Genomic DNA, 43,811 nt, shown 5'->3' on the forward strand with positions numbered 1-43,811 from the left:
TTATACCGCCGCGCCTTCGAACGGACCCGTTCGGAGGCGCAAGGCAAGCCCGAACGGGCGCCGGCGCTGATGCGCCGGACGCCTTCGCATCGACGTGTCGATGCCAAGGCGCGAGGGTATAAATTGCGTGTTGATGCAATCGCCGCCGCGCAGCCGGACACACGAAGCATCGCGAACACGCTCAAGCCGTGCTTCGCGGAGCGGGAGGACGGCGGGGGTAACCGCCTCAAGCGCTGACCCGGACCCGCCCCAGCGCCGGCCCGTTGCCCCAGCGGATCTTCATGGGACCCAAGCCCCGACCTTCATGAGGCACCAGACCCATTCATACCTCTGAGGGCCGTCGGGATGGGTCTTGTAGATCTACCGAAGCTCCCGCCGGCGACCATGGCAACGAGGTCAGGGCCGCAATCAGGCCAGGTGTTGTGCCAGATGATCGGGGTGTCGGTCACACCTCACTCCGGCTGCTCATTGCCACGAAATCGCGGGCCCGCTCATAAGCCGTCCGAATCAGCCCGGACTCGAATGGGTCCGTCATGTCCAGATCCTCCCAGGCTGGCCACCAAGTGATCTGCTGGCGGGCATGCTCGTGCAGCTCGCGGGCGACAACGTCGAGGGGATCGTTACCGTCGCGCTGCAGGTTCGGCAAAGATGCTACCGCCCAACGTTCCAAGGCGTCCTCTCCTAACGAATGAAATTACAGGCCCAATATCCCTTGCGTCATCCCACCGGCAGAATGCGCGCCAATTCGTATCCAGATCACAAACACTCACAACCTCGACTTCGCTACCGTCTTCTTTCGTCCATACAGCTGTGCCTCCGATGCCAGCGCCAGCCTTGCTGAACACACCACGCCACTTCATACGCTTTTCTCTCGAACGCTTCTCCGTTCTCTTGATCTATCTGTCGTTGAGTTTATCCTGTCAATACAACCTTACAGGGAGCGTCGTTGCCTCGTCCGCCTCAGCCCCGGCACCGCGCCCCAAGCGGTCGTCGGCACCAGGGCCGAGGTGAGGGCGAGGCAGGTGGTGGGGGTCATCCGACCGGCGCCAGCAGGATCGCGTTCCTCACTGCTTCGCGCCGCCGAGCCTTGATCGCATTCAACCGCCGCGCTCGAATCGCATCTCTCAACACCAGTTCTTCAGCTGCCCACCCATACGCCAGCACGACCGGCTTCGACGGATCGGCGAGGTAGGCCGTGATCGCCGCGTCGCGCGCGTCAGCCTGGGCGCCCCACCGGTTGATTAAGGCGGCGCAGCGACGGTGCGTCTCGGCCCACTCGTCGGGCCTGAGGCCGGGACAGGGCGGCACGCCGGGCGCCAGGCTGGGAAGCCGCGCGACCAGGTCAGGACACGAGCGGGAAGGGGAATTGCCCTGTTGAAGATCTATGCCAGTTGCACACTGTAGGCCAACAGATCCTGAACGCCGACATCGTAGCCAGCCACGGCGAGAAACCGTGAGTAACAAGATCAACGACTTGGCCTAGCCCTCCAAGCTGAATACGAGGATTCGATTCCCTTTACCCGCTCCAGCCCATTCGCTTTCGCGGAGAGTGCCTCTGCGGCGGCCTGACGGTCGCGGCGCAGCCGCCGTCTGGCAGCGGTCGCGGCCAGCGCGGCGTGCTCGCGGCGGGGATCAGGCTGTCTACGCCCGATCGCGTCATCGGCCGGCAGATCGGGCGACTCCACCTCTCGAACGAGCCCCGAAGAACCGATCTCCGAGATTGCCCGCTGACCGCGAGCGGTCGTTCGCGCCGGGCGACGCCCGGCTTTGTTCGAGCACCACGCCGGGTCCGGACAACGCTCCCCATCGCCGCGGGCGCCCGCAGCGATCGTCGCGGGATTTCGGCACACCGATACTCCCGCCCGGATCCGCGACCGGCCTCGCGCGGCGGCTCAGTCAGTTCCGGCTTCCGGGCTCGGCGCTCTCGACCGGCCGGACGGTGTCGCCCTCGCGCAGGAACGGGGCGGCCCGGACCACCACCATGTCGTTCTCGGACAGGCCGGAGCGGATCTCGACCTCGTCCTCCGAGAAGAGCCCGATCCCGACCGGGCGCGCCTCGATGGTGCGGCCGATGGAGACGTAGACCGCCGGGCCGTCGGGACCGTTCACCAGGGCGGAGAACGGCACGGCGGTGCCGCAGCTCTGCCCCACCGACACCGTGCCGCGGGCAAACAGCCCGAGCCGGGTGTCGCCCGCGGAGGCGAGCTGGATCCGCACCTGGCCGAGCTGCGTCGCCGGGTCGGCGACGGGCGTGACGAGGCGGACCTTGCCGCTGACCGGCCCGAGGCCGATCGGCTTGACGCTCACCGTCTGGCCGGGGGCAAGGCGGTCGAGCTTCGCGAGCGGCGCCTCGGCCGCCAGCTCCACCTCGCCCTGCGCGGCGATCACGAACAGCGGGTCCCGCCGGGCCGGCGCCGGGGCGCCCACTACCGCCGTGCTGCGGCCGACGAGGCCCGCCACCGGGGCGCGCAGCGTCACCGGGCCGCCCGGCTGCCCGTCCTCCGGCGAGAGCTGCGCCAGGGGCTGCCCGGCCCGGACCTCGTCCAGGGCCTTGACGTAGACCTGCGTCACCCGAAGCCCGTCCCGGTCGGGCCGGACCTGCACCTCCTGCCGGGGCACCAGCACGCCGGTCACGTCGACCCGGTCGGAGAAGCAGCGGACCTTCGTGCGGACCACGCTGATCACGGGGCCGGCGCCCTGGCCCGGCCCCGGATCACCCGCCGCGAGGGCGAGGCCGGGGGCGAAGGCCGCGAGCAGCGCCAGCGCACGCGCGCCGCCGGATCCCGCTCCGGGGCCTCGATCCCGCCGCGCGCCCCGCGACGACCCGGCCTCTCCTTTGTCGGACAATACTCTCACTCGCGACACGTCTCGTTCGCTCCGCCTGTGTTGCCGGGCCGCCGGCCCGGTGCAAATCCTCGTCACGGCCGCACCCGGGAGCGGGCCCCCGGCGGGCGGCGGGCGCCCTCCGCCGGCATCAGCGCGTCGAGAAGGCCGCCAACGCCGCCGGCATTGCCCCCCAGGAGCCCGGAGCCGATGTCCCTGAGGCCCTGCGACACTCCTCCCTCGCCCGTCAATCCGGCGAGATCGACGTGGATCTGGGGGGCATCCCAGGCGCCGTTGATGATCACCGGCAGGCTCACGTCGAGGATGCGGGGAAGGTTGCGGGCGGCCGCACGGTTCAGCCGCGGCTCGATCCGGAAGGCGATGCTCTTCTCAGCGAGGTCGACCACGCCGCTCCCGCCCGCGGTGACGAGAGGGCCCGCGAAGGCGAGCTCCTGGGTGGTGGCGCGGCCGTCCTGGACCTGGAAGCGCAGCGAGAGCCGGTCGAAAGCGGTGGTGTCGGCGGCGGAGAGCCGTCCCGCCATCGACCGGACCACGCCCGGGATGTCGACGCCGTTGAGGCGGCCGTTCTCCACCAGGAGCGCCGCGCTGCCCGAGAGGCTGCGCCGGATCCCGGCGAGGTCGCGGCCGCCGCCCCGCAGGTCGAGGGTCGCGCTCGCGGTGCCGTCGAGGAGCGTGAAGCCGGCAAGGCCCGAGAGGAGCGGCAGGGCCCGGGCCCGCGTCAGCTCGAGCTGCAGGGCGTGGCGCGGGGCCTCGTCCGGGGTCGCCGGCACCATGGTGGCGAGGCGGCCCCGGACCTGGCCGCCGTGCAGGCTGGCCGGCGCGAGCGTCGCCTCGACGGCCCCCTCGGTGAGCCGCAGGTCGAGGTCGACCTCGCCGAGGCGGGTCTGCCCGACGGCGAGGGAGGCCGCCCGGAGCCGCGCCCGGCCGTCGAAGAGGCGCAAGCCGGCGGGATCCGGCGCCGGGCCGGCGCCCGGGAGCGCCGCGAGGGACAGCGTCTCGAAGCCGAGATCGACCCGCACGAACGGCTTCTGCGAGAGGTCGACCAAGAGGCTGCCACCGAAGCGGTCCGGGCCGAGGCGGCCGGAGAGGCGCGAGAGCGAGAGGGCGGGGCCCGCCAGGGCCGCGTCGGCAGTGCCGGCGAGCGGCGTGCCCGAGAGGTCCGGCGCGCGGCAGGTGAAGGCGACGGCCACCGGGGCCGCGTCCCCCCGGGCACCGCCGGCCGGCCCCGGCGAATCCGCCTCCGGCGCGACGGTCAGGTCGCAGGTGCCGCGCATGCCGCCCACCCGGCCCGCCAGGGTGACGGCGTGGCCGTCGCCCCGCGGCTGCGCCGTTGCGGCAACCGCCTCGACCGCCGCGACGACGCGCTCCCCCTCGGTCAGGGCGAGGCTGCCGTCGCGCACCGTGACCCGCCGGAGCAGCGGGGGGCGGGCCGACGAGGGGGCCTCGCGCGGCCCGTCGGCGCCGCGCCACCACTGCGCCGGCCAGCGCAGGGCAGGGCGCACGAGCTCCACCTCGTCCGCCTCGCCGGCCAGGAGGCCGGACGCCGTTCCGCCGAGCCGCATTTCATCGATCGTGAGGCGGGCCCGCCCCGCCGGCCCGAGATCCGTCTCCGAGGCGAGGTCGCGCAGGGTGACGCCCGCCGGCCAGAGCGACAGCCCGGCGCCGCCCACCGTCCAGGGCCGCCCGGTCGCCGCCTCCAGGCGGCCGGCGGCCGCCCGCACGATCATTCCTTCACCCAGGATCACGAGCGCCGCGGCGCCCGCCGCGCAGGCGGCCCCGAGGACGAGCAGCAGGTTGCGAAGTCTCATGTCCGGCCAGCAACCTTAGAGCGCCCGTGGGCGGCAGAAGAGCGCAAACGTCGTGCGAAATCAATCGTCGCGCCGTCCCCTTCCTCTGGCGAAACAAGTTTGCGGCGCCCGATCCACTCCGGCCCGACCCGCGGCGGGCGGAGGCGGGAAGTCGCCGCGCAGGTCGACACAGTCGTGGGACGGCCCGACGACCGCGGAAAAACCGCGCGATCTCTGGCACCGGACTCCATCCGGCGGAACGGACACAGAAGATCGGGTCGCGAGAGTTGTCGAGTGGTGCGCTCCGGCACTTGCTCGGGATGGCCACAGCCATGTAATTTGGCAGACATGAAACGGACGCTGCCTGCCCTCCTCTCTCTCTCGCTCACGCTGTGGGCCACGGCGGCCGTTTCGGCCCCGGGAGACAAGCGCATCGCCCTCGTGATCGGCAATGCCGCCTACGAGAGCTTCGGCCGCCTGGCCAATCCGGGCAACGACGCGGACGACATCGCCTCCGTCCTGCGCCGCGTCGGCTTCGAGGTGGTGGACGGCCGCGACCTGTCGCGGCGCGACATGGACCGCAAGCTGGCCCAGTTCTCGCGTATCGCCCACGACGCCGACACGGCGCTGGTCTACTACGCGGGCCACGGCCTGCAGTACCAGGGCCAGAACTACCTCGTGCCCACCGACGCGCAGCTCAAGGACGGGTTCGACGTCCCGTTCGAGACCATCGCGGTCGAGAGCGTGATCGGGGCCCTCGACAGCGCCAAGGGCGCCCGCATCCTGATCCTCGACGCCTGCCGCGACCTGCCGCTGAAGGATACCGGCCGGCGCGACAGCGCGAACGGCCCGGGTCTCGCGAGCGTGGTCGGCCGCAAGGGCCTGATCATGGCCTACGCCACCCAGGCCAACAACGTCGCCTTCGACGGCACCGGCCGCAACAGCTTCTACGCCGCCGCCCTGATCAAGACGATGGCCGAGCCGGGCCTCGAGGTCGGGCAGGTGTTCCAGCGCGTCGCGATGTCGGTCTCCACCGCCACGAGCGGTCGCCAGTTGCCGGAGGTCACGCGCTCCTTCCCGGGCGAGGTCTACCTGAACCGCGACGAGACGGACATCCAGGCCTGGAGCCGCCTGCGCGCCAGCAACCAGGTGGCCGAGCTCCGGAACTTCGCCGCGAAGTACGCCGCCAGCTTCCTGAAGGACGACGCGCTGGCCCGCATCAAGATGCTGGAGGAGCAGGGCCGCGCTGCGCCGCTGCCGCAGGTCGCTGCCCTCGAGGAGCCCCGGGGCCGCGAGGAGCGGCCCGGCGCCCTGGAGCGGAACGGCTGGGCGCGGCTCGAGGACGAACAGCGCCAGCGCGAGAAGGCCAACGACGAGAAGGCCAAGCTCGACGAGGAGCAGCGCCAGCGCGAGAAGGCGCGGCTCGCCGCCGACAAGGCGCGTCGGGACGAGGAGGAGCGGCGTCAGGCCGAGCAGACCCGGCTGCTCGCCCAGCGCCGCGAGGAGGAAGCCCGGGAAGCTGCCCGGCAAGAGGCCGCTCGGCAAGAGCTCGCCCGCCAGGAAACCGCTCGGCAAGAGGCCGCTCGGCAAGAGGCGGCCCGTCAGGAGGCGCTGCGGCAGGAGGCGGCCCGCCTGGAGCAGAAGCGCCGGGACGAGGACAACGCCAGGATCGCCGCGGCGGCCGAGGCCGAGCGCCGCGAGGAGATGGCCCGCCTGGAGCGGAGCCGGCGCGAGGAGGAGCAGCGGGTCAAGCTCGCGATGCTCGAGGCGCCCAAGGTCGAGAGCGCGAAGGTCGAGGCGGCCGCCGAGATCGCCAAGGCCGCCATCCTGCCGGCCCCGGCCGACAAGCCCGCCGAGGGGCCGGCCATCGCGTATGCCAGCCTGTCGGTGAAGGAGGAGGTCCCCGCCACCACGGCCGCCCTGGACGCGACCGCGCCGGCCAACCAGGACCGCATCGTCCGCGCGGTGCAGGACCGCCTGAACGCCCTCGGCTGCTACAACGAGAAGCCCGAGGCGTCCTGGGGCAGGCACTCGATGGACGCCCTGGAGCGGTTCTACCGCGTCACCCAGGCCGGCGACGCCGCCCGGCCGGGCCTGACCCGGGCCGTCAAGATCGTGTCGCACATGCCCGACCAGTCCACCCTGGACGTGCTCAACGGCTATAGCGGCCGGATCTGCCCGGTGGTCTGCCCGACCGGGACCGAGCAGAAGGGCGATGCCTGCGTGCGCGTCTCCTGCCCGCCGGGCCTGACGCTCGAGGGCGACGAGTGCCGGCCCGTGGCGAAGCCCCAGCGGGCCAGCCTCCCGGCGGCGACGCCGCGGCCGGTCGAGGCGTCCAGGCCGGCGCCGGAACCGGCCCGGAAGGCCGCAGCGCCCGAGCCCCGCACCAAGCGCGCCGCCCTGCCCGAGCCGGAGCCGGTGAAGCACGCCAAGCCCCCGGCCGCGAAGGCTCCGGTGGCCAAGCCCGCCGTGAAGGAGACGCCCCGCCCGGTCCGCGAGGCCGCCCGCCCGGTGGTGAAGCCGAAGGTGACGGTGGTCCAGCCGATCCGGGCCCGCGCCCAGGTTCCGGCCCTCGCCCGGCCGAGCTACGCCCCGGCGCCGGCCAGCACGACGTCCAGCTACGGCCCGGCCGAGATCGGCGCCTCCCGGATGATGAGCCGGATGCCCTGACGGGCACCGCCACGGTGCCAACGAAGAGAGGCCGGTCCCTCGGGGACCGGCCTCTCTTCGTTGGCGAGCCAGTGAGGTTCCGCGCGAGACGATGCCCTCGCGCCGGTCCCCGTACCGTGCGCTACTCCGCGCTCCCGTGCAGCGTCAGGGCATAGTCGAGGCCGTTCTCCCGGTCCCGGCTGACCGACTGGCCCAGGCCGAGGGTGCCGACGTCACGGAGCACCAGCTCCTCGCGCCGGATGCAGAACTCCTCGCCGCCGAACAGCATCACGAAGGTGCCGTTGGTGCTGTGATCGACGAGCACCCACTTGTCCCCGCGCCGCTCGATCGTGGCGTGGCGGCGCGAGGCGTGCTCGCTGTCGAGCAGGACGTCGCTGCTGGGCTCGCGCCCGAGGGAGACGCTCTGCCGCCCCTCGTCGAAGATCCAGCGCCGCCCGCGATGGGTGAGGCGCAGCTCCGGGACCGCGACCGCCTGCTCGGCGACGAGCGTCAGCGAGAACACGGTCGTCTGGTGGGTGGAGCGGTGCCAGAGCACCTCCGCCACCCGCAGCTCCTCGCCCGCGCCCTTGACGTGCACCCCGACGAGGGTCCGCGTCGCGGCCCGGCGCGCCGGGGGGAGGGCGTCCGCGAGAGCGCCGGTGGTGATGACCTGCCCGCCCTTGGCCAGAGCCGTCATCCGGGCCGCCATGTTCACGGTCGTGCCGAAGTAATCGTCGGTCGTGCGCACCACCGGGCCGAAATGGAAGCCGATGCGCAGTTGCAGCCGGTGGGCGGCGACGTGCTCCAGGCTGGGCGCCATCTCCTCGAAGCGGCGCTGCACGGCGATCGCGGCGTCGCACATGGCGCAGACGTCGTCGAACACCGCCATGAACTCGTCGCCGATGGTCTTGACCAGGCGACCGCCGCCTGCCCGCACCACATCGGCGGCGAGGTCCAGGCAGGCGTCGACGACCCGCAGGGCCACCGCATCGCCGACCTCGCGGTACAGCTTGGTGCTCCCGGCGACGTCGCAGAACAGGACACCGATCGGGACGGGTTCGGCGGTGCTCATCGGGGAGGAGCAATCCTCGCTTGGTCGCCGAGCAGTAGGATGCCCGTGCGATCCCGTAAGTAAACAAGCTTCGGCCGGGGCGGAAGACGGAAATAGCGGCTCTCCGCCCCGGCACCCGCGCCGGATCCGGTGCGGAACGCCCGAGGACAGGATTCCGCTCGCACAAGTCCCTCGCAGTCTCCCCTTGGCCGACGGAGCATCGTCGGGGCGTCCATGACCGGCGCGACCCGGGACGCGCCCGGCTCGGAGGGGCGGCCACCGGCCGGCCGAGGCCAGACTATCGCCGCGGACGGGCGGACCGATCGACCGGTGCATTGTCGGCTTCCTACCGAACGCAGACGACGACGCGGGCGCCGAACATGCGATATACCGGATGGACAGGCGATTCGTTAATGATCGCTCGGCTTATATGCTGGCCTGTGCAGCGAATCAGTTGCCAGAACAGTCATGCGGCAGTGCTGGGCGTCGAGCGGCTGTGCTCTCGCGGCCACTCCACTCGGCAAAGACACGGCATCTCCCGGTCGGCGGTGGACAGTGTCTGGTCGTCGCAACTATGAACTCTGCAAGGCAAAATGCGCGCATTTTGGCGGCGAATGGAAGTGGAAGGGGTGCCTATGAGTTTCCGGGAGACCGCCCAACGCGGATCGCTGGAGCCGGCGATGGGGACTGGAACGAGCGCTGCTCCGAAGGCCGGGCGTAGTCTCGCGCGGCTGCGCAGCGCCCTGCTGCTCGGTGCGTCCTTCGCCGCCCTGCCGGTCGTCGGCGTGCTGACGGCGAACGAGGCCACCGCGCAGGCGATCGCTCCCGGGTTCAACAGCAACCGGCTTCCCGGGACCGGCGGCGATCCGATCACGAACATCACGGCGATCTCGGCCGACGGCCGCACGCTCGACGGCGTCGGCGGTCCCGTCAACCTGCCGTTCTCCGTCAACTACTTCGGCCGTACCTACAACCAGATCTTCGTCAACAACCACGGCAACCTGACCTTCGACTCGGCCTCCGCCGCCTTCGTGCCGTTCGGCGTCGGCGCGGATTATCGCGGGCAGCCGATCATCGCCCCGTTCCTCGCGGACACCGACACGCGCAACCCGCAGAGCGGCGTGCTCGGCTTCGGGACCGGCACCTACCAGGGGCGGACCGCCTTCGGGGCGACCTGGCCGAACGTCGGCTACTTCGACCAGCAGGCCGACAAGACCAACAGCTTCCAGGCGATCCTGGCGAGCCGGAGCGACACGGGCACCGGCAACTTCGACATCTACTTCAACTACGGCAGCATCAAGTGGGAGTGCAGCGGCAGCGGCGGCCAGGGCGGCGCCAACGGCTTCTGCGGCACCACCGGCACGGCGCCGAGCGTCGGCTTCTCGGCCGGCACCGGTGAGGCCGGGACGTACTACCAGCTGCCGGGCTCGCTGGTCGCCGGCGCGTTCCTCGACGGCGGTCCCAACGCGCTTGCGACGGGCACCAACAACGGCGTGCCGGGGCAGTTCCTGTTCCCGGTCCGCAACGGCACCGTGCTCATCGCCAGCGTGTGCTCGCCGGGCGACAACGCCTCGACCACGACCGCGGCGGTCTGCGGCCCGGACAAGGCCTACAACCAGGGCATCTTCTACACCCCGACCGGCCCGTTCACCCTGACCGTCCGGGAGAACACCACCATCGCGGCGCCCGCGACGACGGCGGCGATCCTGGTGACCCCGGCCTCGACCTCGGGGGCCGTGCCGTCCGCGAACGTCACGATCAACGTCGCGGCGAGCGCCTCGATCACGTCGGCGGACCGGGCGGGCATCCAGATCGACTCCACCAAGGGGACCGGCACCGGCACGGTCGACACCGCCGGCACGATCACGGCCGGAACGGCCGGCGTCCTGGCGCAGACCAATGTTGGCGCCCTCCGGGTGACGAACAGCGGTTCGATCACCGCCCCGTTCGGCATCCTGGGCGAGTCGGTCACCACGACCCTGACGAATACCGGCACGATCAAGGCCGGCGTCGGCATGGCCGCGCAGGCGGGCGTCGCGACGATCAGCAACGCCGGCACCGTCACCTTCGGGACTGCGGGCCTGGCGGCCGTGACGAGCGGCGGCGTCCTGACGAACACCGGCACGCTGACCTACGACGGGTCGATCGCCGACCCGTTCGCCGCCAACGTCCTCGACGGTCTTCCGACCCTGGCGCGCAGCATCAACCTGGCCCTCACCCAGGTGACGCAGGGCTCCGGCCCGACGCCGACCGGCATGGCGGGCCTGTCGCAGGGCGACCTGACGGTCTCGAACTCCGGCACGATCACGGGCGGCGCGATCGGCATCGCGGCCCTGGCCCAGGGTGCGCTGTCGCTCCAGAACACCGGCACCATCACGTCCGGCGGCACCGGGGTGGCCGCGCAGGCCGGGGTCGCCGCGGGCGAGGGGACGTCGGCGAGGGCCGGGACCCTGACCTTCTCGAACAGCGGCGCGATCTCCGCCGCCGGGGGGCCGGCCGCCCTCCTGCGCACCTACGGCGGCAGCCTGACCGTCGCGAACAGCGGAACGCTGGGCGGCCTCGTCGGCCTCAATGCCGCCGTGGTCCAGGGCGCCGCGGGCAGCGCGCTGACCATCAGCAACGCGACGGGCGGGTCGATCGTCGGGACGAGCGGCCTCGCCATCGACACGTCCGCGAGCAGCATCGCGAGCCGGATCGACAACCGGGGCACCATCACGGGCGCGGTCAACCTCAGCGCGGGGTCGTCGGTCGCCAACAGCGGTCAGTTCAACGCGACCGGCACGAGCGGCTTCGGCGGCGGCGTGTTCAACAACCTCGGCACCCTCTCGGTCGTGCCCGGCGCAACGCGCGCGGCGAACGTCACGCTCGGGGGCCTGTCGGAGTTCCGCAACGCCGGCACGATCAGCCTAGTCAACGGGCGGGCGGGCGACACCCTGACCATCCAGGGCAACTACGTCGGCCAGAACGGGCGCATCGACACCGAGTTCCTGACCCAGACGGGGATCGGCGACCAGGTGGTCATCGCCGGCAACGCCAGCGGCTCGACCAGCGTCAACGTGACGAATCTGTCCTCGGCCGTGCCGTTCAGCACCGCCACACCGTTCGTCGTGGTGCGCGGCACCTCGCAGGCGAACGCGTTCACCCTCGGCACCCTGCAGAACTTCGGCACCCTGCAGGCGGCCCTGGTCTCCGCCACCGGCGCGGAGGGGACCGCGATCTCGGTCGCCGCGGTGCCGAACGCCGTGGCGCTCTCGGCCCCGACGGCGGTGATCGCCTCGCGCACCATCGCGTTCCAGGGCGGCACCGCCGTCCTCGACCGCATGACCCAGCTGCGCACCGACGCCCAGCGCGCCGCCAGCGGCACGCCGTCGATCCCGCAGGCGATGCAGTATGCCGGCCTGAACCAGTACGCGGCGCTCGTCACCAAGGACCCGATCGCCCCGAATCTGGTCCAGCCGGTCGAGCCGCCCCCCAGCAACGTCCGTCCCGCCGTCTGGGCCCGCGCCTACGGCGACCTCGAGCGCCGCACCGGCTCGACCTCGTTCTCCTTCGCCGGCACGAACTTCTTCCGCGACCTCGGCTACAGCCAGTCCGGCGGCGGCCTGCTCGGCGGCGCCGACCTGGTGATCAGCCGCCTGACCAAGGAGGATGACGGCCTCATCCTCGGCGTGATGGGCGGCTACACCACCGCCAGCGTGCGCCTCAACCAGGCGGCCGGCCGGCAGGACTACGAGGGCGGCACGATCGGCGTCTACGGCACCTACCTGAACGGGCCGTGGTTCTGGGATCACCTGTTCAAGGTCGACCTGCTCGGCCTCGACATCCGGGCGCCCGGCCTGCTCCAGCGCACCGGCCTGCAGAACTACGCCTACACCACCAATGTCGGCTACCGCATCCCGCTGCAGAACGCGCTCTACGTCGAGCCGACCGCCGGCCTCGAATACGTCGCCACCACCTTCAACCAGCAGGCCGCGCTGACGGCGACCTCGGTCCCGCTGCGGGATGGCGACGCCCTGCGCGGGCGGATCGGCGCCCGGGTCGGGTCGGAATTCGTCGAGGGCGACATCCGGGTCGAGCCGAGCGTGACGGGCTTCGTCTACTCGGTCCTGACCGAGAGCGGGGTCTCGGGCGCGGTGAACGGGATCACCGGCGTGACCGGCCTGCGCGAGCAGGGCAAGGTGCGCGGCGAGGTCCAGGCCTCGGTGAACTTCTTCAACCTGAAGACCGGTCTGTCGGGCTTCGTCCGGGCCGATTACCGGATCGGCGGCGACCTAGTCGGCGGCGGCGGCCGGGTGGGCATGCGCTACCAGTGGTGATCGCAGCCTCCACCTGATCCAAGACGAGGGCCCGGCGCGTTCGCCGGGCCCTTTTTTCTTGGCGGGGGCAAGATGCCGGGTCCGGCGCAATCCTCGGCATGATCCCGCCGGACCGGAACCACGGCCACGGCGCGCCGCCCGGCCCGCATCAAGTTCAGGACCGGTTCAGGCGCGTGCGCTGACACACAGGATCCTGACGCCGCACTCGCTAATGTGCGTCATGTCAAGCTTGCATCGTCCGGGCGGGACACCACATCGAAGGGATGGGGCGCCTCAAGACTTGCGAGGCCGCCAGAGGACATCCGGAGAACGACCATGAGCCTGCGTGTTGCCGCGATCCTGTCTGTTGCCACCCTTGCGACGTCCCTGGCGTCGGCCCTGCCGGCGCAGGCCGATTACGTCCGCTGCGCCACGCCGTGGTCCTGCGAGCGCGTCAGCGACCGGCAGATGCATCGCGAGATGCGGGCCCTCTACGCGGCCAACACGCATTGGCAGCCCTGGTACGTCGACACCTACGGCGCCCGGCCCTACAGCCGCTTCGACGTCGAGGCGCTCCGGCTCATGACCCGGATGCCCTGAGGCATCGGAACGACGCGGGGCTGAGCGAGGCGTTCGAGCGCCGCCTCAGCTCCCGAGCTTGAAGTAGCCGATTGCGATCCCGGCGGGCCGCGGGTCGCGGTCGAGCTCGTCGCCGATCTGGCGAAGGATCTGGCCGGCCCGCGCCGTGCCGCCGCCCCGCAGACTTGAGAGCGGCTTCTGGCTGGTGAGGGCGAGCAGCAGTTGCGGCTTCGGGACGCCGCTGCCCTCGAGCTTGAGCGTGAAACGCGCCGTGTCGCCGTTGCGCCGGAGCGAACGGCTGAGATTGCTCACCCGGCCGTCATCCGAGACGAGCAGCAGCTCGATGCTGCGATCGGCGCCGGTTTCCACCGTCCCGCTCAGCTCCTCACCGCTGTGCAGCAGGTCCGAGGTCACCGCCAGGGTCGCGGCGCGGGCGTCGCGCAGGGGGAATTGCCGCGCCAGGAACTCGACCAGCGGGCATTGCGCGTCGGTGACCTGGTGCAGGGTGATGTGCGGCTCGAAGCCGAGCCCGTTCTGGAACGCGGCGTCGAAGGTCATGAACGGCCGGGGCGACACCCCGTAGGCGTCCACCGTCACGTTCGGCGGCTGGGCCGAGACCGCCGTGACGAAGAAGCATTCCCCACCGTCGTAGTTGCGCACGAAACGCTCGACCTGGTCGGCGTTCGCCGTCGCGGTCCGCGACGGCTCGGCGCGCGTGGCCGGCGCCTCTTCCGGATCGGGCCCCGGATCCGGCAGGGGTACGATCGTGGACTTCTGCTCCTGGGATTGCCTGTCCTGCGTCGCCCTCTCTCGAGCAGCCCTTTCCTGCGCCGCTCTCTCCTGCGCCGCTCTCTCTTGGGCTGCCCGGTCCTGCGCCGCCTGCCTCGCCGCGCCGTCGTCCGTCGGAGCGCCAGCGGGCGTGCTCGGCTGAACCCGAGCGGTCTTGCCGGGCGGCTCGGCCGCCGGCGGAGGGGAGGGCGCGCGCCCGGGCAGCATCAGCACCGCCGCGCCCCCGAGGGCCGCCGCCGCGGCGAGACCGGCCGCCCCCGCGAGCACCGGGCCGAGGCGCCGACGCGGCGGCTCGCCCCCGGGCAGCAGGGCCGCCACCGCCGCCATGTCGGCGGGGCGGTCCTTCGCGTGGGGCTGCAGCATCGCCGTCAGGACCGGGCGGATGCGCTCGTCGATCCCGGCGAGATCCGGGACGCGCCGGCGCTTCTCGACCACCTCGACGTGGCTGCTGCCCATGTCGAGGGCCTCGCCGCGGGCGGCGTGCGCCAGGAGCAGGCCGAGGCTGTAGATGTCGGATTTCGGCGTCACCTCGCCGCCGTGGAGGCCGAGCTGCTCGGGGGAGACGTAGGCGTACTTCCCGGCGAAGCCGCCGCCGATCACCGTCCCGGTCTGGCTCGGCGCCCGGGCGATGCCGAAATCGATCAGCTTGGCGCGCGCGACGTTGCCGCCGGGCAGGATCACGTTGTCGGGCGAGACGTCGCGGTGGATGATGCCGAGCTCGTGGGCGGCCTGAAGCCCGGCGGCCAGCCGGCGCAGCAGCAGCGACAGGGTCGGCGTGTCGAGCGGCCCCGTCTTCAGGCGCTCGGACAGCATCTCGCCGTCGACGAACTCCATCGCCAGGTAGGGCAATTCCAACTTGGGATCGACCGAGAACACGAAGTAGCGGACGATCGCCTCGTGGTGCAGGTTGTGCAGCGCCGAGGCCTCGCGGCGAAACAGCGCCAGGGCCGCGGCGTTGCGGGCGAGTTCCGGCTTGATCACCTTGATCGCCACCGCGTCCCCGGTGCCGAGGGCCTCGCCCTTGTAGACCTCGCCCATGCCGCCGGCGGCGATCAGGTTGTGGATCACGTAGGTGTCGTTGAGCCGGGTGCCGGACGGGATGAACGCCCGCGACGACGGCTGCGGCAGGAAGACCGTCTCCTGGGTCATGGCACGGAGGCCTCCGGCGGCATCGCGCCGGGCGCGCCGAGGTAGCGCACCGCCACCACCGTGACGTTGTCGCTCGCGCCGCGCGCCAGGGTCAGCGCCACCAGGGCGTCGCACGCGCCCTGCGCGTCGGCGGCCTCGACGCACAGGCCGAGGATCTCCCGGTCCGCGACGTGCTGGGTCAGCCCGTCCGAGCAGAGGATGAAGACGTCGCCGGGCTCGAGCAGGCCGTGGTCGAGCTCGAGTTCGGGCCGCTCCTGCACGCCGATCGCCCGGGTGATGGCGTTGCGGCCGGGCCAGAGGCTGGCCTCCTCGGGTGTGAGCACCCCGCGATCGAGCAGCGATTGAACCTCCGTGTGGTCGTGGGAGAGCTGCGCGATCCGTCCCGCCCGGACCCGGTAGATCCGGCTGTCGCCCGACCACAGGCAGGCGAAGTGCGGGGCGAAGATCAGGAGTGCCGCCAGTGTGGTGCCGACCACCGTGCCGCGGGCCTGGGCCACCTTCTGGATCTCGGCATTCGCCGAGGCGATGCCGGCCTTCATCCGGGCGAGGAGGTCGCTCGCCGACGCCGCGGGCGCGATCGTCGCCAATGCCTGCACGACCGCGCTCGATGCCACGTCCCCGGCCGCGTGCCCGCCCATCCCGTCCGCGACCGCGAAGAGGCCGCTCTCGGGCGCGACCAGGAAGCGGTCCTCGTTCAGCGACCGGACGCGGCCGACATGGCTCGCCGCGCCGAGGTCGAGCCGGGCCGCAGCGCGTCGCGGCATCTCTCCCCCGCCCTGCGGGGCAGCCTCGGGCATCGGCCGATCCTTCCTCGTGAACGCCACCGGCCCTCGCGCGGCCTCCGGCACCCTGACCGAGGCTGCGCCGTTCGGCAAGGGCCGGCCAAGCCAACGCTGCGTCGTCCATTGCGCGCGTCTTGCGCCACCATTGCGGGCGCGCCGGATCTCCCCCATACCGACCGGGGATCCAAGCAGAATGTTGCTTCGACGAAACATGGGACCGGAATCAGGCGCCGACGGGACTTGGGCATCATTTCGACGGTGTCATAGTCGAAGTAATGTCACAAAAATCACCAGTGGTCGCTGTTGACGATAGACTGCGAACTGTGCATAAGCACAAGCATGGCAGAAGGAAACTGGCTATGCGCATTCTGACCCTGATTGCGGCACTCAAGCTCGCGGCGATCTCCGGGGCAGCCCTGGCCGGTCCGGCGTACACGGCTGACGAAATCGTCAAGCACTTCGCGACGGCGGATCAGCCCGATCTCGGCCGCAGCAGAGGGCTGTGCATCGGTACCCACAGCGAATGCAACGCCGGTGTCGCGACGCGCAAGCCGGCCGGCGGCTTCGATCTCGTCGTCAACTTCGAGTACAACTCGGACCTGCTTACGCCGGCCGCGAAGGCGAATCTCGACGAGTTCGCCAAGGCCCTGCAGGATGCGCGCCTGAAGTCGGCCAGCTTCGTGGTCGAGGGCCACACCGACGGCCGCGGCGGCGACGATTTCAACCTCGGCCTGTCGAGCCGGCGAGCCAACACGGTGGTGAAGTACTTGGCCGGCCGCGGCGTCCAGGCCGGGCAGCTCTCCGCCAAGGGCTACGGGAAGGCCCGCCCCCTCGCGAGCGATCCGCTCGATCCCGCCAACCGGCGCGTGGAGGCCCGCCTGGCGACGCCGTGAGGTCGTCCGTCGCCGCCTGTGTGCGCCCGCACCGTGGAACGAGTCCTGCCGCTCTAGAACGCAAGTCGTCGAGGTGATCTGCGACGCGGAATACGCCGCGGTTGCTGGACCACCTCACCGACTGTCTTCACGCGACGCGGTCATGGCAAGCCGAAGAACGATCAATCCCCCTCGGGGGCTTGTGCCTGAGCTCGGGAGTCAATCGACAATTGCGATTGACGACCTGTTAAAACTCTCGCGTCCGGACCTCTGGGCGCTCTCGCAAGCTTGTCAGCGCGATCGTGTGGTTTTAAGGTTCGCGCGACGAAGTCGGGCCCGAAATCAGGCCCGGGCGCAAGTCTTCGAGGGCAGCATGCGTGCGTGGTGGTTTGTCTGTATCGTGCTCGTAGCGGGAGCGTGCCTCGTGCGCTCCGCTGCGGCCGACAGCAAGCAGGGCGATCGCGTGGCGCTCCTGATCGGCAATGCGCAATATCCGGACAGCGACTCCCCCCTGACCACGCCCGTTCAGGATGTCCGCGCCGTCGGCGCCGCGCTGCAACGCAAGGGATACACGGTCGACCTCGCCGAGAATACCGGCAAGCAGGCGATGCAGCAGGCGATCAATGCCTTCCTCGACAAGATCAAGCCCGGATCCACAGTCCTCTTCTATTTCTCCGGCTACGGCATCCAGGCCGGCAAGAAGAACTACCTGATCCCGACCGACGGCCAGATCTGGAGCGAGGCCGACCTGAGGCGGGACGGCGTGACCGTCGACTGGGTGATGGCGGAGATCGACCGGCGCGGCGCGGACCTGAAGTTCGTGGTGCTGGACGCGGCCAACCGCAACCCGTTCGAGCGGCGCTTCCGCGGCTTCTCGACCGGCCTCGCGCCGGTGACCGACCCACCGGCCAACACCCTGGTGGTCTATTCCTCCGCCCCCGGCACCATGCTGCGCCCGGGCACCGGCACCCGCAGCACCTTCGCGGACGAGCTGGTCGGGCCGATCGGCAGCGAAGGCCCGTCCCGTCCCGCCTTCGACAAGGCCCGGGCCGGCGTGTCGGCCGCGAGCCAGGGCGCGCAGGTCCCGTGGATCTTCTCGTCCCTGAAGGACGGGGCCGGCGGCGGCTGGTCGGACCCGCGCCCGGCCGCGGCCAAGCCCGTCAGGACGGAGCCGGCGCGGCCCGAAGCCGCCCGGACCACGCCCGAGCCCGCCAAGGTGGCGGAACCCGCGAAGGTGCCGGAACCCGTGAAGCCGCCGGCCGTCGCCGCCCTGGATCCGGCGGGGGATTTCGCGGTCGCCAAGCGCACCAACACCCGCCAGGCCTATCAGGACTTCGTCGCCCGCTACCCGACGGGCGCCTGGGCCGAGCGCGCCCGGGCCGAGATCGACCGGTTCGATGCCGCCAGCAAGCCGGCACCAGCCGACGTCCAGACGCTCACCTATTCCCGCGAGGACCTGCGCACGAAGGCCGAGCTGGACCGGGCTCTGGAGCGGGATCCGGCCAACGTTCCGGCGCTCTACCGCCGGGGCCAGCTCCACGCCATCCACCGCGAGTTCCGGGCGGCCATGGCGGATTTCGACGAGGTCATCCGCCTCAACCCGCAGGACGTCGAGGCCCTCAACAACCGCTGCTGGGTGCGGGCGATGATCGAGGAGCTCGACCGGGCCCTGCGCGACTGCAACGAGGCCCTCAAGCTGCGCCCCAACTTCCCGGACGCCCTCGACAGCCGGGGCCTGGTCAACCTCAAGATCGGGCTGCCCGGCATGGCGATCCGCGACTACGACGCTGCCCTGCGCAGCAACGGCAAGCAGGCCTCGTCGCTCTACGGCCGCGGGCTCGCGCGCCTGCGCACGGGCGACACGCAGGAGGGCAACAGCGACATCAGCGACGCCCTGGCGATGGATCCGAGCGTCGCCAAGGAGTTCGCCCGATACGGAATCCGTTGAGCGGAGAGTCCAGAGATCCGCTCGACGCAACAAGGCCCCGTCCACACGGCGAAGACCGGGGGCGAGGGCCGAGAGACGGTTCGATCAACGCGTAGCAACCCGTGACCCGCCGCAGGTCGTCCCGGCCTGCGGCCGCAGAAGGAGCATCCCGATGACCCGTGCCATCCTGTCCCGTCTCCCCGGCCGCACCGCTCTCCTGGCCGGCCTCCTGGTTCTGGGCTCGGCCGCCGCGCAGGCGCAGCCGGCGCCCTCGGAGGCGGATATCCTCAAGGCCCTCTCGCCCGAGAAGCCCCTGACCCGCAGCCTCTCGATGAGCGTGCGCGGCGAGGCCGGCGGCGGCATCGAGGACCGCGCCTTCCTCGACACGCTGCGCAACCGCACCTCGTTCTCGCCGGCGGAGCGGGAGAAGATCGCCGCCGCCTCGGCCGACAAGCCGAGCATCGATCTCGAGATCCCGTTCGACTACAACTCGTCGACGATCGGCCCGAAGGCCCTGCCGCTGGTCAAGAGCCTCGGCGCCGCCCTCGCCCGGCCCGAGCTGAAGGGCAACACCTTCCTGGTCGTCGGCCACACCGACGGCAAGGGCAAGGACCAGACCAACCAGGCCCTGTCCGAGCGCCGCGCCGAGGCGGTGCGGCAGTACATCATCCAGAACTACGGCGTGCCGAGCGCCAACCTCGTCGCAGTCGGCTACGGCAAGAGCCACCTGAAGGACAACGGCAACCCGCTCGCGGCGGTCAACCGCCGGGTGACCGCGGTCAACATGTCGGGCGTGAAGTCGGCCTCGCGCTACTGACGGCCCCGGCGATCCCCGCCGCCTCCAGGAGGCGGCGGGCCATTCCACGACCTTGCCCGAACCCGGCGCCGCGGGCGTCCCCTCGAGAGCGTCGAGCCGTCCATGTCTCGTGACCGTCTTCGGACCGCGCCCGCCGCCGCGTGGCTCCTCGCCGCCGGGCTCGCCCTGCCCGGCGCCGCCGCGGCGGCCGGGGTGCCGGACACGCCCCCCGCCACCGCCCAGGCCCGGAGGGCCTGCTTCTCCGATGCCGTGCGGGTCACCGGCTACGTGATGCCCCGGCGCGACGCCTACCTGGCCTTCCCGGTCGAGGGATACCGCGTCGCCGAGGTGCTCGCGCAGGAGGGCGACGCCGTGACCGCAGGGCAGGAGCTGGTGCGCCTCGCCCGCGTCGCGCCCGACGATCCGTCCGCCGCATCGGCGGCCCGCCTGCCGGCGAACCTCGCGCTCAAGGCCCCGGAGGCGGGGATCGTGGGCCGCAGCACCGCCCAGGTCGGCGCCCTCACGGGCCCGCAGGCGGAGCCTCTGATGCGCGTCATCACCGACCGGGAGCTCGACCTCATGGTGCAGGTGCCGAGCCTCTACGTCACCCGGGTGCGCCAAGGGGCCACCGCCCGCATCCAGACCGATGCCGGCGCATCCCTGCGCGGGGAGGTCCGGGTGCCGGCGACCGACGTCGATCCGGCGACGCAGTTCGGCCGGGCGCTCGTCTCGCTGCCCGCCGGCTCCGGGCTGCGGCCGGGCCAGTTCGCCCGGGCCCTGGTGGACACGGCCTCGAGCTGCGGCATCGCCGTGCCGCGCTCCGCCCTCCTGCGCCGCAGCGACCAGACCAGCGTGCAGGTGGTCGCCCGCGACGGCCGCGTCGACACCCGCCGGGTCACCATCGGCTTCTCGTCGGAGGACGAGGTCGAGGTCCGCAGCGGGCTCGCCGAGGGCGAGGCGGTGGTTGTCAACGCCGGCGCGACCTTCTGACGGCACCAACCCTTCCCTGATCCGACCATCAACCGAGGCGAGGTCGCCCTTGTCCCTGAACGTCTCCTCCTGGGCGATCCGCCAGCCGCTGCCCTCGATCCTGATCTCTCTCATCCTGCTGATCCTCGGCTGGATGAGCTTCACCAAGCTGCCGATCACCCGGCTGCCCTCGGCGGACATCCCGATCATCTCGGTGGCGGTGGCGCAGTTCGGGGCAGCGCCGGCGGAGCTGGAGACCCAGGTCACCAAGACGATCGAGGACGGCGTCTCCGGCGTCGAGGGCGTGCGCCACATCTCCTCGACCGTCACCGACGGCATCTCGGTGACGACGGTGCAGTTCCGCCTCGAGACCAACACCGACCGGGCCCTCAACGACGTCAAGGACGCCATCACCCGCATCCAGGCCGACCTGCCGCGCAACGCCGAGACGCCGCTGATCCAGCGGGTCGACGTCGTCGGCCTGCCGATCGTGACCTACGCGGCGGCGGCGCCGGGCAAGACTCCCGAGCAGCTGTCCTGGTTCGTCGACACCGTGGTCAAGCGGCGCCTGCAGAGCATCCGGGGCGTCGCGCAGTTCGAGACCATCGGCGGCGTCGAGCGCGAGATCCTGGTCTCCCTCGATCCCGACCGCCTCCAGGCCTTCGGCCTCACCGCCGTCGACGTCAGCCGGCGCCTGCGCGGCATCAACGTCGACGTGGCGGGGGGGCGCACCCAGCTCGGCGGCCAGGATTACGCCATCCGGGCGCTCGCCGGCGCCCGCTCCCTCGACGAGCTGAAGGGCGTGATGATCCCGCTCGCCACCGGCGGGCAGATCCGGCTGCAGGATCTCGGCGTCGTCACCGACACGGTGGCGGACCGGCGCACCTTCGCGAGCCTCGACGCCAAGCCCGTCGTGGCCTTCGGCATCAAGCGCGCGAAGGGCGCCAGCGACGTGGTCGTGGCCAAGGCCGTGCAGGCGAAGGTCGACCAGATCCAGGAGGAGTACCCGGACGTCAAGCTGACGCTCATCGACACCTCGGTCGACTACACGGTCGGCAACTACGAGGCCGCGATCAAGACCCTGTTCGAGGGTGCGGCGCTCGCCGTGATCGTGGTGTTCCTGTTCCTGCGCAACCTGCGCACCACGATCATCGTGGCGGTGTCGCTGCCCCTGTCGATCTTCCCGGCCTTCTGGGCCATGGACATGCTCGGCTTCTCGCTCAACCTCGTGAGCTTCCTCGCCGTCACCCTTTCGACCGGCATCCTGGTCGACGATTCGATCGTCGAGATCGAGAACATCGTCCGCCACATCCGCATGGGCAAGTCGCCCTACCAGGCGGCGATCGACGCCGCCGACGAGATCGGGCTCGCGGTCATCGCGATCAGCTTCACCATTGTGGCGATCTTCGCGCCGGCGAGCTTCATGGGCGGCATCGCCGGCCAGTTCTTCAAGCAGTTCGGCATCACGATCGCCGTGCAGGTGCTGTTCTCATTGCTCGCCGCACGCTTCGTCACGCCGATGCTCGCCGCCTACATCATGAAGCCGGAGGTGCACGAGGAGAAGCCGCCGGGCCGGGTCGAGCGGGCCTATGTCTGGCTCGTCACCAAGTCGGTGAAGTACTACTTCCTCACCGTGCTCCTCGGCATCGGCCTGTTCGCCGCCTCGATCGCCAGCATGCGGCTCCTCTCCGAGGGCTTCCTGCCGGCCCAGGACACCGCCCGCTCGCTGCTCTCGATCGAGCTGCCGCCGGGCTCCCTCGTCTCCGACACCCAGCGGGTCACCGACCGCATCGTCACCGAGCTGCACAAGATCCCGGAGGTGAAGAGCGTCTTCGTCAACGGCGGGCGCGTGCCGCAGGGCACCGCCGAGGTGCGCCGCGCCTCCCTGATCCTGAACTATACCAACAAGTCCGAGCGCACGGTCACGCAGCACGCCCTCGAGCAGCAGGTGGAGCGGCGGCTCCAGGAGATCCCGGACATCCGCTACTGGTTCGTGGACGAGAACGGCCTGCGCGCCATCTCGCTCGTGGTCAACGGCCAGGACAGCCGCACGGTGGCGAGCGTGGCCAACGAGCTCGCCAACCAGATGCGGCGCCTGCCGACGGTGGCCAACGTGATCTCGGGCGCCACCCTCGACCGGCCGGAGCTGCGCATCCGCCCGCGGATGGACCTCGCGGCCCGTTTCGGCATCACCGCCGACACGCTGTCGGAGACGATCCGCGTCGCCACCATCGGCGATGTCGGCCCGGCGCTCGCCAAGTTCGACGCCGGCGACCGGCTGGTCCCGGTCCGGGTCCAGCTCGACGACAACGCCCGGCTCAACTGGTCGGTCATCGAGGGCCTGCGCATCCCGAGCCCGGCCGCCAAGGGCGGCGTGCCGCTCTCGGCCGTGGCCGACCTCAGCTTCCAGGACGGACCGGCCAACATCGCGCGCTACGACCGCGAGCGCCAGGCCACGGTGGCAGCGGACCTCGTCGGCACCGCGGCCCTCGGCGACGTGCTCAAGAGCATCGACGCTCTGCCGGTGATGAAGAACCTGCCCAAGGGCGTGCAGGTGAGCCAGTCGGGCGATGCGGAGAACCTCGCCGAGCTCTCCGCGGGCTTCGCCGAGGTGATGCAGGCGGGCCTGCTGATGGTCTACGCCGTGCTCGTGATGCTGTTCGGCTCGTTCCTGCACCCGATCACCATCCTGTTCTCCCTGCCGCTCTCCCTCGGCGGTGCCGTGATGGCGCTCCTCATCACCGGCAAGCAGCTCACCACGCCGGTCTGGATCGGCATCCTGATGCTGATGGGCATCGTCACCAAGAACGCGATCATGCTGGTGGAATTCGCCATCGAGGCGATGCGCCACGGCATGGACCGCAACGAGGCGATCATCGATGCCGGCCGCAAGCGCGCCCGGCCGATCGTGATGACCACCATCGCCATGGTGGCCGGCATGGTGCCGAGCGCCCTCGCGGTCGGGGCCGGCGGCGAGTTCCGCTCGCCGATGGCGATCGCGGTGATCGGCGGCCTCTTGTTCTCGACGATCCTGTCGCTGATCTTCGTGCCGGCGGTGTTCTGCCTGATGTGCGTCATCTCCGACCTGCCGAAGCGGCTCTATCGCGGGGTCGCGGCCCGGACCGGGCGCCTGCGCGCGGGCCGGTCCAAGAGCAAGGACGCGGCGGCCGGCGAGGCCCCGCCCGGCGGGCTGGCGACGCCGGGAGAGTGACGCGACCGTCCGGAATGCTCCGGACACCGCATCGCGCCATCCGCGCGCCCTGACACATCCGGGAGATCGCACTCCCGGCCTGTGCCGCGCCCGCCGAGCGCGGGTCCGCCCGGGGCCCGGTGCGGTGGTGCCCGGCTTTTCTCCCGCCGGCGCGCGTGGGGGCGGCCAAACCGGCACGGATCGGGCATAGAGGCGCGTCTCGGGGGGCAGGCACGGGAAGGACGCGACGTCGCATGAACACGGAATCCGCCGGCCGGGTGCTCGTCGCCGGGGGCGGCATCGCCGGCCTCGCCGTCCGCCGCGCCCTGTCCCAGCGCGGCAGCCCCTCGCTCACGCTCGAGCGTCGCGGGGTGCAGACGGATGCGGGGCTCGCCATCAACCTGCCCGGCAACGCGGTGCACGCCCTGGCCCAGCTCGGCCTGCTGGGACCCTTGCGCGCGGTCGGGTCGCGGGTGCGCCGGCGCGAGTACCGGACCGAGCGCGACCGCCTCCTCTTCGCCGTCGACGAGGAGGCGTTCTGGGGCGTCGAGACCGGCCCGCACTGCCTGCGGCGGGCCGACCTGCTGCGCATGCTGCAAGCCGACCTCCCGCCTGACGACGTCCGGCGAGGCACCGGGATCGCCGCGATCCGGCCGGAGCCGCAGGGGGTCGCGGTCGATCTCGAGGACGGGTCGACCGAGGCCGGCGGCCTGCTCGTCGGAGCGGACGGCGTACACTCGACGGTCCGCCGCGGCCTGTTCGGGGGCGGAGGCCCCGGCGCGGCCGTGCTGGCCACGCAGAGCTGGCGCTTCATGACGCCCAACCCGGGCGTCGACGCCTGGACGCTGTGGGCCGGGGCCGGGGCCCTGTTCCTGCTCATCCCCGTCGACCGCGGCGAGGCCTACGGGTGGGTCTCGGCCGGCCTGGGTCCGGACGCGGGGGCCGATCCGGCGGCGCTGCGTGCCGCCTTCGCGCCGTTCCCGCGCCTCGTGCGCGACACGCTCGACGCGGCCCTGTCGCGACCCGCGGCGATCTATCATTCGCCCCTGGAGGAGGTCCGCATCCCGGCCTGGACCCGCGACCGCACCGTCCTGGTGGGCGACGCGGCGCACGCGACCGCCCCGGTCTGGGCCCAGGGCGCCGCCCTCGCCCTTGAGGACGCCCTGGTGCTCGCCGGACTGCTGTCCGGACGCGCGGACTGGGACCGCATCGGCGCGGAGTACGAGCGGCTGCGCCGGCCCCGGGTCGCGCATGTCCAGACCATGACCGATCGCCTGTCGCGCACCGCGCGGATCCCGAGCTGGGCGAGGAACCTGCTGCTCCCGAAGATCGGGCCGCGGAGCTACCGGGCCACCTACGGCCCGCTTCGCGCGCCAGCGGGGGTCTGACGACTTTCGCGAGCCCCCGGTGGGAACGACGGACCGGGAGCCCCAGGCGTCACGCTCACAGCGGACCCGTGAACTGCTCGAGTGCCCCCCACGCCTCGGGCCCGAACTTCGCCTTCCACTCGGCGTAGTAGCCGGCCTTCACCAGGGCCTCCCGGAAGGGCGCGCGGTCCGGCGTGTTGATGACGAGGCCCTTCGCCCGGAGCCGCGCCTCGCCCTCGGCGTTCATGCGCGAGAAGGCCTGCCGCTGCCGCTCGACCGCCGCGTCGAAGTGCCGGCCGATCAGCTCCTGCGCGTCGCGGGGAAGCCCGTCCCAGGTCCGGCCATGGGCGAGGATCCACAGCCCGTCCCAGCTGTGCCCGGTCCGCGAGAGGTACTTCTGGACCTCGTAGACCTTCGTCGCCTCGATCTGCGGCAGCGAGTTCTCCATCCCGTCGGCCACCCGCGTCTGCAGGGCGGCGTAGGTCTCGGCGAGGTTGATGGTGGTCGGGGAGGCGCCGAGGGCCTTGAACAGGGAGGTCAGCAGCGGGCTCGGCGGCACCCGGATCTTCAGGCCCTGCAGGTCGGACACCGCCGTGATCGGCCTGACGCCGGTGATCACGTCGCGAAAGCCGTTGTCGACGACGCGGAAGGCCCGCAGCCCGAACCGGCCGAGCGCCTCCCGGATGCGCTCGCTCAACGGTCCCCCGTCGAGGGCGGCCCAGAGCGGCACGTAGCCCGGGAAGGCGTAGGCGACGCCCGGGATCCCGGCGAGCGGCGCCAGGGTCTGCAGCGAGCTCGCCGAGGTGAGGGTGAACGCGATGGCGCCGGAGCGCAGCTGCGACTGCATGCTCAGCTCGCTGCCGAGCTGGCTGTCGGGATAGAGCGTGATGTCGATCCGGCCGTTGCTCTCGGCCCGAATGGCGTCGAGCGCCTCGACGAGGCAGGTCGTGGCCGGGTGGTGCTGGGGCATCGGCGAGCCCATGCTCAGGCGCAGGGCCGTCGCCTCGGCCCGCACCGATGGTGAGGCGAGGGGAGCGAGGAGCAGGCCGGCCCCCACCCGCTGCATGACCGTTCTGCGCGTCGGCATCGTGAATTCCCCCCCGTCGATGGTCGCCGGGCTCGTCCCGGTCTCGATCCGCAGGCTATCCGGTGGCGGCCCGCTCCAACAGGGCCCGCGACGCCTTCCGCCGGAGTGTTCACGATGCTGCGCGACACCGGGATCGGCATCGGCCGAAAGGCGGGGCCACCCTCCGCCGAAAGGCGGATGGCGCTACCGATCGCGCCGAACCACCGCCTGTCGGCGCGCCTAGACGCTCAGTTTCCGTGACAAAACAGCGATCTCTATTTGGCAATACATAAAATGTAGCTTGCGGACCGCGGGGGCCGCAGCCGATGATCGCCGCCGGGGCGGTCCGGGGACCGTCGCAAGAGCCGTCGGAGGAGAGCGATGCTTTCTCCACGTCCCCACGACAGCCTGACGGTCCGCGCGCGCGGCTCGGGCCCGGCGGCGGGAGGGCAGCCCTCGGCCCTGGCGCGCTGCGTCGCGGCGCTGGCGCTCCTGATCGGGGGCGGGATCGCCGCCGCGGCCGCCCAAGGAACAGCCCGAGAGACGGACCGAGAGGCCGTCCAGGCGGCCGCCCGGGTTGCGGCCGGCGATGCCGTTGCGGCGGCGCCCCGCCGGATCGTCCATGCCGACGTCGTCGCGCTCGACCAGCTCATCGTCTACAACCGGTTCGGGTCGTTCAATCCCTACGGGATGGTGTTCGCCCTGCGCCGGGACGTCTCGGCCCTCGGGCCCGGCACGGCGACGGATGCCGACCAGTGCCGCGACCGGGACGGCACGGAGGCCGGGGAGGGGGCGCTGACCCCGGGAGCCGTCCGACTGAAGGACTGCAAGCGGGCGCGGCCGCTGACCCTGCGGGCGAATGTCGGCGACATCCTCGAGATCAAGCTCACCAACCTGCTCAGGCCGGCGCAGCCGGGCATCTCGGAGACGTGGTGCGGGAACCGCCAGAGCGACGACGGCACGCGGCCCACGCGCCGGGACGAGCGCACGGCCTTCGAGGCGCAGTGCCGGGAGGCCGACAGGATCGAGCGGCAGGCGAACGCGGAGGAGCGTGCGGCCGCCGCCGAGGAGCGCCGCGGCGACTGGCCGGCGACCCGCGGCCTGTCGCTCTCGATTCCCGGCCTCGAGCCGTTGCCGGTCGGCGAGACGGTGCCGGATGCCTGCCTGGGCCTCGCCTCCGTGCCGCCGGGCCGCTCCTTCGTCTGCCGCTTCCGGCTCGAGCGCGAGGGCACGCACCTCCTCTCAAGCCTGGCCGCGCCCGCGGGCGGGGAGGGTGATGCCGGCTCGGCCACGCACGGCTTGTTCGGCGCGCTGATCGTCGAGCCGCCGGGCGCGCGGGCCCTGCGCAGCCAGGTCTCGAGCGCCGCCTTCGACAAGGTCTGGCCGGGCAAGGCAGGGCAGGGCGCGGTCGCGATCCGCCACGCCCGGTCCGGGGCGCCGGACTACGCCGCGGCCTCCGGGGCTCCGGGCTCCCGCGATGCGCGGCCGGACGCCCATCCGTGCGGCACCGCGCCGGTCCCGGTGCTGGAGGTCGTCCGGCCCTGCCCGGGCCGCGAGACCGTCGACGGCATCGCCTACGCCCGGGCCGAGCTGGTGCACGGCGACCTCAACGCCGTCATCGTGCCGGATCCCGGCCGCGCCCTGCCGCCGATCAATCCGGCGCTGACGGGCGAGGACCGGCGCACCGCGATCCGCCTCGACCAGGAGGCCCGCGCGCCGTTCCGCGAGTTCACCGTCGTCTTCCACGACGAGCTGAAGACCTACTACGCCGATCCGCAGCGGGAGCTGTCGCAGTTCGGGCAGCTTTCCGCCGCCCGCGACGGCTTCGCCATCAACTACGGGTCCTCGGGCGCGGGCGCGATGGTGCTCGCCAACCGCAAGGGCATCGGCCCCACCGCCAACTGTCCGGAATGCCTCTACGAGGAGTTCTTCCTCGAGAGCTGGGCCAACGGCGACCCGGCGCTGCTCGAGAACTACCCGGACGATCCCTCGAACGTCCACCACAGCTACCTGAACGACAAGGTCGTCTTCCGGAACCTCCACATCGGCAAGGAGACGCACGTCTTCCACCTGCACAGCCACCAGTGGTTCGCCGGCAACGACGAGAACCGCGGCGCCTACCTCGACAGCCAGACCATCGCGCCGCAGCAGGGCTTCACCTACCGCATCTACCACGGCGGCCTCGACCGCTACCGCGACGAGCGCGCACCCGCCGGCGCCCGGGGCTGGTGGGAGGCCGCGAAGGGCTCCGGCAACCGCAACCGGACGGTCGGCGACGCCATCTTCCACTGCCACCTCTACCCGCACTTCGCGCAGGGCATGTGGGCCCTGTGGCGCGTCCACGACGTCATGGAGGACGGCACCCGCGTGCTCCCCGACGGGCAGAAGCAGCCCGGCCTGTCGGTCCTCCCCAACACGGCGCGGACCGAGCGGCGGGAGGGCTCCGTCGCCCTCAGGGGCGGCCAGTGGCTCGGCACCGGCAAGGACCGGGGCACGCCGGTCCCGGGCGTCGTGCCGGTCCCGGGCGAGGCGGCGCCGCTCCTCCCGGTCTACACGGCTCCCGAGACCGTGGCCGAGGCCGCCGACGGGATGCCCGGCTACCCGTTCTTCATCGCCGGCGAGCCCGGGCACCGCGCGCCGCAGCCGCCCCTCGACATGGCGCGCGACCTCGCGGAGGGCGCGGAGGGGCGCCTCCTCGACGGCGGCCTGCCGCGCCACGTGATCACCGGCGGCCTCTCCCTGCCGTCGGTGCTGACCGCGGCCGAGAAGCAGGCGGCCCGGTCCGACCCCTCGGTCCTCGCCGGGCTCGCCCCGACCCTGGTGCCGCGGATGCTGGCGCTCGGCGACGCGACCTCGGACTACGAGCGGCTCGACCTCAAGGTCCTGCCCCATGCCGGGACGCGGCTCGAGCAGAACGCCATGGGCTTCCACCATGACGGCAAGCGCCCGGGCGGCGGCGCGCTGCCCCTGCGCAATGCGGCCGGCGACCCGGTCGGGCCGCAGACCCTCGGCAGCTACCCGTCGTTGCGCCTGCCGCCGCTCGGCGGCGCGGCGCGGCTCGACCCGGCGGGCTTCGCCGTGAACGGTGCGCCGCCCGTCCCGGGTGCGCCCTACGCCGACCCGTGCGGGGCCGCCTCCACCCTGGCCGCCAGCCCGTTCCGGCGCTTCGTCGGGTTTCGCGCCGGCGCGGCCGAGCGCGACCGGTTCGAGGACGCGGTCCTGACGCGCAAAGCCGACCCGGCGGTCGCGGGGGACGGCCTGCTGCGGGCCCTGCGCGGCAACCTCGACTTCGTGCCTGATCCGGGCCTGCTGGGCTTTCGCCGCTACGACGTCTCGGCGATCCAGTTCGACATGACGGTCAACCGCGCCGGCTGGCACGACCCCCAGGCCCGCATCGCCGTCCTCACCGCAGAGGCAGACGCCTGGAAGGAGTCGCGCAGCGCCCGGGCCGAGCCGTTCTTCTTCCGCGGCTTCTCCGGCGAGTGCATCGAGCTGCGGCACACCAACGAGTTGCCCAAGGACCTCGAGCTCGACGATTTCCAGCTCCGGGTGCCGACCGACACGATCGGCCAGCACATCCACCTGGTGAAGTTCGACGTCACCTCCGCCGACGGCTCGGGCAACGGCTTCAACTACGAGGACGGCACCTTCGCGCCCGACGAGATCCTGGCGCGGATCTGCGCCGCCCGGAAGCCGGAGGGCAGCATCGCCGGCGAGGCCGCCGGGGTCGCCCCGCGCGGGTCCGAATGCGCCGACCTCGCCGCCGCCAAGGCCGCCCTGGAGGACGCGGTGGCGCGGAACGACGCCGGCGCGATGGCCGAGGCGCGCCGGCAGTTGCGGGCGGCGCAGCTCTGGTGGCGCAAGGGCGCGGGGAACCGCCGGACCTACTTCCAGACCACGGTGCAGCGCTGGTTCGCCGACCCGATCCTGTCCAACACCGGCGACGGCAAGGCGGCCGACCGGACGCTCCGGACCGTGTTCACGCACGACCATTTCGGGCCGAGCAACATCCAGCAGCACGGCTACTACGCGGCGCTGCTGATCGAGCCCAACACCCACGGCGTCGAGCGCTACGCCGGCCCCGAGCAGGCCCGCGCCGACATGCCGGACCGGGTGCCGCCGCCCGAATGGCCGGCGGCGGGCGAGCCGGTGACGCCACGCCTCATCGAGGGCGGCCGCGGCCTCGTCGGCGCCCGCGCGGTCGTCGAGGCCGTCACCGACCGGAACCGGGTGGGCGACCCGATCCACCCCAACACCCGCGAGTTCGCCCTCGCGATCGCGGATTTCGCCCTGCTCTACGACGGCGCCAAGCAGCCGCCGCAGGATTTCGACGCCGAGAGCGCCGCCGCGCAGCGGACGCCGAAGGGAATGGCGCGGCTCGTCGCCGAGGCTCGCTGCGAGGTCAAGGACCTCGCCGACGCCGCACGGCAGGATCCCGACATCGAGCCGGGCGAGAGCATCCCGGCGCGGCGGGCCGGGCTCTGCGTGACCGCCGCCGGCCAGATCCCGGTCGACGAGCCGGCGAGCGCCGCCGAGGACGCCGCGCGCAAGCCGGAGCACGCCGGCCAGGTGACCGCCCTCGCGACGCACGCCGCCGCGTGGCGCGAGGCCCATGGCCGGCCGGTCGCAGCCCCGCCGCGCCCGGAATCCTTCAGCCAGAAGCACCACGACCCCTACCTGGTGAACTACCGCAACGAACCGGTGCCCCTCAGGGTCGGCGCCCGGGACGCGAGCGGAGACAAGTTCGCCTTCGCCGACAATCCGTGCTCCCTCGCCGGGTCTGGCGGCGTCGGGCCCGCGGGCGAGAACGAGGCGGGCCGGCAGCACCAGCGGAACCACGACGACGTCCGCGCCCAGCGCCGGGGCGAGGCGGGCGACCTCGCCAACGTCTTCCGCAGCGCCTGGACGCGCCGGGACGCGGCCCGGGACCGGGAGACGACGGAGGGCCACGGCGATCCGTGCACGCCCGTCATCGAGGCCTATGCCCGCGAGCGCCTCCTGCTGCGCATGGTCCAGGGCGCGCAGGAGGTGCAGCACACCTTCCATATCGAGGGCGTCGCCTTCCGGCGCAACGCCGACCAAGCCTACCCGACGGCCCGCGCGCATCTCGGCCGCCTCGCCACGGCCCTGCGCCCCCGCAACGAGCATTGCCACGACGACCGGGACGCCCGCGACGGACGCCCGCGCGACCTCACGGGCCTCGTCGACCGGACCGGGCCCGCCGCCGGCTTCTGGACGACGTTCGAGCGCCTGATCGGCGGCTGCGACAACCTGCTCGGCGTCACCTCGGCCCAGGAGATCGGACTCTCGGAGCATTTCGAGATCGGCGGGCGCCTCAGCGCGACCGCCCCCGGCTACGCCGACCTGCCGGGCACCGGCCTCGCCGCCCGGCGGCCGGGCGACGGCGGCCCCCGCGGTGCCGCGGTCGCCGCCACCGCCTCGTATGCCGACAGCTCGGGGCGCCTGCGCGCGCCACGCGCCGCCCTGGGCGACGCTCCGCCCGGGCGGCCCTGGGCGGGCGACAGGCTGCGCAACCAGTCGGTGACCGGACCGAGCCTGAACCTCGACACCTTCCGCAAGCAGATCGACCTCGAGAAGGCCGGCCTCAAGGAGCGCGACCTGCGGCAGGCCCTCGACTACATGTACAGTTTCGGCTCCGCGGACGCGATCTGGAACGGGGCCTGGGGCCTCGTGCGCATCTACGACCGGCCCGGCTCCTTCGACCTCGCCCGCTGCCTGCGCGACCCGACCGCGAGGGACTGCCTCACCGGGGACCGGCCGGCCGCCCGCGAGCGGTTCCGGCCCGTCCGCACGGACGGCGTCGCGGCGAGGCCCGATGCGCCGGCCCTGGAATCCGCCGCCCCGGAGGAGGACGAGGCCCCGCCCCGGGTGGCAACGGCCCAGGCCCTCGTCTGCCCGGCGGGCGCGCAGACGGTCGAGACGATCATGGTGGCGGTCCGGGCCGACGAGATCCTCGACGGCCCGATCCGCGGTCTTCCCTACGACGGGCGGACCGGCCTCTCCGATCCCGACGGTCTGATGATCGTGTCGCTGCCGTTCGACGACCTGCGGCGGATCGTGCCGCCGGATCCCGCGACCGGTCCCCGCGAGGTCCGGACGTTCTACGACGTCCTCCAGGCCCAGGCGCTGCCGCGGCGCGAGGACATCGTCGCCATGCTCAAGCAACGCTACGCCGGCGTCGACCGGCCCGAGCCCTACGTGCTGCGGGTCAATGCCGGCGATTGCGTCAGCGCGGTGATGATCAACGCGCTGCAGCAGGGCAGCGGCACTGCCCCGGTCGGGATGCGCGACCTGCCGGGCGACGCGCTGATGCCGAAGATCGTGCCGCTCAACACCGATCCGCACCAGCTCGGAGGGAGCGGCCGCGACCTATGGCCGTCGACCCGCGTCACCTTCACCCTGCCGGCCGCCGTGACCTCCCCGCGCAACGGCGTGCCGTTCCCGTTCGGGGTCAACCAGACGTCTCCGCTCCTCACCGAGGCGGAGGCGCGGGAGCTCGAGCGGTCGGATCCGGCACCGTGCAGCCTCGGCGCGGGCCGGTGCCTGCCCGACCGTTCGTGGACCACGGTCACGTTCTACGCCGGCGCGCTGAGCGTGGATGCCCGCGCCCTGCAGCGGCTCCTGCCCTGGCAGCTTCCCGCCGACAGCAGGCTCTCCGCGATCCGGATCGAGACCAGGCCCCGGGCCGGCTGCGGGCCCGACCGCGTCGAGTTCGCCTTCCTGACGGTGCTGCTCTGCGCCGCGAACGGACGGACGGCCCTCGACTTCTCGGCCACGGCCACGGGCTCGGAGGCGGACAACGCCGACGAGGTCGCGAAGCGGCTCGCCGACTACCTGGGCGAACGCCAGGGCGAGTTCCTGTCCGCCATTCCGTACGCGGCCGGCGCGCTGCCGATCCGCGTGGCAGGCGACCTGATCGGCCACGCGTCCCACGGCCTGTCGGGCATGCTGATCGTCGAGCCACAAGGGGCGACCTATCCGGGCCGCCCGGAGGGGAGCGACCCGATCCACGTCGTCTCCCGGACCCGGAGCCAGGGCGGCGAGCCGATCCGCGTCGCCCCGCTCAGGCTCTGCCCGCCCGGGGCGGCGGACCGCGGCGGGGCCTGCCCGGTGCGCATCCCGGAGGCGGCGATCCGCGAGCACGCGCTGATGGTCCAGGACGGGCTGAACCTCTGGAGCCGCCGCTGGGCGGGACCGGGGCCGAGACCCGTGCCGGTCACGGTCGACGGCCATCCCGGGCACCCGCTGCCGAACTGCCCCGTCTGCGACGATTCCTACGATCTCGGCGAGAAGGGCGTGAGCTACCGCACGGCGCCCTTCGCCCGGCGCCTCGGTGGCGCCCTCGGCCTGCGGACCTATCCGGACGACCGCACGAACCTCAACGCGGTGGTGTTCCCCCGCACCTTCTTCTCGCCGACCCACGCCCCGGTCCCGACCCCGACCCTCGACGCGCGGGCCGGCGAGGAGATGATGATCCGCCTCGCGCACCCCGCCGGCCGCGCCCGCCACCGCGCCTTCGTGACCCTCGGCGCGTCCTACGACGACCTGCTGCCGGGCTTCGGCACCGGGCATTCCGGCCACCTCGCGCCGGGCAAGGCCTTCACGGCCTCGCTCTGCGCCTCTCGGCAGCCCGGCACGTACCTCTACCGCGACGGGCCGCAGGCGATCTTCGCGGCCGGCGCCTGGGGGCACGTCGCCGTGACCCCCGCCGCCGCGGACGCGCCGTCGTGCCGGCCGTGAGCCGGATCGCCCCGGCGCTCCTCCTCGGCGGCCTCGCGGCCGCCGGGTGGGACCGGGCGGCCCGCGACGCGGACGGGGGCCCGGCGGCCTTCGGCAGCGCCGGCCTCGCGGTCGCGGCGAGCCTCGCCGACCTCGACGGAACCGATCTCGCCGAGGCGCCAGTCGAGGCGCCGTTCCGGATCCGCCTCGACTTCCGCGATGCCGCGGGCGCCGCCGCGCGGGTCACCGGCCCGGTCGCCTGGCTGCGGCCCCTCGGCCCGAACGCCTCGACCTGCCAGGACTCGGCCCGGGCCGCGCGGGTGACCGGGCGCCTCTCCGGCGACGACGTGCCCCTGGCGGGGCTCTCCCTCGTCACCCTCGACGCGGCCGACCGCGTCGCCATCGTCGATCCGCACCGCCCGGCCGCGGCGCGAATCGTGGCGGGGATCGTGCCGATGGGCGGCCGGCCGGGAGGCTTCGTGGTCCATCCGGGCCGCGGCGAGCTGGTCTACGGCCGGCCCGACCGGGGCGACGTGGTGACGGTGCCGCTGCCCTTCGGCCGCCCCGCCGTCCTCGCCGCCGGGCTCGCCGGGCCGCACGGGCTCCTGGCGGCGCCGGACGGACGGCTCTGGGCGGCCGAGGACGCGCATGTCCGGCTCCTCGACCGGGGCGGCGCCACGCTCCTGCGCCTGCCCCTGGCGGGCCCGGTCGTCCTGCACGAGGCGGGTCCCGGCCGCCTCCTCGCGGCGGGGCGGAACGGCTCCGGCCTGATGCTCGACCGTGGCACCGGCCAGGTGGTGGCGCGGTTCGCGCCCGGCCGCCTCGCGCCCGTCGCCGCGGCGACGCCCGACGCCGCGCTCACGGTCCGGCAGGAGCGCCTCGTCCGCGTCTACGCCGATTCCCCCGACCGGGACGACGACCTCGACGCTCCCGGCGCGCCGGTGGCGATCCGCGCCGACGAGGCGGGCCGCTGGGCGGTCGTCCTGTCCCGGCATGAATCCGGCGCACTCGAGCTCTCCGTCCTCGACCTCACCCTCGGGCGGCGCGTCCACGGCTTCTCGGCGCCGGAGCCCTTCGACGAGGCGGTGATCCTCGGCGCCGCGATCTTCCTCACCTGGCCGAGCCGCCCGGTCGTCACGGTCGTCGACCTCGCGGCGCTCCGGGACGGGGACGCGGCCGTCCGCGACGTGCGCCTTAACGGCCCGGCCGGGCCAGACCCGGGGCCACGCCGCGGCCCGATGATGGCGCCGCTCACGCCGCTCTCGGCGGTGGCGGTGATTCGGCCCGGCGGCCGCATCCTGCACACGGTGCTGGCGGGCGGCGGCCTGTCCTCCGCCCCCGCCCAGGCGATCGCCCTGAAGGGCGATGCGCCGGTCGCCCTCGCCGCCTATCCGCGCTCGCTCGTCTCCCGGGGCGAGGGCCGCTTCGAGGCGACGGCGCGGTTGCCGCGGGGCGGCCGGTGGGAGCTCGTCACCACGACGGGGATCGGCGGCACGACGGCCTGCCTGCCGATTCCCGTCCGGGCCGTGGAGGAGCCGCCGCCGGCGCCGCGGCTCGAGGCCGAGGTCGACGCCCGGGCGGCCGGGAGCGTGACCCTGGCGATCCGCCTGCGCGACGGGCCCGCCGCCCGGCCCGGCGCCGCCCTGAGGGTCCGGCTGACCGCCCTCGACGGCAGCGACGTCCGCGACGTCGCGGCGGACCCGCGGGGCGACGGCTTCGTGACGCCGCCGTTCCGGGCCGCGCCGGCACTCTACGCGATCAGCCTCGCGGACGGTTCCTCGCGGCGCCCCGAACCGGCCGTCGTCGACCTGCGCCCGGACGCGCCGGAGGCCCCGCGATGAGGCGGCGTCCGGCCCGTAGCCGGACCGGCGCGCCCGCGCTGGCGCTGGCCGTCCTCGTCGCCCTGGCGCCGACGGCGCGGCCGGCCTCGGTGGTGGCGCCCGCCCGGGCGCCGGAGCCGGTCGTGCTCGACGCGGAGCTGCGCGGGACGGACGGCCGCCCGGTCCGCTTCCGGCGCGACGTGCTCGGCCAGGGCGTCACCCTCGTGTCGTTCACCTTCATCGGCTGCCGGGTCCAGTGCCCGATCTCCGACCTCCAGGTCACCCAGGTCGAGGACGGGCTCGCCGCGAAGGGCCGCGGCGACGTCCGCCTCGTGACCCTCACCCTCGATCCCGACAACCGGCCCGAGGACCTGCGGCGGCACGCGGAGCAATTCGCGCCCGGAGCCTCGCGCCGCTTCCTCACCGGGAGCTTCGCGGAGCTGATCCCGCTGCTCGACGGGCTCGGGATGCAGTTCGGCTCCGTGTCGGACCACGCCTTCTTCTTCCTCCTGTTCGACCGCCGGGGACGCTTCGTCGCCCGGATCGACGGCACCGATGCGACGCCGGAGCGGCTGATCGCGGCGCTCCTGGCGATCCCGGACCGATGAGGGCGGCCTTGCGCCGGACGCTTGCCGCCGCGGCCCTCGTCCTCGGTCCCGGCGCCGCCGCGCAGACGGACCCGGCCGCGCTCTTTCGCAGCGGCATGCGGGCGTCGCCGGCCGCTGCGGGCGGGCGGGCCCTCGTCCTGCCTGGGTGCCGCGACTGCCACGGGCGGGACGGGGCCGGCGGCCGGGAGAGCGGGGCGGTGGTGCCGCCGATCGCCTGGTCGGCCCTGACCCGCGCCGCCCTCGCGCGGCCGGCCTACGACCGGACGAGCTTCGCCGCCGCCCTTCGCGACGGCGTCGGGGCCGGCGGGCGCCGGCTCCAGGCGCTGATGCCGCGCTACCCCGCCGGCGAGGACGACGCGGCCGCCTTGTGGGACCACCTCGCGCGGCTCGAGGCGAGCGAGCGCCGCGGCGTCGCCCCCGACCGGATCCGGCTCGGCGTCGATGCCGCCGCCGGTCCCGGGCTGTTCGCGCGGCTGCGCGCGGAACTCGGCGAGGGCCTGCGCCTGCACGGGCGCCGCATCGAGCTGGTGCGGGTCCGGGATGCCGGGGTCGAGGAGAGCGGCCTCCTCGCGCTGGTCTTCGCGACCGACCCCGCCGCGCGCCACCGCGACGGCGGTCTGCCGCTGCTCTTTCCCCTCGATCCGGTCGACGACGCGGTCCGCGCCGACGAGGTCCGCAGCCTGATGCCCTCGCGCCGCGACCAGGCCGACACCCTGCTCGCCGCGGCGCCGCCCGAGGCGCCGGTGCTGGCGGACGAGGCGGGGCGGGCCCTGCTGCCCGCCGCGACGAGGCGGCGGATCCTCGACGCCGACCGCCTCGCGGCGCCGCTTCCGGGCGAGCTGATCGTGCTCGTCGCGCCGGGCCGCTGGCGCGGCCTGCTCGGGAGGCTGAGGCCGGGCACGCGCGTCCACGCGATCGGGCCGGAGGTCGGCGCGGTGCTGCCGGACCTCGCGCGGAGAGGGGTGCGGCTCGCGGTCACGAACCCGAGCGGCGGGCCGGGGGTCGACGCCGCGTCCGCGCCGGCCGACCGCCTCGCCCGGACGGCCGCGTCGCTCCTGCGCGCGGCGCTCGCCGCCGCCGGGCGCGACCTCACCCGCGGCGCGCTCCTGCGCGCCTTCGACGGGATCCGCCTCGACGAGCCGGACTGGCCCGGCCTCGACTACGCCCGCCACCCCCGGACCGGCCGGCGTGACGCGGCCCTGCTCACCCTGGAGTAGTGACGCCGGCCTGCGCGACGGGGGGCGGGGCCTGCGACGCCTCGCCGTCGGCGGCGGCAGACGGCTCGACGATGCCGCGCAGGGCGGCCGCCAGGTCGGCGAAGCTGAGCTGCCCCTTCTGCAGGATGCGGTCCGCCTGCCCAGCGAGCTGGCGGCGGTCCTCGGCGGTGATGTCCTTCGCGGTCAGGACCACCACCGGGATGTCGCGCCACTCCGGCCGGGCGCGCAGCCGGCGCAGGAAGCCGAACCCGTCCAGCTCCGGCATCATCAGGTCGAGGAGGATCAGGCCGGGGCGGCGGGCGGCGACCGCCTCCAGGCCCGCCAGGCCGTTCTCGGCCGAGGCGACGCGCCAGCCCTCCCGGGTCAGCAGGGCGGTCATGCGCTCGCGGGCATCGGCGTCGTCGTCGACGACGAGGATCGGCCCCTCGCTCAGCGTCGGCTTGAACCGCTCCATCACCTCCCGGAGCTGCCCCCACTCGACCGGCTTGTGCAGGTAGTCCGTCGCCCCGAGGGAGAAGGCGAGGTTCTGCTCGTCGAGCACCGTGACCATGACGACCGGCGTGGCGCCGAGCTCCTCGTCCGCCCGCAGGGCCCGCAGCACCGACCAGCCATCCATGTGCGGCATCGTGACGTCGAGCAGGATCGCGCGCGGGCGCAACGCCCGGGCCTTGGCCAGGCCCGCGCGACCGTCCTCGGCGGTCACGACCTGGAAGCCGTCCCGCCGCAGGAAGCGGGCGAGCAGGTCGCGGGTCGCCGGATCGTCATCGACGACGAGGATCTGCTCGCCAGACGCCTCCGACGGGGCCGCCGCGGGCTCCGCCTCCGGCATCGCGCCCGGGACGTCCCGCTCCTCGAACCGCGCCGGGACGCGCAGGGTGAAGGTCGTCCCCCGGCCGGGCTCGCTCGCCACCGCGACGTCGCCGCCGAGCATGTGCGCGAAGGCCCGGGTGATCGCCAGCCCGAGGCCCGTGCCGCCGAACCGGCGCGTCGTCGAGGCGTCGGCCTGGGTGAAGCGCTGGAAGAGCTTGGCCTGCTGCTCGGCGCTCATGCCGATGCCGGTATCCGTCACCCCGAAGGTGAGCCAGTCGATGCCGTCCTCGTGCGTCCGGGACGTCGAGAGCGTGATACGGCCCCGCTCGGTGAACTTGGCGGCGTTGCTCAGGAGGTTGATCAGGCACTGGCGCAGCTTGGTGACGTCCGTGTGCGCGCTGCCGAGGTCGGTACCGGCCTCGACCGTCAGGGTGTTGGCCTTCTTAGCCACCAGCGCCTCGACGGTGGCGGCAACGTCCTGCACCGTGGCGGCGACGTCGAAGCTCTCCGGGTAGATCTCCATCCGCTCGGCCTCGATCTTCGACAGGTCGAGCACGTCGTTGATCAGCCCGAGCAGGTGGCGGGCGTTCGACTCGATCTTGCGCATGTCGGCGAGCAGGCTCTCCTCGCCGAGATCCTCGATCTCCTCCTGCAGCATCTCGGCGTAGCCGATGACCGCCGAGAGGGGCGTGCGCAGCTCGTGGCTCATGTTGGCCAGGAACTGGCTCTTGGCCCGGCTGGCCTCCTCGGCGGCCCGCTTGGCGGTCTCGAGCTGCAGCTCGGCCTCCTTGCGCGCCGTGATGTCGGCATGCGCCCCGACCCATTCGCGCACGCGGCCGTCCTGCTCCAGGATCGGCACGCCCCGCACCTCCATGTGGCGCCAGGCGCCGTCGTGGCGGCGCAGGCGGTGCTCGATCTCGTACAGGCTCTTCGAGGCGACGGCCCGGGCCCAGGCCTCCTCGGTGGCGGCGCGGTCCTCCGGGTGGATGGCCTCCAGGAAGCCCCGCCCGGCGGCCTGCTCCGGGGTCTGCCCGGTGAAGCGCGTCCACTCGGAGGTGACGCGGGTGAACTCGCCCTCGGGCGTCGTGGTCCAGACGACGGCGGCGGTCGCCTCGGTCAGCGAGCGGAAGCGCTCCTCGCTCGCCGCGAGCCGCATCTCCGACAGCCGGCGCAGGGTCGTGTCGCTCATCACCAGGCCGACGCCGTCGGCCTGGGACCGCGTGTCGCTGACGTCGCGCCGCAGGGGGAAGAAGCTCATCTGCAGGTGTCGCACCCCGCCGGGCGCGCTCGGGGTCGGAACCGCGACGTCGATGTTCGAGGTGACGAGCCCCTGGTCGCGGGCCGCGACGAGCATCGGGGCGAGCTGATCGCGCAGCGACGGCAGCAGCGCCCAGATCGGCGCGCCGAGGCCGGTGCCGAGGCCGCGCTCGCACATGCTCTGCATGGCGGGGTTCATGTGGCGCAGCGTCAGGTCCCGGTCGAGGAAGCCGAGCCCCACGGGCGCGTTCTCGAACACGCCGTCGAGGCGGGCGGCCATCCGCCGGCTCTCGCGGCGGCGCTGGCGCGCGAGGCGGGCGAGCAGCGCCAGGGCGGCGGCCGCCGCCGCCAGGGTGGCGAGGGACAGGACCGGCAGGCGGACCCGCTCGGCGCCCTCGATGCGGGCGAGGTCGCGCCGCGCCCGGTCCTGGGTGGCCTGCGTGAGCGCCCGGATCGCATCCGTCGTGCGCTTGCCCTCGCCGGTGAGCACGAGGGCCGTCGCCGCGGAGAGGTCGCCGGTCCGGCGCGCGGCCACGACGCGCGCGGCGAAGGCCCGCTCGGCGCTGACCTGCGCCGCGAGGCGGTCGCGCGCCGCCTCGTCCTGCTCGAGCCGGGCGAGATCCGCCAGCTCGCCGTCGATCCGCTCGAGGGCGGCCTGGTAGGGCTCGAGGTATTCCTCGACGCCGGTGAGCGCGTAGCCGCGCATCCCCGTCTCGAGATCCTTGATCGTCGAGAGGACGTGCTCGCTCTGGGCGACGACCGCGTTCTGCCGCGCGGCCTCGGCGCGGTTCTGCGACGCGGCCACGTAGTTCCACACGCCGCTTCCCAGCGCGACGGCGATGAGCAGGACGGCGAGCGGAGAGCCCGTGAGATGACGCCACGCCGGCTGCGTGGCCGCACGCGCCGGCGGACCGGCTTCGGTGGTCATGTCCTCAGGTCCCTTCCGCATTGACCTGCCTCTCAACGCACGGCGGGAGCACGTGCGCCGGTCAGGTCCCCGATGTCGGAAATCCCCGACGGGCCCGCGCGTTGCACGCGTCCACCGCGCGGGTGCCGCGCGCGGGCGATGACGGACGTGCGCGCCCGCTTCGATCCGCCGCCGCCGCACTGCCCCGGCGGGGCTCACCCTCCGCCCTCCACCCTGTTAGAACGAAGAAAGAACGAGCGGGCCGGCGGCTCCCGGTCTAAGCCGAGGCCCGGGCTCGCGCGGAGCCGCGGGCGGCCGGATCGGGAGAGCGTGATGGGAATGAAGACGACGTTCGTGGTGCAGACGTTCGAGCTGCACCGGAAGCGATTGCGGCCGGGGGCGCGGGACGTGGCGCCGACCGAGAGCGGCGCGCTGAAGCGCGCCGAGGCGATCGCCGGCCGGATGCCGGGCGCGGCGGCCCTGCGCATCGTGGCGGACGACGAGACCGGCGAGCTCGAGAGCGTCGCGATCCTGGGCCAGTTCGGCGAGATCCCGGACGATTTCGCCGAGAGCCTGCAGGGCGGCTGAGCCCGGAACGACGAGGACAGGAGAGCAGGATGGCCTTCAAGGCGAAATCAGCGGCGGAGACCAAGACGGCGGAGCTGGCCTCCGCGCTCATCCGGATCGCCGACCGGGAGGGAGCGCCGACCACGATCGGAGTCGATGAGCTCAGGCGGGCGAGCCCGCGCCTGACGCCGCTGGCGATCGGGCAGCTGTTTCGTCGCCACCGCGAGGACCTGGAGGCGGCTTTGGCGGAGCGCGGCTACACCCTCGTCGACTACGCCGACCAGGGTCCCGGGCGCGGGATGGAGTTCGAGATCGCGGCGGCCTGAGCGGGGCCCGTCCGGCCTCGCCTCCGGTCGCGACGGTGGACTAAAGTCTGCCGCGCGGTGCCGTTGCGGCGGCCACGGATTCGCAGCACAGATCGGGCCCATCTGCGGGCCATCCGAGCTGCCGTCCCGTGCCGGTGCGATGGTGTCACGCTCCTGGCGAAGCATGATCCTGGTGGAGTCGATATGAAGACGCGCGCGGCGGTTGCCTGGGAAGCCAAGAAGCCTCTGACCATCGAGACCATCGACATCGAAGGCCCCAAGGCCGGCGAGGTCCTGGTCGAGGTGATGGCCACCGGCATCTGCCACACCGATGCCTACACGCTCTCGGGCCTCGACTCCGAGGGCAAGTTCCCGGCGATCCTCGGCCACGAGGGCGCCGGCATCGTGCGCGAGGTCGGCGCCGGCGTGACCTCGGTCAAGCCCGGCGACCACGTCATCCCGCTCTACACGCCGGAATGCCGCAACTGTAAGTCCTGCCTGTCGCGCCGCACCAACCTCTGCACCGCGATCCGCGCGACGCAGGGGCAGGGCGTGATGCCCGACGGCACCAGCCGCTTCCGCTGCGAGTCCACCGGCGCGAGCCCGGGTTCGAACACCGTGTTCCACTACATGGGCTGCTCGACCTTCTCGAACTTCACCGTGCTGCCCGAGATCGCCCTGGCGAAGGTGCGCGAGGACGCCCCCTTCGACAAGATCTGCTACATCGGCTGCGGCGTGACCACCGGCATCGGCGCCGTGATCTACACCGCCAAGGTCTGGCCGGGCGCCAACGTGGTGGTGTTCGGCCTCGGCGGCATCGGCCTCAACGTGATCCAGGGCGCCCGGATGGTCGGGGCCGACAAGATCGTCGGCGTGGACATCAACCCCGACAAGCGGGCGATGGCGGCGAAGTTCGGCATGACGGACTTCATCAACCCGAACGAGGTCGGCACCGACAAGGTCGTGCAGGCGATCCTCGACGTGACCGGCGGCGGCGCGGACTTCTCGTTCGACTGCACCGGCAACGTCAACGTGATGCGTCAGGCGCTGGAGTGCTGCCACCGCGGCTGGGGCGAGTCGATCATCATCGGCGTGGCCGAGGCCGGGCGCGAGATCGCGACGCGCCCGTTCCAGCTGGTCACCGGCCGGGTGTGGAAGGGCTCGGCCTTCGGCGGCGCCCGAGGGCGGACGGACGTGCCCAAGATCGTCGACTGGTACATGGAGGGGAAGATCAACATCGACGACCTGATCACCCACACCATGCCGCTCGACGAGATCAATCACGGCTTCGACCTCATGCACGAGGGCAAGTCGATCCGCTCGGTCGTGGTGTACTGACGGGCGACCGAATCCGGCGGCACCCGATGGCGTCGCCGCCGGGCACGGCTTCGCGGCGATACGGTTCAGGGGTTCACGGCGTCATGGACACGATCTCGAAGGCTCTCTCGCATGGCGGCGTCCAGGGCGTGTACCGGCACGAGGCCGAGACCACGCGCTGCCCGATGACCTTCGCGGTCTACCTGCCGCCGCAGGCCGAGGCCGGACCGGTGCCGGTGCTCTGGTATCTCTCCGGCTTGACCTGCACCCATGCCAACGTGATGGACAAGGGCGAGTACCGGCGGGCCGCGGCGCGCCACGGCATCGCCATCGTGGCGCCCGACACCAGCCCCCGCGGGCCGGACGTGCCGGACGAGCCCGACAACTGGCAGTTCGGATGCGGCGCGGGGTTCTACGTCGACGCCACGCAGGCTCCTTTCGACCGCAACTACCGGATGTGGAGCTACGTCACCGAGGAGCTGCCGGCCCTCGTCGCCCGCGAGTTCCCGGTCGACATGGGGCGGCAGGGCATCTTCGGGCACTCGATGGGCGGCCACGGGGCGCTCACCATCGCGCTGCGCCACCCCGGGCGCTTCCGCTCCTGCAGCGCCTTCGCGCCGATCGTCCAGCCCTCGACGGCCGGCTGGTCGATGCCCGCCTTCGCGCGCTATCTGGGCGACGACAAGGCCGCGTGGCGGCGCCACGACGCGACCGCCCTGATCGAGGACGGGCACCGCTTCCCCGAATTCCTCGTCGACCAGGGCACGGCCGATTCCTTCCTCAACGACGGCCTGCGGCCCTGGCTGCTGGAGGAGGCGTGCCAGCGGGCGGGCATCGGGCTCACGCTGAACATGCGGGAAGGGTACGACCACTCCTACTTCTTCATCTCGACCTTCATGGACGACCACATCGCCTGGGCCGCCGAGCGCCTGCGCTGAGAGACTGGTCGGCTTGCCGAGACGGAATTCTCGCCTGCGGGAATCCTGGAGATGACCGGGAGAGTCGTCGGCGAGTGCGCCGGTTCGACTTGATACACCGATCGAACATCTCATACCCTCGCGCCTTCGCATCGACACGTCGATGCGAAGGCGTCCGGCGCATCAGCGCCGGCGCCCGTTCGGGCTTGCCTTGCGCCTCCGAACGGGTCCGTT

At 72.8% G+C, this 43,811-nt stretch carries 27 protein-coding genes; 18 read left to right on the top strand and 9 right to left on the bottom strand.

The annotated features are described in order from the left end of the window. The coding region (locus VQ02_RS38070) for a hypothetical protein (RefSeq protein ID WP_167350719.1) at positions 1 to 237 on the top strand (237 nt) is incomplete at its 5' end. 208 nt (positions 238 to 445) lie between these two features. Here the strand turns inward: VQ02_RS38070 and VQ02_RS06935 are convergent. From VQ02_RS06935 to VQ02_RS06945, 4 genes are all read right to left on the bottom strand, one after another. After that, positions 446 to 670 carry a hypothetical protein gene (locus VQ02_RS06935; protein ID WP_157080533.1) on the bottom strand — a complete coding sequence of 75 codons (225 nt, stop codon included), beginning with the start codon at positions 668 to 670 and terminating at the stop codon, positions 446 to 448. Between the two features lie 362 nt (positions 671 to 1,032). After that, positions 1,033 to 1,308: a hypothetical protein gene (locus VQ02_RS38075; RefSeq protein WP_167350718.1), complete on the bottom strand. Its 276-nt coding sequence runs from the start codon at positions 1,306 to 1,308 to the stop codon at positions 1,033 to 1,035. Positions 1,309 to 1,896: 588 nt separating this feature from the next. Beyond that, positions 1,897 to 2,847, bottom strand: a complete 951-nt coding sequence (locus VQ02_RS06940; protein WP_245239652.1) for an efflux RND transporter periplasmic adaptor subunit — start codon at positions 2,845 to 2,847, stop codon at positions 1,897 to 1,899. Between the two features lie 71 nt (positions 2,848 to 2,918). Further along, entirely contained in the window at positions 2,919 to 4,652 is a 1,734-nt protein-coding gene (locus tag VQ02_RS06945; protein WP_048443441.1) for an AsmA family protein, read from the bottom strand. Between the two features lie 327 nt (positions 4,653 to 4,979). On the opposite strand from VQ02_RS06945, the gene VQ02_RS06950 reads away from it, so the two are divergent. Next, complete coding sequence (locus VQ02_RS06950; RefSeq protein WP_048443442.1) at positions 4,980 to 7,301, top strand: caspase family protein; 2,322 nt, start codon at positions 4,980 to 4,982, stop codon at positions 7,299 to 7,301. A gap of 121 nt (positions 7,302 to 7,422) precedes the next feature. Here the strand turns inward: VQ02_RS06950 and VQ02_RS06955 are convergent, their stop codons facing one another. Beyond that, positions 7,423 to 8,352 (bottom strand): adenylate/guanylate cyclase domain-containing protein, encoded by a 930-nt coding sequence (locus tag VQ02_RS06955; protein ID WP_048443443.1) that lies wholly within the window; start codon positions 8,350 to 8,352, stop codon positions 7,423 to 7,425. Positions 8,353 to 9,011: 659 nt separating this feature from the next. On the opposite strand from VQ02_RS06955, the gene VQ02_RS06960 reads away from it, so the two are divergent. Both VQ02_RS06960 and VQ02_RS06965 read left to right on the top strand, forming a co-directional pair. Next, on the top strand, positions 9,012 to 12,647 hold the full coding sequence (locus tag VQ02_RS06960; protein ID WP_048443444.1) for an autotransporter outer membrane beta-barrel domain-containing protein: 3,636 nt from the start codon (positions 9,012 to 9,014) through the stop codon (positions 12,645 to 12,647). 315 nt (positions 12,648 to 12,962) lie between these two features. Continuing rightward, complete coding sequence (locus VQ02_RS06965; RefSeq protein WP_048443445.1) at positions 12,963 to 13,226, top strand: hypothetical protein; 264 nt, start codon at positions 12,963 to 12,965, stop codon at positions 13,224 to 13,226. 45 nt (positions 13,227 to 13,271) lie between these two features. Here VQ02_RS06965 and VQ02_RS06970 read toward each other — a convergent pair whose 3' ends face one another. Further along, positions 13,272 to 15,143 (bottom strand): serine/threonine-protein kinase, encoded by a 1,872-nt coding sequence (locus VQ02_RS06970; RefSeq protein WP_048443446.1) that lies wholly within the window; start codon positions 15,141 to 15,143, stop codon positions 13,272 to 13,274. Then, positions 15,140 to 15,940: a PP2C family protein-serine/threonine phosphatase gene (locus VQ02_RS06975; protein ID WP_245239653.1), complete on the bottom strand. Its 801-nt coding sequence runs from the start codon at positions 15,938 to 15,940 to the stop codon at positions 15,140 to 15,142. The genes VQ02_RS06970 and VQ02_RS06975 overlap by 4 nt, the downstream gene beginning before the upstream one ends. Positions 15,941 to 16,284: 344 nt before the next feature. On the opposite strand from VQ02_RS06975, the gene VQ02_RS06980 reads away from it, so the two are divergent. From VQ02_RS06980 to VQ02_RS07005, 6 genes are all read left to right on the top strand, one after another. Then, complete coding sequence (locus tag VQ02_RS06980) at positions 16,285 to 16,818, top strand: OmpA family protein (RefSeq protein WP_048443447.1); 534 nt, start codon at positions 16,285 to 16,287, stop codon at positions 16,816 to 16,818. 403 nt (positions 16,819 to 17,221) lie between these two features. Beyond that, positions 17,222 to 18,745: a caspase family protein gene (locus tag VQ02_RS06985; RefSeq protein WP_245239654.1), complete on the top strand. Its 1,524-nt coding sequence runs from the start codon at positions 17,222 to 17,224 to the stop codon at positions 18,743 to 18,745. Between the two features lie 151 nt (positions 18,746 to 18,896). Beyond that, on the top strand, positions 18,897 to 19,541 hold the full coding sequence (locus tag VQ02_RS06990; RefSeq protein WP_048443449.1) for an OmpA family protein: 645 nt from the start codon (positions 18,897 to 18,899) through the stop codon (positions 19,539 to 19,541). A gap of 102 nt (positions 19,542 to 19,643) precedes the next feature. Beyond that, positions 19,644 to 20,510: an efflux RND transporter periplasmic adaptor subunit gene (locus VQ02_RS06995; protein ID WP_048443450.1), complete on the top strand. Its 867-nt coding sequence runs from the start codon at positions 19,644 to 19,646 to the stop codon at positions 20,508 to 20,510. 49 nt (positions 20,511 to 20,559) lie between these two features. Beyond that, positions 20,560 to 23,700, top strand: coding sequence for an efflux RND transporter permease subunit (locus VQ02_RS07000; RefSeq protein ID WP_048443451.1), 3,141 nt, complete (start codon positions 20,560 to 20,562; stop codon positions 23,698 to 23,700). 233 nt (positions 23,701 to 23,933) lie between these two features. Then, positions 23,934 to 25,067: an FAD-dependent monooxygenase gene (locus tag VQ02_RS07005; RefSeq protein ID WP_048443452.1), complete on the top strand. Its 1,134-nt coding sequence runs from the start codon at positions 23,934 to 23,936 to the stop codon at positions 25,065 to 25,067. 55 nt (positions 25,068 to 25,122) lie between these two features. Here VQ02_RS07005 and VQ02_RS07010 read toward each other — a convergent pair whose 3' ends face one another. Next, positions 25,123 to 26,133: a TRAP transporter substrate-binding protein gene (locus tag VQ02_RS07010; protein ID WP_245239655.1), complete on the bottom strand. Its 1,011-nt coding sequence runs from the start codon at positions 26,131 to 26,133 to the stop codon at positions 25,123 to 25,125. 360 nt (positions 26,134 to 26,493) lie between these two features. On the opposite strand from VQ02_RS07010, the gene VQ02_RS07015 reads away from it, so the two are divergent. Genes VQ02_RS07015 through VQ02_RS07030 form a run of 4 tightly spaced genes read left to right on the top strand, consistent with a single transcriptional unit; the run spans position 26,494 to position 37,497 of the window. Continuing rightward, the gene (locus VQ02_RS07015; protein WP_048443454.1) at positions 26,494 to 33,873 is read left to right on the top strand and encodes a cupredoxin domain-containing protein; all 7,380 of its coding nucleotides are present in this window, start codon (positions 26,494 to 26,496) and stop codon (positions 33,871 to 33,873) included. Beyond that, positions 33,861 to 35,693, top strand: a complete 1,833-nt coding sequence (locus VQ02_RS07020) for a thioesterase domain-containing protein (RefSeq protein ID WP_048443455.1) — start codon at positions 33,861 to 33,863, stop codon at positions 35,691 to 35,693. The genes VQ02_RS07015 and VQ02_RS07020 overlap by 13 nt, the downstream gene beginning before the upstream one ends. Next, entirely contained in the window at positions 35,690 to 36,280 is a 591-nt protein-coding gene (locus tag VQ02_RS07025) for an SCO family protein (protein ID WP_048443456.1), read from the top strand. Before VQ02_RS07020 ends, VQ02_RS07025 begins: the two co-directional genes overlap by 4 nt. Positions 36,281 to 36,288: 8 nt before the next feature. After that, entirely contained in the window at positions 36,289 to 37,497 is a 1,209-nt protein-coding gene (locus VQ02_RS07030; protein ID WP_157080534.1) for a hypothetical protein, read from the top strand. Here the strand turns inward: VQ02_RS07030 and VQ02_RS07035 are convergent. Further along, the gene (locus VQ02_RS07035; RefSeq protein ID WP_048443458.1) at positions 37,484 to 40,492 is read right to left on the bottom strand and encodes a response regulator; all 3,009 of its coding nucleotides are present in this window, start codon (positions 40,490 to 40,492) and stop codon (positions 37,484 to 37,486) included. The genes VQ02_RS07030 and VQ02_RS07035 overlap by 14 nt on opposite strands. Before the next feature lie 312 nt (positions 40,493 to 40,804). Between VQ02_RS07035 and VQ02_RS07040 the strand changes: the two genes are divergently transcribed. From VQ02_RS07040 to fghA, 4 genes are all read left to right on the top strand, one after another. After that, positions 40,805 to 41,059 carry a hypothetical protein gene (locus VQ02_RS07040; protein ID WP_048443459.1) on the top strand — a complete coding sequence of 85 codons (255 nt, stop codon included), beginning with the start codon at positions 40,805 to 40,807 and terminating at the stop codon, positions 41,057 to 41,059. Between the two features lie 29 nt (positions 41,060 to 41,088). Continuing rightward, a complete protein-coding gene (locus VQ02_RS07045) occupies positions 41,089 to 41,364 on the top strand; it encodes a hypothetical protein (RefSeq protein ID WP_048443460.1) in 276 nt (91 codons plus the stop codon). A gap of 183 nt (positions 41,365 to 41,547) precedes the next feature. Then, positions 41,548 to 42,681 carry an S-(hydroxymethyl)glutathione dehydrogenase/class III alcohol dehydrogenase gene (locus VQ02_RS07050; protein ID WP_048443461.1) on the top strand — a complete coding sequence of 378 codons (1,134 nt, stop codon included), beginning with the start codon at positions 41,548 to 41,550 and terminating at the stop codon, positions 42,679 to 42,681. A gap of 83 nt (positions 42,682 to 42,764) precedes the next feature. Continuing rightward, positions 42,765 to 43,598, top strand: a complete 834-nt coding sequence (gene fghA, locus VQ02_RS07055) for an S-formylglutathione hydrolase (RefSeq protein ID WP_048443462.1) — start codon at positions 42,765 to 42,767, stop codon at positions 43,596 to 43,598. Positions 43,599 to 43,811 lie beyond the last annotated feature (213 nt).

Source organism: Methylobacterium variabile (genome assembly GCF_001043975.1).
GTDB classification, from domain to species: Bacteria; Pseudomonadota; Alphaproteobacteria; order Rhizobiales; family Beijerinckiaceae; genus Methylobacterium; species Methylobacterium variabile.

What these genes read in the sequence shown, in the direction of transcription:
- VQ02_RS06945 (WP_048443441.1), bottom strand. Translation starts at nt 4,652, where the DNA reads ATGAGACTTCGCAACCTGCTGCTCGTCCTCGGGGCCGCCTGCGCGGCG.
- VQ02_RS06950 (WP_048443442.1), top strand. Translation starts at nt 4,980, where the DNA reads ATGAAACGGACGCTGCCTGCCCTCCTCTCTCTCTCGCTCACGCTGTGG.
- VQ02_RS06955 (WP_048443443.1), bottom strand. Translation starts at nt 8,352, where the DNA reads ATGAGCACCGCCGAACCCGTCCCGATCGGTGTCCTGTTCTGCGACGTC.
- VQ02_RS06960 (WP_048443444.1), top strand. Translation starts at nt 9,012, where the DNA reads ATGGGGACTGGAACGAGCGCTGCTCCGAAGGCCGGGCGTAGTCTCGCG.
- VQ02_RS06965 (WP_048443445.1), top strand. Translation starts at nt 12,963, where the DNA reads ATGAGCCTGCGTGTTGCCGCGATCCTGTCTGTTGCCACCCTTGCGACG.
- VQ02_RS06970 (WP_048443446.1), bottom strand. Translation starts at nt 15,143, where the DNA reads ATGACCCAGGAGACGGTCTTCCTGCCGCAGCCGTCGTCGCGGGCGTTC.
- VQ02_RS06975 (WP_245239653.1), bottom strand. Translation starts at nt 15,940, where the DNA reads ATGCCCGAGGCTGCCCCGCAGGGCGGGGGAGAGATGCCGCGACGCGCT.
- VQ02_RS06980 (WP_048443447.1), top strand. Translation starts at nt 16,285, where the DNA reads ATGCGCATTCTGACCCTGATTGCGGCACTCAAGCTCGCGGCGATCTCC.
- VQ02_RS06990 (WP_048443449.1), top strand. Translation starts at nt 18,897, where the DNA reads ATGACCCGTGCCATCCTGTCCCGTCTCCCCGGCCGCACCGCTCTCCTG.
- VQ02_RS06995 (WP_048443450.1), top strand. Translation starts at nt 19,644, where the DNA reads ATGTCTCGTGACCGTCTTCGGACCGCGCCCGCCGCCGCGTGGCTCCTC.
- VQ02_RS07005 (WP_048443452.1), top strand. Translation starts at nt 23,934, where the DNA reads ATGAACACGGAATCCGCCGGCCGGGTGCTCGTCGCCGGGGGCGGCATC.
- VQ02_RS07010 (WP_245239655.1), bottom strand. Translation starts at nt 26,133, where the DNA reads ATGCCGACGCGCAGAACGGTCATGCAGCGGGTGGGGGCCGGCCTGCTC.
- VQ02_RS07015 (WP_048443454.1), top strand. Translation starts at nt 26,494, where the DNA reads ATGCTTTCTCCACGTCCCCACGACAGCCTGACGGTCCGCGCGCGCGGC.
- VQ02_RS07025 (WP_048443456.1), top strand. Translation starts at nt 35,690, where the DNA reads ATGAGGCGGCGTCCGGCCCGTAGCCGGACCGGCGCGCCCGCGCTGGCG.
- VQ02_RS07035 (WP_048443458.1), bottom strand. Translation starts at nt 40,492, where the DNA reads ATGACCACCGAAGCCGGTCCGCCGGCGCGTGCGGCCACGCAGCCGGCG.
- VQ02_RS07040 (WP_048443459.1), top strand. Translation starts at nt 40,805, where the DNA reads ATGGGAATGAAGACGACGTTCGTGGTGCAGACGTTCGAGCTGCACCGG.
- VQ02_RS07045 (WP_048443460.1), top strand. Translation starts at nt 41,089, where the DNA reads ATGGCCTTCAAGGCGAAATCAGCGGCGGAGACCAAGACGGCGGAGCTG.
- VQ02_RS07050 (WP_048443461.1), top strand. Translation starts at nt 41,548, where the DNA reads ATGAAGACGCGCGCGGCGGTTGCCTGGGAAGCCAAGAAGCCTCTGACC.
- fghA (WP_048443462.1), top strand. Translation starts at nt 42,765, where the DNA reads ATGGACACGATCTCGAAGGCTCTCTCGCATGGCGGCGTCCAGGGCGTG.